The 57,671-nt window shown below is 61.6% G+C and carries 41 protein-coding genes and 6 pseudogenes (1 of these 47 cut by a window edge); 12 read left to right on the top strand and 35 right to left on the bottom strand.

Annotation, left to right across the window (positions count from 1 at the left end; translation table 11 throughout):
• A protein-coding gene (locus tag B0G69_RS19030) for an ABC transporter permease (protein ID WP_121320041.1) crosses the window boundary here: on the bottom strand, window positions 1-23 show its 5' end (the start). Its footprint begins 694 nt before the window's first position; 23 of the gene's 717 nt are visible here — the first part of the coding sequence; its start codon is at window positions 21-23; the stop codon falls past the left edge of the window.
• Between the two features lie 611 nt (window positions 24-634).
• A complete protein-coding gene (locus B0G69_RS19025) occupies window positions 635-1,537 on the bottom strand; it encodes an EamA family transporter (protein WP_121320039.1) in 903 nt (300 codons plus the stop codon).
• 41 nt (window positions 1,538-1,578) lie between these two features.
• Here B0G69_RS19025 and B0G69_RS19020 point away from each other — a divergent pair, with 41 nt between their 5' ends.
• Window positions 1,579-2,619, top strand: coding sequence for an AraC family transcriptional regulator (locus B0G69_RS19020; protein WP_241991395.1), 1,041 nt, complete (start codon window positions 1,579-1,581; stop codon window positions 2,617-2,619).
• Between the two features lie 14 nt (window positions 2,620-2,633).
• Here B0G69_RS19020 and B0G69_RS19015 read toward each other — a convergent pair whose 3' ends face one another.
• The 4 genes from B0G69_RS19015 to B0G69_RS19000 form a co-directional block, all read right to left on the bottom strand.
• On the bottom strand, window positions 2,634-5,654 hold the full coding sequence (locus B0G69_RS19015) for an FAD-binding and (Fe-S)-binding domain-containing protein (protein ID WP_121320037.1): 3,021 nt from the start codon (window positions 5,652-5,654) through the stop codon (window positions 2,634-2,636).
• A 49-nt stretch (window positions 5,655-5,703) separates the two neighbouring features.
• The gene (locus tag B0G69_RS19010; protein ID WP_121320035.1) at window positions 5,704-6,453 is read right to left on the bottom strand and encodes a 2-keto-4-pentenoate hydratase; all 750 of its coding nucleotides are present in this window, start codon (window positions 6,451-6,453) and stop codon (window positions 5,704-5,706) included.
• Between the two features lie 39 nt (window positions 6,454-6,492).
• The gene (locus tag B0G69_RS19005; RefSeq protein WP_121320033.1) at window positions 6,493-7,779 is read right to left on the bottom strand and encodes an MFS transporter; all 1,287 of its coding nucleotides are present in this window, start codon (window positions 7,777-7,779) and stop codon (window positions 6,493-6,495) included.
• Between the two features lie 241 nt (window positions 7,780-8,020).
• The gene (locus B0G69_RS19000; protein ID WP_121320031.1) at window positions 8,021-9,241 is read right to left on the bottom strand and encodes an aminotransferase class V-fold PLP-dependent enzyme; all 1,221 of its coding nucleotides are present in this window, start codon (window positions 9,239-9,241) and stop codon (window positions 8,021-8,023) included.
• A 160-nt stretch (window positions 9,242-9,401) separates the two neighbouring features.
• On the opposite strand from B0G69_RS19000, the gene B0G69_RS18995 reads away from it, so the two are divergent.
• On the top strand, window positions 9,402-10,127 hold the full coding sequence (locus B0G69_RS18995) for a GntR family transcriptional regulator (protein ID WP_121320029.1): 726 nt from the start codon (window positions 9,402-9,404) through the stop codon (window positions 10,125-10,127).
• A gap of 614 nt (window positions 10,128-10,741) precedes the next feature.
• Here B0G69_RS18995 and B0G69_RS18990 read toward each other — a convergent pair.
• The 6 genes and pseudogenes from B0G69_RS18990 to B0G69_RS18965 form a co-directional block, all read right to left on the bottom strand.
• Window positions 10,742-12,073, bottom strand: coding sequence for an MFS transporter (locus B0G69_RS18990; protein ID WP_121320027.1), 1,332 nt, complete (start codon window positions 12,071-12,073; stop codon window positions 10,742-10,744).
• Window positions 12,074-12,150: 77 nt separating this feature from the next.
• The gene (locus tag B0G69_RS18985) at window positions 12,151-13,104 is read right to left on the bottom strand and encodes a hydroxymethylglutaryl-CoA lyase (RefSeq protein ID WP_121320025.1); all 954 of its coding nucleotides are present in this window, start codon (window positions 13,102-13,104) and stop codon (window positions 12,151-12,153) included.
• Entirely contained in the window at window positions 13,101-14,294 is a 1,194-nt protein-coding gene (locus B0G69_RS18980; RefSeq protein ID WP_121320023.1) for a CaiB/BaiF CoA-transferase family protein, read from the bottom strand. Before B0G69_RS18980 ends, B0G69_RS18985 begins: the two co-directional genes overlap by 4 nt.
• A 143-nt stretch (window positions 14,295-14,437) precedes the next feature.
• Window positions 14,438-15,415 (bottom strand): LysR family transcriptional regulator, encoded by a 978-nt coding sequence (locus B0G69_RS18975; protein ID WP_121320021.1) that lies wholly within the window; start codon window positions 15,413-15,415, stop codon window positions 14,438-14,440.
• Between the two features lie 21 nt (window positions 15,416-15,436).
• A pseudogene (locus B0G69_RS41910) lies at window positions 15,437-15,523 on the bottom strand (type II toxin-antitoxin system RelE/ParE family toxin); the annotation flags it as partial.
• 86 nt (window positions 15,524-15,609) lie between these two features.
• Window positions 15,610-16,248, bottom strand: a complete 639-nt coding sequence (locus B0G69_RS18965) for an HD domain-containing protein (RefSeq protein WP_121320019.1) — start codon at window positions 16,246-16,248, stop codon at window positions 15,610-15,612.
• 241 nt (window positions 16,249-16,489) lie between these two features.
• On the opposite strand from B0G69_RS18965, the gene B0G69_RS18960 reads away from it, so the two are divergent.
• The 3 genes from B0G69_RS18960 (at window position 16,490) to B0G69_RS18950 (ending at window position 19,524) form a co-directional block, all read left to right on the top strand.
• Window positions 16,490-17,452, top strand: a complete 963-nt coding sequence (locus tag B0G69_RS18960) for a GlxA family transcriptional regulator (protein ID WP_121320017.1) — start codon at window positions 16,490-16,492, stop codon at window positions 17,450-17,452.
• Between the two features lie 370 nt (window positions 17,453-17,822).
• Window positions 17,823-18,527: a phosphatase PAP2 family protein gene (locus tag B0G69_RS18955; protein WP_121320015.1), complete on the top strand. Its 705-nt coding sequence runs from the start codon at window positions 17,823-17,825 to the stop codon at window positions 18,525-18,527.
• Between the two features lie 238 nt (window positions 18,528-18,765).
• Complete coding sequence (locus B0G69_RS18950; RefSeq protein WP_121320013.1) at window positions 18,766-19,524, top strand: SDR family oxidoreductase; 759 nt, start codon at window positions 18,766-18,768, stop codon at window positions 19,522-19,524.
• 769 nt (window positions 19,525-20,293) lie between these two features.
• Here B0G69_RS18950 and B0G69_RS41905 read toward each other — a convergent pair.
• The 12 genes and pseudogenes from B0G69_RS41905 to B0G69_RS18890 form a co-directional block, all read right to left on the bottom strand.
• Window positions 20,294-20,551, bottom strand: a pseudogene (locus B0G69_RS41905) (class II glutamine amidotransferase); the annotation flags it as partial.
• Between the two features lie 245 nt (window positions 20,552-20,796).
• Window positions 20,797-21,162, bottom strand: coding sequence for a response regulator (locus B0G69_RS18940; protein WP_121320011.1), 366 nt, complete (start codon window positions 21,160-21,162; stop codon window positions 20,797-20,799).
• 20 nt (window positions 21,163-21,182) lie between these two features.
• Window positions 21,183-22,154 carry a chemotaxis protein CheX gene (locus B0G69_RS18935; protein WP_121323765.1) on the bottom strand — a complete coding sequence of 324 codons (972 nt, stop codon included), beginning with the start codon at window positions 22,152-22,154 and terminating at the stop codon, window positions 21,183-21,185.
• A 37-nt stretch (window positions 22,155-22,191) separates the two neighbouring features.
• The gene (locus tag B0G69_RS18930) at window positions 22,192-22,731 is read right to left on the bottom strand and encodes a hypothetical protein (RefSeq protein WP_121320009.1); all 540 of its coding nucleotides are present in this window, start codon (window positions 22,729-22,731) and stop codon (window positions 22,192-22,194) included.
• Complete coding sequence (locus tag B0G69_RS18925; RefSeq protein ID WP_241991394.1) at window positions 22,728-23,471, bottom strand: methyl-accepting chemotaxis protein; 744 nt, start codon at window positions 23,469-23,471, stop codon at window positions 22,728-22,730. The genes B0G69_RS18930 and B0G69_RS18925 overlap by 4 nt, the downstream gene beginning before the upstream one ends.
• 32 nt (window positions 23,472-23,503) lie before the next feature.
• Entirely contained in the window at window positions 23,504-25,894 is a 2,391-nt protein-coding gene (locus tag B0G69_RS18920; protein ID WP_121320007.1) for a HAMP domain-containing protein, read from the bottom strand.
• A 383-nt stretch (window positions 25,895-26,277) separates the two neighbouring features.
• Window positions 26,278-26,634 (bottom strand): annotated as a pseudogene (locus B0G69_RS18915) (TolC family protein); the annotation flags it as partial.
• A 993-nt stretch (window positions 26,635-27,627) separates the two neighbouring features.
• Window positions 27,628-27,753, bottom strand: coding sequence for a hypothetical protein (locus tag B0G69_RS42770; protein WP_277873551.1), 126 nt, complete (start codon window positions 27,751-27,753; stop codon window positions 27,628-27,630).
• Window positions 27,754-28,945: 1,192 nt separating this feature from the next.
• A complete protein-coding gene (locus B0G69_RS18905) occupies window positions 28,946-30,358 on the bottom strand; it encodes a TnsD family Tn7-like transposition protein (RefSeq protein WP_158608955.1) in 1,413 nt (470 codons plus the stop codon).
• Window positions 30,309-32,024 carry an ATP-binding protein gene (locus B0G69_RS18900; RefSeq protein WP_121320001.1) on the bottom strand — a complete coding sequence of 572 codons (1,716 nt, stop codon included), beginning with the start codon at window positions 32,022-32,024 and terminating at the stop codon, window positions 30,309-30,311. The genes B0G69_RS18905 and B0G69_RS18900 overlap by 50 nt, the downstream gene beginning before the upstream one ends.
• Before the next feature lie 12 nt (window positions 32,025-32,036).
• Window positions 32,037-34,358, bottom strand: a complete 2,322-nt coding sequence (locus B0G69_RS18895) for a DDE-type integrase/transposase/recombinase (RefSeq protein WP_158608954.1) — start codon at window positions 34,356-34,358, stop codon at window positions 32,037-32,039.
• A gap of 214 nt (window positions 34,359-34,572) precedes the next feature.
• Window positions 34,573-35,385 (bottom strand): TnsA endonuclease N-terminal domain-containing protein, encoded by an 813-nt coding sequence (locus B0G69_RS18890; protein ID WP_121319997.1) that lies wholly within the window; start codon window positions 35,383-35,385, stop codon window positions 34,573-34,575.
• A gap of 1,185 nt (window positions 35,386-36,570) precedes the next feature.
• Here B0G69_RS18890 and B0G69_RS18885 point away from each other — a divergent pair.
• Complete coding sequence (locus B0G69_RS18885; protein ID WP_121319995.1) at window positions 36,571-37,908, top strand: MFS transporter; 1,338 nt, start codon at window positions 36,571-36,573, stop codon at window positions 37,906-37,908.
• Between the two features lie 382 nt (window positions 37,909-38,290).
• On the opposite strand, the gene B0G69_RS18880 is transcribed toward B0G69_RS18885, so the two are convergent.
• From B0G69_RS18880 to B0G69_RS18870, 3 genes are all read right to left on the bottom strand, one after another.
• Window positions 38,291-39,736, bottom strand: coding sequence for an IS1182 family transposase (locus B0G69_RS18880; protein ID WP_121319993.1), 1,446 nt, complete (start codon window positions 39,734-39,736; stop codon window positions 38,291-38,293).
• Window positions 39,737-40,059: 323 nt separating this feature from the next.
• Window positions 40,060-41,082, bottom strand: coding sequence for an IS110 family transposase (locus tag B0G69_RS18875; protein ID WP_121319991.1), 1,023 nt, complete (start codon window positions 41,080-41,082; stop codon window positions 40,060-40,062).
• 265 nt (window positions 41,083-41,347) lie between these two features.
• Window positions 41,348-41,920 carry a phosphatase PAP2 family protein gene (locus B0G69_RS18870; protein ID WP_018422420.1) on the bottom strand — a complete coding sequence of 191 codons (573 nt, stop codon included), beginning with the start codon at window positions 41,918-41,920 and terminating at the stop codon, window positions 41,348-41,350.
• Between the two features lie 322 nt (window positions 41,921-42,242).
• Between B0G69_RS18870 and B0G69_RS18865 the strand changes: the two are divergent.
• Window positions 42,243-42,569: pseudogene (locus B0G69_RS18865) on the top strand (porin); the annotation flags it as partial.
• Between the two features lie 135 nt (window positions 42,570-42,704).
• Here the strand turns inward: B0G69_RS18865 and B0G69_RS18860 are convergent.
• Window positions 42,705-43,010, bottom strand: a complete 306-nt coding sequence (locus B0G69_RS18860; RefSeq protein WP_121319989.1) for a PepSY domain-containing protein — start codon at window positions 43,008-43,010, stop codon at window positions 42,705-42,707.
• Window positions 43,011-43,209: 199 nt separating this feature from the next.
• Here B0G69_RS18860 and B0G69_RS18855 point away from each other — a divergent pair, with 199 nt between their 5' ends.
• Window positions 43,210-43,536 (top strand): DUF4148 domain-containing protein, encoded by a 327-nt coding sequence (locus tag B0G69_RS18855; protein ID WP_121319987.1) that lies wholly within the window; start codon window positions 43,210-43,212, stop codon window positions 43,534-43,536.
• Window positions 43,537-44,219: 683 nt separating this feature from the next.
• On the opposite strand, the gene B0G69_RS18850 is transcribed toward B0G69_RS18855, so the two are convergent.
• The 5 genes and pseudogenes from B0G69_RS18850 to B0G69_RS18835 form a co-directional block, all read right to left on the bottom strand.
• Window positions 44,220-45,893 (bottom strand): glycosyl transferase, encoded by a 1,674-nt coding sequence (locus tag B0G69_RS18850; protein ID WP_121319985.1) that lies wholly within the window; start codon window positions 45,891-45,893, stop codon window positions 44,220-44,222.
• A 361-nt stretch (window positions 45,894-46,254) separates the two neighbouring features.
• Window positions 46,255-46,416 (bottom strand): hypothetical protein, encoded by a 162-nt coding sequence (locus tag B0G69_RS41035; RefSeq protein WP_158608953.1) that lies wholly within the window; start codon window positions 46,414-46,416, stop codon window positions 46,255-46,257.
• Window positions 46,417-46,473: 57 nt separating this feature from the next.
• Window positions 46,474-47,067: pseudogene (locus B0G69_RS18845) on the bottom strand (efflux RND transporter permease subunit); the annotation flags it as partial.
• Between the two features lie 143 nt (window positions 47,068-47,210).
• Window positions 47,211-48,575, bottom strand: coding sequence for an ATP-binding protein (locus tag B0G69_RS18840; protein ID WP_121319981.1), 1,365 nt, complete (start codon window positions 48,573-48,575; stop codon window positions 47,211-47,213).
• On the bottom strand, window positions 48,575-49,234 hold the full coding sequence (locus B0G69_RS18835; RefSeq protein ID WP_121319979.1) for a response regulator: 660 nt from the start codon (window positions 49,232-49,234) through the stop codon (window positions 48,575-48,577). The genes B0G69_RS18840 and B0G69_RS18835 overlap by 1 nt, the downstream gene beginning before the upstream one ends.
• Window positions 49,235-49,430: 196 nt before the next feature.
• On the opposite strand from B0G69_RS18835, the gene B0G69_RS18830 reads away from it, so the two are divergent.
• From B0G69_RS18830 to B0G69_RS18820, 3 genes are read left to right on the top strand one after another with little or no spacing between them, the layout of a single operon-like run.
• On the top strand, window positions 49,431-50,873 hold the full coding sequence (locus B0G69_RS18830) for a TolC family protein (RefSeq protein ID WP_121319977.1): 1,443 nt from the start codon (window positions 49,431-49,433) through the stop codon (window positions 50,871-50,873).
• Window positions 50,860-52,002 (top strand): efflux RND transporter periplasmic adaptor subunit, encoded by a 1,143-nt coding sequence (locus tag B0G69_RS18825; protein ID WP_241991393.1) that lies wholly within the window; start codon window positions 50,860-50,862, stop codon window positions 52,000-52,002. The genes B0G69_RS18830 and B0G69_RS18825 overlap by 14 nt, the downstream gene beginning before the upstream one ends.
• The gene (locus B0G69_RS18820) at window positions 51,999-55,049 is read left to right on the top strand and encodes an efflux RND transporter permease subunit (protein WP_121319973.1); all 3,051 of its coding nucleotides are present in this window, start codon (window positions 51,999-52,001) and stop codon (window positions 55,047-55,049) included. Before B0G69_RS18825 ends, B0G69_RS18820 begins: the two co-directional genes overlap by 4 nt.
• Before the next feature lie 620 nt (window positions 55,050-55,669).
• Here B0G69_RS18820 and B0G69_RS18815 read toward each other — a convergent pair.
• Window positions 55,670-56,029 carry a hypothetical protein gene (locus B0G69_RS18815; RefSeq protein ID WP_121319971.1) on the bottom strand — a complete coding sequence of 120 codons (360 nt, stop codon included), beginning with the start codon at window positions 56,027-56,029 and terminating at the stop codon, window positions 55,670-55,672.
• Between the two features lie 280 nt (window positions 56,030-56,309).
• Window positions 56,310-56,540 (bottom strand): annotated as a pseudogene (locus B0G69_RS18810) (efflux RND transporter permease subunit); the annotation flags it as partial.
• Here B0G69_RS18810 and B0G69_RS18805 point away from each other — a divergent pair.
• On the top strand, window positions 56,488-57,666 hold the full coding sequence (locus B0G69_RS18805; RefSeq protein ID WP_241991392.1) for an ATP-binding protein: 1,179 nt from the start codon (window positions 56,488-56,490) through the stop codon (window positions 57,664-57,666). The pseudogene B0G69_RS18810 and the gene B0G69_RS18805 sit on opposite strands and share 53 nt — an antisense overlap.
• Window positions 57,667-57,671: the final 5 nt, after the last annotated feature.

Genomic DNA, 57,671 nt, shown 5'->3' with positions numbered 1-57,671 from the left:
AGTCTGGCAGGACGATGAATCATGACGATGCGCCTCCTTGTTCGGGCGACGCGCGCAAATAGCCGCGCCGCACAGGCGCCGTAACGACGCTGCGAATGGGAAGTTCGGGACGCGGCAGGTGCCGCGAATTGAACCGAGTGGTGCCGGGCGTGGGTTGGTTGCCCGGCGCGAGGGTGTTGGGCGGTCAACCGCTTAGTGACCTCGGTGGCTAGCCAGTAACAACACTGGCGCCAGATCCATCGATGAGGTGGACGGCGGCGCTAAGCCGCTTGTCCGAAGGAGCGTGAGCCCCTTTGGAAGACCGGTTTTTTCACCGGTGATGGGATGGATGCAATGTACCGCTAGTTTGCATTCAACCCCTTCTAACGTAAGCTATTTAGCTGCGATTTCACGGTTAGGGAGCGGCGATTATACGGCGGTTGGAGGGGTTCGTCTACCCATGTGATTAATTCGTAGGCAGCGCGGCGCTTTGCCAGACAGACAATGGCCTCCCGAAAAGGCTCACCAGCAAGCTTTTGAGGCGCCTTTTTGCCTCCCGAAAATACTCACCTGAAACTCATCGCACGGCGGCCGGCGCGGCCGTCCAGGGCGGTTCGCCATCGCGCCAGACGAACGTTGGAGGCGACACGCCGCATCATGATCCCGCCTCCGTGCGTCGCGCAAAAATCCGCCGCGTGAGATCAAAGGCCACCAGATTGCCGGCGACCACCAGCAACAGCCCGACCACCGCCAGCGCGGACCACCGATACCCCTCGAACACCGTCGATGCCGCCAGCGCCACGATCGGAAACAGCACCGTGCAGTACGCGGCCCGCTCGGGGCCCATGCGCCCGACCAGCATCAGGTACGCGGTAAATCCGATCACCGAGCCGAACACCGCGAGATACGCCAGCGCGCCGAGGTAACGCACGGACGGCTCGACGGCGAACGAAAAGCCCGCTAGCCGACTCCCCAGTGTCAGGATGCTGGCGCCGATCAGCATCGCCCAGCTATTGGTGGCGAATGGGTGCAAGCCCATCGACTGCATCCGGCTCGACAACAGGCTACCGGTCGAGAAACACAAGGTGCCGAGAAATGCGATCCCAAGTCCGATCAACTCGGCGCGATCGCCGAGGTGTCCGGCCATCTGCTGGACGAACAGGCACAGAATGCCGAGGAGTCCCAGCAATGCGCCGGCAATCGCCGTGGGCTGCAGCGGCCGGCCCATGAAGAGGCGTCCGTTGATCGAGTTCAGCAGCGGCGCGATGGAAAACACCACCGCCACCAGGCCGCTCGGCACGACCTGCTCGGCGTAGTAAAAGCACAGAAAATTCAGGCAGAAGAGTGTAAAGCCCTGCGCGAACAGAAAGCGCCACGCGGCGCGCGGCGGCCAGATCGGCCGGCGCATGATGCGCAGCAGCGCGAACAGCAACAGCGCCGCGATCCAGAAACGCCACGCAATCGATACCGGCGGCGGCACCGAACCGAGTTGCCACTTGATCGCGAGCCACGTGGTGCCCCAGATCAGAACCGTGACGGCGTAAAGCAGAAGATTCATAGTCGAGCCTGCAACAGCGAAGTCTGAAAGGAAGCTCGACTATGCTGCCGCGCGGCCGCCCGCACTTGTCCACGATTGCGCATTTTTGGGCGTCGATGAGCGGCTGCACGGGGCTCGCCGTATACTCGCTCATCCCGCCATTGAATGCCGTCCGCTCGTTTGCCGTGAACGCCACTCCGCCCGTCCCCGTGATATCCGCCATCGACACGCCGTTCGGCCTTCAGTCGGTCTGTCACACGCTGAGCAGTGCGCACGCGCATCTGGACCGCTTCGCGTGGCTCGGCGACCGGCTCGCTATCGCCGTCTGGACGCGCGACACGGAGGAAAGCGAAACCGTTTACGAACGGCCCGGCCATCACACGCTGTCGTGCTATCTGGATGGCGGCTATCGCACCGAGCGGCAGAAAATGCCCGGCCGCTATGGCGCGCCGTCGCGCTTGTGCGCGCTGCCCGGCGAACACGAATCGCGCTGGTGGGTGCGCGGGCACATGCACTTCATGCATCTGTACTTCCAGCCCGAGCACTTCACTCAGCGCGCCGTTCAGGAACTCGACCGCGAGCCGCGCGAACTGACGCTGGCCGATCGCACTTATTTCGAAGACGCTGGTATCGCCAGCCTGTGCCAATCGCTCGTCAACGAAGACTGGCAGAACCCCGACGGGCTGCTGCGCACCAACGAGACCGCGCACGAAGTGCTGAGTCTGCTGCTGCGTTCGCAAGGCGTGCGTCGCAGCGACGCGTCGTTCAAAGGCGGGTTGTCGGTGGCGACGCGGCGGCGGCTGCGCGACTACATCGAAGACCATCTCGCGCAGACGCTCACGCTCGGCGAACTTGCCGGCGTCGCGGCATTGTCGGAGTTTCATCTCGCGCGCATGTTCCGCGCATCGTTCGGACTGCCACCTGCTGCATGGATCGCGCAGCAGCGGCTCGAACGCGCCCGCGCACTGCTGCGAACGACGACGCTGCCGCTCGCACAGGTCGCCGAACAGTGCGGCTATGCGAACGCCAGCCATTTCAGCCACCGCTTTCGCGAAAGCGTCGGCGTGGCGCCTACTGTGTTCCGGCAGGCCGTCGGCGTTTGAACCAAGGGCCGGCGTTACTGCAACGCCATCGCCAGCACTCGCGCCACGTGGATTGCATCGACGCCCGCGCCATCGTGAATTTGATGCCGGCAACTCGTGCCGTCCGCGACCATCACCGTATTGCCGTCGATCCTGCGCACCGCCGGCAGCAGCGACAATTCCGCCATTGCCTGCGACGTCGCGTAGTGCTCGGCTTCGTAGCCGAAGCTGCCTGCCATGCCGCAGCACGACGACTCCACCGTCGATACCTTCAGCTGCGGAATCCACTTGAGCACGGTCTGCACGGGCGTGAACGCATCGAAGGCCTTCTGATGGCAATGGCCATGCACCAGCGCCTGTTGCGCGGCCAACGGCTTCAACGCAAGCTGCAAGCGGCCCGCCTTTTCCTCGCGCACGAGAAACTCTTCGAATAGAAACGCCTGTTGCGACAGCCGCTGCGCTTCCACGCCGAAACCGTAGTGCAGAAACTCGTCGCGCAACGAAAGCAGGCACGAAGGTTCCAACCCGACGATCGGCACGCCCCGCTCCACGAACGGCCTGAACAGATCGAGCATGCGCCGCGCTTCCCGCTTCGCTTCATCGACGAGACCCGCCGCGAGGAACGTGCGGCCGCAGCACACCGGCCGCTCGCCCCGGCGCGTATTGAAATGCACGGTATAACCGGCGGCCTCCAGCACTTGCTGCGCGGCGCGCGCGTTGTCCGGCTCCATGTTGTTGTTGAACGTGTCGACAAACAGCAGCACCTCTTTCAGGGCGCCGCTTCGAACCGCTTTGCCCGGCACGGCATTCGACAGAAACGACTTCCTGAAGCGGGGCAAACTGCGTTCAGGCGCAAAGCCCACGGAACGCTTGAACCACGCCGACAACACCGGCACGTTATCGGCCAGCGCCATCAGACCCGGCATGCGGCTCGCGGTGGCCGCATAGCGCGGCATGAAGGCAACCAGCCTGTCACGCAGACGCAGCCCATGCCGCTTGACGCGCGCTGCGCGCGCCTCGATCTTGAACTTCGCCATGTCGACGCCGGTCGGGCAATCGCGTTTGCAGCCCTTGCACGACACGCACAGATCGAGCGTGTCCTTGACGTCGTCGCTCGCGAGACCCGCTTCGCCGAGTTGACCCGAGATCGCGAGGCGCAACGTATTCGCGCGTCCGCGCGTGACGTGCTGCTCGTCCTTCGTCACGCGATAGCTCGGACACATCGTGCCCGCGTCGAACTTGCGGCAGTGGCCGTTGTTGTTGCACATCTCGACGGCCTTCGCGAGACCGCCGGACAGATCGTTGCCGGTGCCGGGCAAGGTCTCCGCGCCGGTAAGCGGATCGCGTTCGACGTTCCATGCCGACCAGTCGAGCGCCGTGTCGATGCGCTGTTCCTTGTAGCCCGGCGCGAAGCGGAAATGGCGCGCGTCGTCCATCTTCGGCGGACGCACGATCTTGTCGGGATTGAAGCGGTTGTCGGGATCGAACAGCGCCTTGATCTCGCTGAACGCCTGATTCAGCCGCGGCCCGTACTGCCACGCGACCCATTCGCCACGGCACAAACCGTCGCCATGTTCGCCCGAATACGCGCCCTTGTATTCGCGCACGAGTGCGGCCGCTTCGTCGGCGATCGCGCGCATCTTCACCGCGCCGTCGCGCCGCATGTCGAGAATCGGCCGCACGTGCAGCGTGCCGACGCTCGCGTGCGCATACCAGGTGCCTTCCGTGCCGTGCCGATGAAACACCTCGGTCAGACGGCTCGTATAGTCGGCCAGATGTTCGAGCGGCACTGCGCAGTCTTCGATGAAGGAGACCGGCTTGCCGTCACCCTTCATGCTCATCATGATGTTGAGCCCGGCCTTGCGGACTTCCCACAACGCTTTCTGTTCGTTCGCGTCCGGCATTTCGACGACCGAACCAGGCAGGCCCAGATCGTCCATCAGCTCAGAGAGCTGACTGAGCGATGCGAGTTGCGCGTCACGGTCCTCGCCCGCGAACTCCACGAGCAGGATCGCTTGCGGCTCATCGACGAGCGCCTTGCTGATCACCGGACGAAACGCAGGATTGCTCATTGCCAGATCGATCATCGTGCGATCGACCAGTTCCACCGCGACCGGCTTCAGCTTGACGATGTGCTGCGTCAACTCCATCGATTGCCGGAACGTCGGGAAATTGACCACGCCCAGCGTTTTATGCGCGGGCAACGGTGCGAGCTTCAGCGTCAATTGCCGACTGAAGGCGAGCGTGCCTTCCGAGCCGACCAGCAGATGCGCGAGATTCGCGAAGCCGTCATCGGTATAGGCGCGCGGATTCTGGCAATCGAACAGGTCGATGTTATATCCCGCCACGCGCCGCAACACTTTCGGCACGCGCGCGACGATTTCGTCGCGCTCGCGCTGGGCGATGCGCGTCACGCCGTCGACAATCTGCTGCAAACGCGCGCCTTGCGGCGTCTCGCGCAGCGACGCGAAACGCGCTTCGCTGCCGTCGGCGAGAATCGCGTCGATCGCCTCGACGTTGTGCACCATGTTGCCGTATTCGATCGAGCGCGAGCCGCACGAGTTGTTGCCGGCCATTCCGCCGATCGTGCATTGCGCGGCCGTCGACACGTCCACCGGAAACCACAGCCCGTGCGGCTTGAGCCACGCGTTCAGATGATCGAGCACGACGCCGGGCTCGACGGTGACGGTGCGCGCTTGCGCATCGAACGCGACGATGTTGTTCAGCCACTTGCTCGTGTCGATCACCAGCGCTGCGCCGACCGTCTGGCCGCATTGGCTCGTGCCCGCGCCGCGCGCGAGCAGAGGCACTTTCTCGCTGCGGGCGATCTCCAGCGCGACGCGCAGATCGTCCTGATCGCGCGGCACCACCACGCCGACCGGCGTGATCTGATAGATCGACGCATCGGTCGCGTAACGGCCGCGACTCGCCGCATCGAACAGCACGTCGCCACGCAGCGACTTGCGCAGCAGCTGCGCGAGCGGACTCGTCAGCCGCGCGGTGGAGGGAACCAGATGAATCGGCTTGACGAGTAAAGCGGAGGTGGGGTTCGTCATATCGTCGGCTCGTGGAAATGCAGGAGACTGGTAAAACGGGCTAAGCCGCCTAATACAACGTCACGCTGACCGGCGCGAGCCCTTCGATGCGCCCGCTCGCCGTGCCCGCGTGACGCGGGAAAAACATGCCGGTGTACGAACCGGCGGTCACGACCATCTCCGGCGTCACCGCAACGCCGCGCGAACTCGCGTGATTGACGAGCCACGTCAGCAAGCGCCGGGGATCGCCGGCCGGATTCGCGGGCGTCGTGCCGACCACGTCTTGTCCGTCGAAACTGAAACGCAGCGACGGCGCGACGAACGGAAAGTCCTCGCGATACGGCGTGAACTCGCCGACGATCAACGCGCCGTGATTCTGCAAATCCGCGAGTTGCGCGAGCTTGTCGACGTCGGGCCACGCGGCATAGCGGCTCGCCACGATTTCGATAGTCGCGCCGATCGAACCGATGCCCGCCATCACTTCGTCTTCGCGATAAGGCGTCGGGGACGGCTCGAAGCGGCGGCCGAAGCGAAACGCGACTTCCAGTTCGAGCCCGAGCGGCGCAAAGCCTGCACGCGCCAAACGCGCGCCGTCGACATGCAGATCGGCGGCGGGCAGCGGCGCGCCCTGGATCGGACCGCTCGCGGACTTCGCGCCGATTTTCCAGCCGCCGATCCGTGCGCCATGGATGCCCAGCATGTCGTGCTGGATCGCGTACGCCGCATCGGCGTCGGCGGGTATCTGCTCCGGCGGCAACGTGTCGAGCGTGAGCCGGTCGCGGCGTGCCTCGGCAAGACGCCGGCTGAGTGAGGTGGTCATGTCTTTCATTGCGAACTGGGTGGGGACGGTGCTTTGCGCTTACGCGCCGATGCGGGTCGGGACATGCGAGTTGTCCGCCTGGTCGAGAGCGAATCTGCTTTCCGGCTGCATGCGGAACGCGAGCACGACGCCAAGGCCCATCAACAGCATGCTGCCGACGAACGGCAAATTCCAGTTGCCGAAGTAGTCGATCAGAAACCCGCCGACCACCGGCGAGATGATCGCGGCCAGTGCAGAGCCCGTGTTCATCATGCCGCTCGCGGTGCCCGCGAATTCCGGCGCGATGTCCATCGGAATTGACCACATCGGACCGATCGTCATTTCGGCGAAGAAGAAGCCCGACGCGAGACACGCGATCGACAGCGCCAGGTTGTGCGTGAACATCAACGGAATCAGCGAGAGCAGGCAGAACAGCATGCAGACCGACACCATCCAGCTACGCGCGCGCTTCAGACTGCCCGTGCGCTTGAAGATCCAGTCGGTCACGAGGCCGCCGAGCGTATCGCCGAGCACACCGGCGAAGAACACCACGGAGGCGAAGATCGCCGACTTCTGCAATTGCAGATGGTGGTTGTGCAGGAAGTAGAGCGGAATCCAGCTCAGGAACAGCCACAGCGTCCAGCCGTAGCAGAAGTACACGATCGTGACCGGCGCCATGCGACGAAACAGCTTGCTCCACGGCACGCCGGCCGCTTTCGGCTTCGGCGCGGGTAGCACCGCGAGTTCTTCGGACGTGATGCGCGGATGATCCTTCGGATGTTCGGTGAAGGTGACTTTCCACACGACGACCCACAGCAGGCTGAGCGCGCCGCAGATGTAGAACGATTCGCGCCAGCCCCAGGTCGCCATCACCAGCACGATCAGCGCGGGCGCCACCGCATTGCCGACGCGCGACGCCGCGTGCGTGATGCCCTGCGCAAAGCCGCGCTTTTCCTTCGCGACCCAGCGCGACATCGCCGAGGTCGCGGCGGGAAACGTGGCGCCCTCGCCGAAACCGAGCAGCACGCGCGCGGCCAGCAACGAAGCCAGGCCGCCGGCGAAACCGGTCAGCAAGGTGGCGACGCCCCAGATCGCGCCACAGAACAGCAGCGTGCGTTTCGCGCCGAAGCGGTCGCTCACCCAGCCGCCGATCACCTGAAACAGCAGATACGGATAGGCGAAGGCCGAGAACACGAGGCCGACCTGCGTATGCGAAAGCTGGAATTCCTTGCCGAAACCCGCCGCTGCCGTGCTGACGTTCACGCGGTCAAGGTAAGTGATGAAGTACATGATGCATAGCATCACTAGAACGATACTGGTCGCACTGGTCACACGAAACCGCTTCATCGTCTCTCTCCATGGCATGTGTCGACGGCGCGCCTGAGTGGCGCGCCACGTCGTTGACCGTCAGCCGCTCGCGCTGCCGCGGACGCATTGCATGTTGTTCGGGCCGCGTTCTATGCGCGGCTGGCCGAGTTCTCGAAGGGAGGGCTCCCTGCCCTCCCTTGCTGCCTTTCTCGCTTGTTCTCTTTTAAGGCTGATGGACCGGCGTCTATTGCCGGTGCCGGGCAGTGGCGCCCGGCGCAATTCAGGCCGCCGCTTTCAAACCCGCGGACGCGACCGGCTGGCTCAACCATTCCATAGCGGCAGGCAGACCGCTTTCCTTGAGGGCCACGCCCGCGAGCCGTAGACCCATCTCGCAGCCGGCCAGCGTGGCGAGCAGCATCAGGTCGTTGCAATCGCCGAGGTGGCCGATGCGAAACATGCGGCCTTTCATCTTGCCGAGACCCGTGCCGAGCGACATGTCGAAGCGTTCGTAGATGAGCTTGCGCACTGCGTCGGCGTCGACGCCGTCGGGCGTCATCACGCCGGTCAGCACCGGGCTATACACGGCCGGGTCCGCGCACTGGATCTCCAGGCCCCACGCGCGCACCGCGCGGCGGGTCGCTTCGGCGAGACGCTCGTGACGCGCGAACACGTTGTCGAGCCCTTCGCCGAGAATCATCTCCAGCGCTTCGTGCAGGCCGTAGAGCAGATTCGTGTTCGGCGTGTACGGCCAGTAGCCCGTCTCGTTCATCTCGAGGATTTCGCTCCAGTCCCAGAAACTGCGCGGCAGTTTCGCGTGCTTGCTGGCAGCCAGCGCTTTCGGCGAGATCGCGTTGAAGCTGATGCCCGGCGGCAGCATCAAGCCCTTTTGCGAGCCCGACACGGTGACATCGACGCCCCACTCGTCGTGGCGATAGTCGGCGCATGCGAGGCCCGAGATCGTGTCGACGAGCAGCAGCGCCGGATGGCCCGCCGCATCGATCGCGCGACGCACGGCGGCGATGTCGGACGTGACGCCGGTGGAAGTTTCGTTATGCACGACGCACACCGCCTTGATCGTGCGTTGCGTGTCGGCGCGCAGACGCTCCTCGATCATCTGCGGCTGAACCCCGCGCCGCCAGCCTTCGATGCCCGGCAAGCCGAGGAACTCGGGCTTCAGCCCAAGCTTGTCCGCCATCTTTTTCCACAGCGTAGCGAAGTGGCCGGTCTCGAACATCAGCACGTGATCGCCGGGACTCAGCGTGTTCGACAGCGCCGCTTCCCATGCGCCCGTGCCTGAGGCCGGATAGATCACCACGGGCTGCTGCGTCTTGAAGATCTTCTTGATGCCGTCGAGCACCTTCAGACCGAGCTCACCGAACTCTGGGCCGCGATGGTCGATGGTCGGATAGCTCATCGCCCGGAGAATGCGGTCGGGCACCGGGCTCGGACCCGGAATCTGCAGAAAGTGACGTCCAGCGGGATGAAAGTCTAGCTTGAGCATGGGGTTCCTCCGATTGAATTTTGCATGCAAAAAACTATATCAGACGAAGTGCGACGCTCCCAAGGCCAAATTTGCATGTGAATGCCGGTGTTTACCCGCGCTATTAACTATTCTTTCGTCTTCCGATAAAATCCCATTCATGCGAGATGAGGATTTTTGTATGCAAAATTCGGATTTCATTGCGGGCGTGACCGCTTCCCCGCTGATGCCGAAGGTCGAGCGCCAGCGCCTGCACGACACGGTGGTCGAGCACATTCGCCGCTTTATCGTCGAAGGGGTGCTGGAGCCGGGCAAGAAACTGAATGAGCGGGAGTTGTGCGAGACCCTCGGCATCTCGCGCACGCCGTTGCGCGAAGCGCTGAAAGTGCTGGCCGCCGAAGGGCTGATCGAGATTTCGCCGAATCGGGGCGCGTCGGTATCGAAGATGTCGGAGGCGGAGTTGCGCGAGACCTTCGAACTGATGAGCGGTCTCGAAGCGTTTGCCGGCGAACTGGCCGCCGAACGGATGACCGCGGCCGAGCTCGCCGAGATCAAGGCGCTCCATTACGCGATGCTCGCGTGCCGCACGCAGAACGATCTGCCTGGCTACTACAGCCGCAATCAGGCGATCCACGACAAGATCAACGAGGCGGCGAGAAATTCAGCGCTGCGGCAAACCTATATCGCGGTGAACCGGCGCTTGCAGGCGCTCAGGTTCCGTTCGAACTTTCAGATTCCGAAGTGGGACAGTGCGATTCATGATCACGATGAAATGCTGAAGGCGTTAGAAGCACGTGACGGCAAGAAGCTGAGCACGATTCTGCGGCAGCATTTGCTCGACAAGCGCGATGCAGTTTTGCAGGTGCAGTCGCAGGAAGCGGCGGCGGGGTCGTCGTCGAATACTTAAGCAACCTGATCTTCTCGGGCACGGTCGCGCCTGATGCCACCAACAATGCTTACGACCTCGGCATCACGTTCGCTGCGACGACCTGCACCTATAGCGCCATCAGCATGACCGGCATGGGGCTCTACGATTCCACCGAAACAACGCTTTACGGCGCAACCTCGAAGACGGACAAGAGGCGGCATCATTTTCGTAGTCAAGAGAACGTCGGCTTCGGCATCCTGATCGTCGAAAGTGCCGTGCACGATTTCTGTGACGGCCGGTATTGCCTAAGCGCCTGCGTCCAGTCCAGACTTGTCCACCTAAAATGTTGGCAAGCCTGTGGACAACCGTCTCACAGCACCGCTAAGTGATTGAAGCGCATGGGATATTGCATGGCGGCTTCAGAGTAGGCATCCTGCGCTTTCCTGACATCCGTTAAACCTGAAGGCTTGTCCGGCAGGGACGCTGACGATGCGCGGCGTCCTTGCCCTCCAGTTGTCCACACAATTTCTTAGCAAGGCTGTGGACAACCTGCGCACAGCACTACCAAGTAGTTGATGAGACAGGCCAATCTTGCGCCGGCGCCGCCGCGAGCAGCCGTCCGCCGACTGCCTCCCGGTGTCAGCGCGCAGCTCTCACAGCGCCGCTTCCTTGCGCCGCAGCGACTCCGGCATCCCGTACAACATGATCAGCGCGCAGATCACGCTCATCGTGCCGATCACATACAACGCCGGCGTCGTGCTTCCGGTCAGATCCTTCACACGGCCCACCATGATCGGGCTCACGATCCCGCCGAGCTGTCCGAGCGTATTGATCAACGCAATCCCGCCTGCCGCGCCTGCGCCGGTCAGCAGCTTGGGCGGCAACGCCCAGAACGCCGGAATCGACGCCACCACGCCCGCGCCCATCACCGCCAGCGCGATCACCAGCAAGGTGGTCTGCTTGTCGAAGAAGCCCGCGGCAAAGAAGCCGATCGCCGACATCACCAGCAAGCCGAACACGAACTTGCGCCGCTCGCCGGTCGCGTCGGACAAACGGCCCACCACCACCATGCAGATCGCGCCGCAGACATAAGGCACGGCCGTCAGCAAGCCGATCATGGTCGGGTTGTTGGTGCCCGCGACGTGGATCAGGTGCGGCGTCCAAAAATTCAATCCGTACGACGCCACCTGAATCAGGAAGTAGACCAGCCCCAGCGTCAGAAAGCCCGGTGTTCTGAGCGCGCCCATCAGCGAATGGCCGGTGCTCGGATGACGGCTCTGCTGCGCAATCTGTCCCGACAGCAGCGTCTTCTCCGACGGCGACAGCCAGCCCGCGTCCTCGATGCGATCCTTGAGCAGTTTCAACACCATGATCCCGAGCACGACGCATGGCAGCCCACCGAGCAGGAACAGCCAGTGCCAGCCGGCTATGCCCAGCACCCCGTTCATGTGTCCGATCACCAGCCCAGCGAGCGGCGCGCCAACGAGGCCCGAGAACGCGGACGCCAGAAACAGCATCGACGTGATACGCCCGCGATAGCTCGGCGGAAACCATAGCGTCAGGTAGTACAGCACGCCCGGTGCAAAGCCCGCTTCCATCGCGCCGATCACGAAGCGCAGCCCATAGAACTGCCATTCGTTGTTGACGAACACCATCGCCGCCGTCGCGAGTCCCCACGAAATCATGATCCGCGCAATCCAGCGCCGCGCGCCGACTTTGTACAGAAACAGATTGCTGGGGACTTCGAACAATACATAGCCAATCACGAACAGACTCGCGCCGAGCCCGTACGCGGTATCGGACAGGCCGAGATCGCTCTGCAACTGGAACTTCGCGAAGCTGATGTTGATGCGGTCGAAGAACGCGAACAGATAGCAGATCATGATCAACGGCATCAACCGCCACGCGACTTTGCGGATGACGGCCACGAGGTCGTCCGCGCTGTCCTGACGGCTGCCGCTTGCAACTGCGCCCAGGTCACTCATGCTTGTCTCCAATGCCGGCTTCGGCGAGGCCGTCCGGTCGTTTAGTCGGTTAATCGATCAGTCGGTTTGGGGGGAAATCAGATGTGCAGAACGTATTCGGGTACCGGATGCACGTCGCAATTGCGGCCCGCCTTCGCGAGTTGCCCAGGCACGTCGTGGCCGAGCAACGCAGGCAAATTACGCGACAGCGCAAGCAGCTTCGGCAGATCGACGCCAGTGCGAATGCCCATCTCGTCGCACATGTTCACGAGGTCTTCCGTGCAGATGTTGCCGGACGCACCCGGCGCGAAGGGGCAGCCGCCGAGGCCACCGAGCGCGGCATCGAAGCGGCGCGCGCCGACTTCGTATGCCGCCAGCACATTGGCGAGGCCCAGCCCGCGCGTGTTGTGAAAATGCAGCGTGAGCGCGGCGGCCGGCAGCCGTTCGAGCACGCGTGCGACCAGCCGTTTCACCTGGCGCGGGTTAGCCATGCCGGTCGTGTCGGCGAGCGTGATGCCCTCGATGCCCATCTCGCGATACGTGTCGACGATGCCGACCACTCGGTCTTCGTCGATCCGTCCTTCGAAAGGGCAGCCAAAGGCAGTCGCCACCGTCGCGTTCAGCAGCACACCCGAGCCCTGCACGTGCCGCACGATGTCGTCGAAGGCCATCAGCGACGACTCGCAACTCATGCGCATGTTGGCGCGGTTGTGCGTCTGACTCGCGGACATCACGAGGTTCAGTTCGTCGACGTGCGCGGCGAGCGCGCGCTCGGCCCCCTTCAGGTTCGGCACCAGCGCGACATAGATCACACCGGGATGCCGTTCGATCTGCTGGAACACGGCGTCGCCGTCGCGCAAAGCCGGAATCGCTTTCGGCGACACGAACGAGCCGGCCTCGATACGTGTGAACCCCGCGGTCGATAGCGAATCGATCAGTTCGATCTTGTCGACGGTCTCGACCCACGTGGGCTCGATCTGCAAGCCGTCGCGCGGAGAGACTTCCTGCACGATCAGCTTGTCGACAGGGGCGTCGTTGTTGGCGGCGTTCATTGCACGGCTCCTTCGCGGCGCAGCCGCTCGATGTCTTCGTTGGCAAATCCGAGTTCGCTGAGAACGCTGCCGGTATGTTCGCCGAGCGTCGGCCCTTGCCAACGCACCTCGCCCGGCGTGTCCGACAGCTTCGGCACGATCCCCGGCATCTTCACCGACGCGCCGCCCGGCAATTGCGCTTGCAGCAACATGTCGCGCGCCTGGTAGTGCGGATCCGCGACGATGTCGGCCACCGAATAGATGCGGCCCGACGGTACTTCGGCGCGTTCGAGCGCGGCCAGCACGTCGCCGGTCGCGTGGCGCGAGGTCCACGCGGTGATCGCCTGATCGAGCATCGCCGAGTGTTTCGCGCGGCCGTCGTTGTGCGCGAGCGCGGGATTGTCGGCGAGATCGGGGCGGCCGATCAATTGCATGAGGCGCTTGAAGATCGGATCGCTGTTGCCGGCGATCACGACGTAGCCGTCGTCCTCGGTGCGATACGTGTTCGACGGTGCGATGCCCGGCAACGCGCCGCCGCTGCGCTCGCGCACGTGGCCGAGCAGGTCGTATTCCGGCACGAGGCTTTCCATCAGATTGAACACGCTCTCGACCAGCGACACGTCGACCACCTGGCCTTCGCCCTGACCGGTCTTCACGCGCAGCAGCGACATCAGCGCGCCAATCACGCCGTGCAGCGACGCGAGCGAATCGCCGAGACTCACGCCGACGCGCGCCGGCGCGCCGTCCACTTCGCCGGTCGTATAGCGAATCCCGCCCATCGCTTCGCCGATCGCGCCGAAGCCGGGCCGGTCGCGATACGGGCCGGACTGGCCGTAGCCGGAGATGCGGACCATCGTCAGTTTCGGGTTGATCGCGTGCAGCACGTCCCAGCCGAGGCCGAGTTTTTCGAGCGCGCCGGGACGCAGATTTTCGATCACGACATCGGCATCGGCGGCGAGCCGTTTGACGATCTCGACGCCGTCCGCCGACTTCAGGTTCACGCAGACCGACTTCTTGTTGCGAGACTGCAGATACCACCAGAGCGAGGTGCCTTCATGCAGCTTGCGCCATTTGCGAAGGGGGTCGCCGGTCTCGGGGGCTTCGATTTTGATGACGTCGGCACCGAACTCGGCCATGAGGCGCGCGGCGAACGGCGCGGCGATGAGGGTTCCGATCTCGACGACGCGGATACCCTGAAGGGGTCCACCCATAGTGCTGTCTCCGAAGCTGGTTTCGTATTGGAAGACAGCTTAGGAGCGGCGCGGCGGCGGCGTCCAACCGCAATTCGCCAACGACCGTTCGCGAACGGCGAACGCTCGGCGCTTGAGGGCGGCTGGTGGGGGTTTGCGGGACGTCAGTGGCGTGGGTTGGCTTCGCCGGCCTCGGCTGCTTCTGCGGCCTGGGTTGCTTGCGCTGCTTCGATTGCTTCGATCGAGCGCAGGTGGTCGAACAACAAGCGGCTCACCGGCGAAAGCGCGTCGACGTCGCGCACTGCCAGCACGAGGCTGCGTTCGGACCAGTCGTCTTCGAGCGGCGTGCCGACGAGGCCGAGCGGGGCGCCCATCAGTTGATAGACCTTGTGCGGCAGCACCCCGACGCCCATGCCCGCTTGCACCATCCGGCACACCGCGTCGAAGCCCGGCACGTGAATGCGCAGGCGCAGCGGCTTGCCCGCCTGGCGCGCGGCCAGATGCGTGCGGGCGTTGATCGAACTCGCGGCGTGCAGGCCGACGTGATCGCCGTCGAGCGTTTCGGCAAACGCCACGCTCGCGCGCGCCGCCAGCGGATGATCGTCGCGCATCACGAGCACGAGCGAATCGCGCCGATAGTGCTCGACGTGCAGGTCGCGCGTATCGGCGTCGCCAGAACAGATCCCGAGATCGGCGAGGCTGTCGTCGACGGCTTCGACCACGCCGCCGCTCGGCCGCTCTTCGAGATCGAGCTTGACGCGCTCGTGCTGCAACTGGAACGCGCGCAAATCTTCGGGCAGAAACTCGACGATCGCCGACAGATTGGCCATCATCCGCACGTAGCCGCGCACGCCGCTCGCGTGGCCGGCCAGTTCGATGCCGATGTTTTCGATGTCGCGCATGACGCGGCGCGCGTGATGCAGCAGCGTTTCGCCCGCCGGCGTCAGCGTCATGCCGCGCGCGGTGCGCTGAAACAGCGTCGCGCCGACCGCCTGTTCGAGTTCGAGCAGACGCTTGCTCGCGGCGGAGACGGCGATTGCCTCGCGTTCGGCGGCACGCGTAAGCGTGCCTTCTTCATAGACGGCGAGAAAGAGTTGAAGCGTCGTGAGGTCGAGCCTTCGGAGAAGGTTTTTGATTACCATGGCGGTGCGCCGGAAGTTCGGTCAGTGGTAATCATCCTCTAGCTGATGGCGTACCGCCAGCACGGTCACTGTCTGACTGTCCTCGATTTCGAACAGGGAGACATAGCCGTGCATCGCATTTGCGATGCATTGTCGCGCCATCCGGTTTCCGGTGCACGCAAGCCCGGTGCGACCGCCGCCGTCACGCCTGCGGCTCAATCCTTCCACGCCGACCCAAGAATCATCGTGCAGAAATTCTCGCGATGATAATGCGGGTCTTTCAACGCCAGCACGTCCGCCTTCACGTTGCCGAAGGTCGTCTCCGGCTTGTGGATCGTGCCGTGCGCGAACGCGTCGATGATGCCCTCCTTGAAGTGCGCACCGCGCGGATGCGCGTGAATCACCTCATGACGCTGATGCTCGGTGAACTCGTCGTAAGCGAGACCCAGCACGTCCATCTCGACGCCTGCCGTGACCAGTGCGACCACCGGCTTCATATGCTGCGGAATGCCTGGCGTCGTGTGCAACGCAATCGAGTTCCATACCTGCTCGATGTCGTCCTCGCCGATGCCGTGACGCCGCAGAAAATCACGCGCCGCGTTGGCGCCGTCCACTTCGAAGCGGTCATGCTCGCTGCTATACGGCGCGACGAGTCCCATGTCGTGAAACATGGCGCCGATGTACAGCAACTCGGGATCGAACTTCAACTGCTTGCGCGTGCCGGCCAGCGAGCCGAACAGGAAGACGCGCCGCGAATGGTGATAGAGGAGTTCGGTTTCGGTATCGCGCACGAGTTGCGTGGCTTCGCGCGCCATCATGCTGTCGGGAATCTGGATGCCTGCGATCGTGGTCATGTGATGTACTCCGTGACGGATTCGAATGAACGGGACACGCTGTCCTCGCGACGTCAAAGCGCGTTTGGTATGCTGGTCCGCGGCGCTTTTTCGTGCGCTTCGAACTGCGCATCCGATGAAGCCCAGTATTGGCCAACGCGCTGCCGCGGACAATCGCCGTGGACCGTTGAACACTGCCAAACGCACCGCGTTGACTGCCGCAGGCTGCGGATTGCCGTCCATCGTCAAAGGAAGTCTTTCGATGCCAACTGTCGCGATCGCGATCTTCCCCGGCGTACAGGCGCTCGATGTCGCCGGACCCGTCGATGTATTTTCCGAAGCCAATGGGTTCCTCGCGCCTGCCGATCGCTACGAGGTCAAACTGATCAGCGCGGAGTCCGTGCCCCTGCGCGCTTCGAACGGCATGACGCTGGTCGCCGATGCCACCTTCGACGACGCGCGTGAGCCGTTCGATCTCGCGCTCGTGGCGGGCGGACCCGCGCTGCCGAATAACGAAAGCCCCGACACGCGCCTGCTCGACTGGTTGACGAACGTCGCCGCAGGTTGCGGCCGCTACGGCTCGATCTGCACCGGCGCGTTCGTGCTCGGGCACGCGGGCTTGCTCGACGCGCGCAACGTCACGACGCACTGGCAGCATGCGGCGCAACTGGCCGCGCAGTTTCCGCAGGCGCGTGTCGATTTCGACCGCATCTATCTGCGCGACGGGCCGCTCGTGACATCGGCGGGCGTGACGGCCGGTATCGATCTGTCATTGGCTTTGGTGGCCGAGGATCATGGTCCGCATACCGCGCTCGCCGTCGCCAAGCGGCTGGTGGTGTTCGCGCAGCGGCAAGGCGGGCAGTCGCAATTCAGCCCTTATCTGACTGCGCCCGCCGATGACACGTCGCCGGTCGCCAGGGTGCAGGCGCACGTGATGGAGCGGATTCGCGAGCGCTTTACGGTGAAGCAACTGGCGGATGTCGCGGGTATGAGCGCGCGCAACTTCGCGCGTGTGTTCGTGCAGGAGACCGGGGTGACGCCGCATGAGTTCGTCGAGCGGGCTCGCGTGGATGCGGCGCGCAAGCTGCTGGAGAGTAGTGGTGCGGCGCTCAAGGCGATTGCTTATGACTGTGGGTTTGGCACTGCGGATCGGATGCGGATCGTGCTTACGAAGCGCATTGGGGTGACGCCGATGGGGTATCGGGAGAGGTTTCGGGCGGGGTGAGAGTGGAGCGTTTCGGGCGTTTCGGGTTCCACGGAGTGAGCAGCTCGTTGCTGCTTCCAGGAGCTCGGGTCATGTGGCTTTCGGGTGTGGCGAGGTCATGCTGATAGGCATCGATCGTCGATTTGCGGCTATTGCGCTGCGGCATTGCCTCGTGTGCCGATATACGGGTCGTTCTCAAAAGTTCCGGAGCAAAGCTTTACGCACCTGAAGCAAAGCTCGCGGATGACAATTTTATGAACGGATGTACGCTCGCAAACATATTAACGATATGCGAAGTGCAAGCATACCGTTCAGCTCGCGCTCCGTAGCCAGGGCGCCACCACCCATAGGTAGGCATTTCGCAATCAACGTGACCCGCCAAGGCTAAATAATGAACAGCTTCGACTCTTCAATGCTGGCTATCGTGACACGCGATACGATGCACTCGGAGACTTTCAACCACGCAGTGAGGCTCGTTGCGGACTTCTATCTGTTCAAGGGCGTTCTGCCACTGGCCATGCTGTGTGCCCTCTGGTTCGACACAAGGGAGCGTCGGCAGTGGCAACGGGAAATGGTTGTGACCACCATCGTGAGCGGTTTTCTGGCACTCTTCATCGGCAGAGTTCTCGCCTCCTGCTTGCCCTTCCGCCAGCGACCACTCTATGACCCGAGCCTGCACCTGACGTTTCCGATCGCGGCCACTCCAGAAGCAGTTCTTCGAACCTGGAGTTCGTTTCCTAGCGACCACGCCATGATTTGGGCGGCCGTCGCGATGGGCATTTTTCTCGTCTCCAGATGGATGGGCGTGCTCGCGCTGCTGCATTGCGTCTTCCTTATCTGTATTCCGCGCGTTTATCTAGGCTTGCACTATCCGACCGACGTTCTGGCAGGAATGATCCTCGGCGTCGGCGTTACCTGCGTTGTCACGCGAAAACCGATCATGGAGCGATTTGCTCCAGCCATCGTGCGATTCGTGGACAGGTATCCGAACGTTTCGTATGCCTGCCTGTTTGTCATGCTGTTTGAACTTGCGACCATGTTCGATGAGCCACGGCAGCTTGCGGAAGGTGTCTTTCGACACGTTCTACGCGGTTAATGTTCGACGTCCATTTTTACTTCGCCTGACGGACTTGCCTCACCCGGTTACCGCGTTCGCCGAGCGAGGCCAGGCACGTCACGCGTGCAGGAATGACTGACCATAGGACCTCGGAAGCCGTCGTTCGCTTTGCACAAGCGCCAACGGCGGCTAGCAAAACCCCATCCCCACCCGCGAAGCCCCACAAAAACCCCCTATGAGAAAATGGCCCTTGCCAGCTACCGTCCACAAGGAACCCATGCCCTCTACGTCCCCAATCCGCGCAATCGTCACCGGCCACACTCGCGGCTTGGGCGCGGCGCTTGCCGAACAGCTGATCGCACGCAACGTCACCGTGCTGGGCCTGTCCCGCTCGCGTCATGCAACCCTCAAGACACGTTTCCCAACACAGCTCGATGAAATCGAACTCGAACTCGCCGACCCCACGCGCGTCGCGCAATGGATCGCGACCGATGCACTGCGCGCGTTCGTCAGCGGCGCGCAAACGGTTCTGTTGATCAACAACGCGGGCATGGTGCAGCCCATCGGCCCGCTCGAAGGGCAGGACGCGGCGGCTATCGCCAGTGCGGTGAGCCTCAACGTGGCCACGCCACTGATGCTGGCCAGCGCGCTCGCCGCAGCCGCCGTCGATGCGAGCGACCGGCGCATCGTGCACATTTCCAGCGGCGCGGCCCGCAATGCGTATTCCGGCTGGAGCATCTACTGCGCGACCAAGGCCGCGCTCGATCATCACGCGCGCGCCGTCACGCTCGATGCAAACCGCGCGCTGCGCATTTGCAGCCTCGCGCCGGGCGTCATCGATACGGACATGCAGGCGCAGATTCGCGGCAGCGGCGAAGCGCAGTTCCCGATGCGCCCGAAGTTCGAAGACCTCAAACGCAACGGCCGACTGTCGACGCCAGACCAATGTGCCGCGCAATTGATCGACTACGCGCTCGGCGATGCATTCGGGCAAACGCCGGTGGCCGATATCCGCGAGATCGCCCACCCGGCGTAACGCGCGGCAACGACGCCTCCCGAAAAATCTCACCTTTGACACGCAGCGGTGCGGGTTCGGCTTGAGGCGTCGCTCGATCCGCTCCCGAAAACGCTCACCTTTCGAGCTTGGGGGCAGGGCGCAAAGGCATGCTGGGCATGCTGCGGTGCGTTCGAAACAGGCTACTCCCGCAAACCCTCACCTTTCGCGCAATACGGAGCAATCTGCGCGCCGATCCAGGACTCGTGAGGGACAATGCGTTGCGCGCGGCATTGTGCGGAACACGCCACGGCTCTAGCAGCAACGGAGTATGGATATCCCTGCGCGGATCGCGCTGACGACTAATCCGTTGATACAGGACGCACTATCCGTCACGCTGAGCGCGGCAATGCGCAGTCGTGGAGCGCCTCGCCAGGCCAACACCATCATCTAATCGTTCGGCAAATGTTGGCGGACCTGGTTATCGCAACTAGCGAAGAGTGAGGCAAACCGAAGCGTACTAACTCACGTATCGCCCCAAGCCTTCGGCTCCCGAATGTTCTCACCTTAGCGCCGCCAGGAGCATATTGAAGCCAGGCCGTTCGAAGACAGCCGATCATTTCACGCACGCAATCAGCGCGTGCGATGGCTTCCGGCAGTCACCGGTACCCGGCGGGTAACGCCTTGATTCAAGCCAAAAAACGCCCGCGCTCAGCGTCATTCCTTCGCAGGACACGCGCGGTGCGAAATCACGCCGCGATAGCAGCGGATAGCTCGGAGGGTGCCCCGGCTCCTGTTCGCCGAGCGGCTGCAGGTCGCCGTTGTGCGCGAACACCCATTGCTGGCCACGCAACTCGCGCATGAACGGATAACAGTTCTCGACCCGCGCGCCGTCTTGGGTCGCCTTGCGGATGTGCGCGACGACATTGCGCGACTTGGTCGCCTCATAGAACGCCACGCCCCAGCCGTCGACATGATGGTCGGCCAGGCCGCCGCGCGCGGCGAAGCCCGTCAGCGAGAAACTGACGTCGGTGGGTTCCGCGCAACTGAGGGCGAGCAATTGGCACATGTGCGGCTTCGTCCTAAGCCCGTTGCGCAGGACACGCACGCCCGCCGTCACCGCCTTCGCAGTGATGGTACCCATGCACCCAGAAGGTTTCGCCGCCATTGCAAGTCACCCGGTGTCGTTCACATTCACTGGGAGGCAAGCGCGTTTCAACAGCTGCCGTTATAGCGAATCATGCTTCGCAAATCACCGGTTTCGCGGCTCCCGAAAACCCTCACCTTTCGCGTGCCGCGCCGCCGCCGAGCCGCTTAGCCCGCCAGCTTGCGGAACGTCTCCAGCACCGCATCGCCCTTGAAGGGCTTGACGATCCAGCCTTTGACGCCGGCCGCCTTGCCGCGCTCCTTCATCGCCGGGCTGCTTTCAGTGGTCAGCATGATGACGTTCACAGTCGTGTTCCCGAGTTCGCTGCGAATCTTCTCGACCATCGTCAGGCCGTCCATGTTCGGCATGTTGACGTCGCTGATCACGAGCCTGATGCCGGGGCTGGCCTTCAACCTGGCGAGGCCGTCCTTGCCGTCCACCGCCGTGTCGACGTCCAGACCGTTCTTCTTCAGAAAGCCGGCCACTTCGTCGCGCACCGTGCTCGAGTCATCCACCACCAGAATTTTTGACATGTTGTTTCCTTTGACACGACTCAGAACAAATCCAGTTCGCCTGCTTCGACCATTGCGCCGACATCGCCGGAGACTTCCCTGAAATCTTCCGGCGACCAGCTCAGGCTGAACACGAAACGTTGATGCAACCTGACCGCACGGCCCGATTGCGGCTCACGCAGCCAGTACATGAAGCACAGTTGCGGATTGCCGCTGCCGAACGAGATGTACTTGTGCTTGTGATTCACCAGCAGCGGCACTTGCACGTCGCTGCGCCGCGATGCATCCGCCTCGCCGACATAGCGGTTCTTGAACGAGCCCCACACGAGGTTCGTCACTTCACCGAGCACGCTGTTCAGATCACGAAAATCCGCCTCGCCGTCGGGCGCGTTGTCGATCATCCGGTAGCGGTCGAGCAAGTCGAGGATCGGCGTCTCTTCGGCCTGCATCATCATGTACCCGCGGCACCACGCGCTTTCTAGCGGAATCAGGCTGAACACTTCGCCGAAGATGATGCGGTCGCGCACGATGTACGGCGTATCGCACGTAATGGTCAGGTCCTTGAACACGTCGCCGAGAATCGCCTGGGTCATCTCGGCGATGCCGCGCACCAGCGCGTTCGGATAGTCGAGGCTGAAAATGTATTCGTCGATCACGCGGCGCAGCGGCGCCATATCCTGCGCGACGTAGGCGGCGCAGACCACGCGCCGCAAGCTCTCGGGCAAGCCCTCTGTGCTCGGGTCGCGCTCACGCCGCATGATGATCGGCAACTCGGGACGCACCGCGTTGATCCGGATCGCGAGTTCGGCGCTGGCCTCGGGCGAGCCGCCGTAGTTTTCGGCGAACAGTACCGCGCCGAGATCGATGTTCGAGCGCAGCACCGACTGCAAGCGGTTCTTGCCCACTTTCACGCCGACCAGGTTGTTCTCGTCGCAAAAGCGCTTGAGCGCCTCTTTGTGCGCGGGGCAATCGTCCAGCACCAGCACCTTGCTGACCGGCTCGTTAAAATTCATTTCGCTTTCCTGATAGCGGCGACGCATGCTGTCATGGTCAAAACAACTCCAGTTCGCCGCTGGTTTCTTCAATGGCGCTCGTGTCCGCGACGAAATCGAGCGGCGCATGCGCGCATACGCACACGGTCGCGGCGAGCCGCACGTCGCCGTTGAGCACGACCGAATACGACGACAGCAGAGCCGGCTTCAATTCATGCAGATGCGGCAGGCAACGCGCGTTCAACACATACGGCGTCGACATGCCGAGGTCTGGAAAGTAGCGCAGCAATTCCTGGTTCATCGCGCCGCAGCACAGGTTGCAGATTTCCAGAAACGCTTCCTGAAACGGCGGTCCGTCGGTGTCGTTCAGGTAATAGCCGCGCGTGCTGTCGTCTTCGTCGAAATGCAGGATCAGCAGCAGCCTGAATACGATCGACGAAATGGTCAGCACGACCACCTGCGTATTCTTCGTTGCGCCGGCGCCGGCTTCGGCAAGCGGTACGATCTCGCAGAGGTCGTCCGCATTGACGGGCAGGCGCGTTTGCGCCGCCTTGCGGAAAATGCGTTCGAAGCTGTCACGGGCCTGAGCCGAAATCACCTCGGCACCTCATCGAGTTGCGCATGAAAGCGGTTGGCGAGCGACTCGACGCTGGCAAGCGACGCCGCGATCATCTTGCCGCCCGCCTGGATGTCCTGGAACGTGGACGTAGTGGTCAGGTCGTTGCGATGCAGGCTGTCGCGATAGCTCTTCGACAACTCCTCGGAACGCGCGGCGAGCGAGCGCACTTCGCTCGCCACCACCGCGAAGCCGCGGCCGGCCGGACCCGCGCGCGCCGCTTCGATCGACGCGTTCAGCGACACGATCACCACATGCCGCACGATCGACGACAACTCCTGATTCTTCGCGTGCATGTCGTGATTCTGCGTCATCAGCGAGATCATCTGCTCGTGCCAGCGCTCGAACGTCGCGCCGAGTCCTTTCAGTCGCGCGGCCTCACCGGCGATCTGGCGCGCCTGGTTGGTCCACTGCTCCGTGCGGCCGCGCGCGGCGTCGAGTGACGTGCGCAATTCATCGGTGCGGGCTGACTGCTGCATCAACTCATCACGCAGCTGTTCGGTCAACGCATGCAATGCCTGCTCGGCCTGCTCGCGTTCGAGCAGCGCTTCGCGATGCGCCGCGTGCGCGGCTTCGAGCGCGTCGATCCGCGCTTGTGCTTCGCCGCGCAAGCGCGCCGCCAGCTTCGCGCTGTGCAGCCTGTGAGCGGCCCATGCCGGCAGCGCGATCAACGCGCCGCCCGCCAGCGCAGCGAGCAGATACTCTTGGTACTGTTGAATCACAACCAATCCTTGCGAAGTCCGTTGGTCGGCGCTCAGCCCGCCACTGTGTCGAGGTGCAGCTCGCCGGCCTGGCCGCGCGCCTGAACGCCGAGCGTGTCGACCGCGACGCTGTCCGGCAGACAGACGATCGTCTGAAACTGACGGAACGGCGCGCCCGTATGGTCGTCGGTGAAGCGCAGTTCGATGCTGCCGTTCTCGCGCCGCAGGAAGTCGCGCACGGCGTCCATGCCGACGCCACGGCCCGACACTTCGGTGACCGTCTCCGCCGTCGAGAAGCCCGGCCGGAAAATGAAGTCCGCGACCGCCTCGTCGCTCAGCGCGTCGTGACTGCCGATCCAGCCGCGCTCCAGCGCGATGCCGCGAATCCGTTCGAGCGCGAGACCACGGCCATCGTCGCTGAGCGTGATCTGCAATGCGCCGCTGTCCACGCCCACTTCGATGTCGATCGTGCCGGCCGGGTTTTTGCCTTGCGCGCCGCGAACCTCGGCGGTTTCGATGCCGTGGTCGATCGAATTGCGCAGCAGATGCATGAACACGTTGCTCAGCGTGCCGCCCGCCTGACCGCGCAAACGGTAACCGTTGTCGTCGATCCGCACGGCCGGCGCGGGCTTGCCCAGCTCGCTCGCGAGCGACGGCAGCGAGTCCAGCACGCCGGCCAGTGCGTCGCGCACGCTCTGGCTGCCCAGTGCGCGCAGCGTGCGGCGCAGCGCATCGCGCATCGACTGCAATGCGTGTAGCTCGGCGGCGTCGGTGCGCTCCAGCATATTGAGTGTCTGCTGGATGTCGTCCTTGTCGACCATCACGTAGCGGCCCGTGCTGCCCGCGTCGTTCGACTGACCTTTGCCCTTGCGCCCGAGGCTCTGCTCGTTGATCTTCGCGTAGCTTTCGATCGCCTCGCGCACCCGCGTCAGTTCGCGCATCAGATGCTCCTGATCCCACGAGCGATCCGCGTCCGGCTGGCGCAGTTCGTGATAGCTGCGCTCGGTCTCGTGGACGACGTTGGTCAGGTGCTGCAGGTTGTAAGTCCGCGCATTGCCCTTGATGGTGTGCATGTTGCGGAACAGCTCGGCGATCGCCGCATGATCCGCTTCGGAATGCTTGCGAATGATGCGCTCGTTCTCGCTGACAAAGCCCGCCGAACTCTCGATGAAGTGATGGAACTTCTCCTCGCTGACCGCGAGAATCTCGCCGATCATGTCGAGGCGGCGGCGCTGCTCGCTCGCTTCGGCCGCGAGCTTGCGCAGTTCGGTGACGTCGCGCACGCACAGCATCAGGCGCACGACGGTGTCGTTTTCGTCGGTGATCGCCGACCAGCTGAGGTCGAGTATCTTCACGCGGTCATCGGGCATGCGCTTCGAAATCTCGCCCACCAGCAGGTGCTGATTGAACGCGAAGTTGATGCAGTCTTCGCCCAGGCACGCATGCGTGGCCGCGTCGATTTGCGACAGCGCGTCGGCGCCGAGTTCGGTATCCGCGAAAACGAGGTCCATCAGCGCGCGCCCGGCGATGTCCTTCGTCTCGAAGATGTCTTCCAGATACGCCGAGTACTCCGCGTGAATCTTCGCCCCGTCGACCACCGTCAGAATGCCCTGCTGCATGTTCTGCAACATCGCCTGGATGTCGGCAGTTTTCTGTTTGAGTTGCGCGGAGCTTTCCTGAATCTTCTCGATCATGCCGTTGAACGCGACGATCGAGCGGCCTATCTCGTCGAGCCGTCCCACCGGCACGCGGCGCGTGAAGTCCTGGCTCGACGCGATCTCGCTCATCATGGCCTGCATGTGGCTGAGCGGGCGGGTGATCTGGCGATAGAGCAGCGCGCCGATCGAAGTCAGCAGAATGATCGCGAGGCCAGTGACGGATGCGATAGCCGTGGTCGTCGTGGCGAGCGTGGCGTTGAGCGCCGTAATCGCGTCGTCTTTCTCGCGATTCTTCTCGACGCGCAAGGTCTCGACGATGCCTTCGAGTTCGTCGCGATACTGCGCGACGTTAGCGAACAGATACGCCTGCGCGAGTTCGTTCTTGCCGTCGGCTTTCATCTTCGCCGTGTCGGCGATCGCGGAGAAGTAGTTCTCGAGGCTGTCCTTCGCCTGCACGACTAGACCTTGCTGCGCGTGGCTCGCGGCCTGCTTGGCCTGCAGCGCGAGCGCCTGTTGCAGCGAGGCTTTTTTCTTCTTCAGTTCGTCCTGGGCCTGGGCGACCATGTTGGCGTCGGGCGCATAGACGAGCGTCATCGTGGCGAGCTGCACGTCCTTGACTTGCGACACGAGGTCGGCGGACGCGAGTGCGCTGGGCACCACGCCCTCGGTCACCTTGCGTACTTCGGCGGCGCTGCCGCGTGTCTGGTAGACGGCGTAGCCGCCGATCGCCGACAAGGCGACGAACATCAGAACAACCAATAGCGTGATGCGATGACGGATCGTCATTTGAACCCCCGGGGTCTGGCCTGCGCGCCAGCCCTCGTTCGGAGCAGCGCGTTTTTTGTGCGAAATATGGTCTGACTTGCAGCGCTGCCGAGTATTGCCGACGCATATTACTCAGCGATGACTGCATAGCTTTTTCGTACATCCGAGGGGCAAAATTTAGTTCTAAAGTTTTCGTGGAAACGGCCGTTATTTGATGGCCGTTCTATTGCGATGCAATTGCGTCACTGAGAAAAGCGCTCGATGTGTACGGCTTCGCGCGAATCCGATCGCGCCGGGCGCATTCGCCTGCGCTCCCGAATTTCCTCACCTTTGAAGCTAAAGTGCGCTGACAGGTGCGCATATTCTCACCTCGCCGGCTCCCGGATCTTCTCACCTGTTCGCTGTCAGCCATGCTCCCAACCACCGCCCAGCACCTGGTATAGCGTCACGAGATTCGCCTGCCGCGACAGGCTATCCGTCGCAAGCTGCTGTTGCGCGGTAAACAGCGTACGTTGCGCGTCGAGAAAGGTGAGGAAGCTGTCCGTGCCCGCCTTGTAGCGCGCTTCGGCAAGCGCGTAGCAGCGCTGCGCGGATGCCACGTAGTCGCGATCGGCCTGCACCTGATCGACATAAGTGGCGCGCGCCGTCAGTGCGTTCGACACTTCCTTGAACGCAGTCTGAATCGCGCTTTCGTAGTCGGCCACCTCGATCTGCTTTTCGATCTTCGCGACATCAAGTGATGCCTTGTTGGTGCCGTAGTCCAGTTTATGGATTTCGCACGCAAGACGGCGGACGCGTCGCCTACCACGAGCGTCGATGCGCATTGCCGCCGGCATTACGGCGACAGTCTCGCGGACGACGCGCTCGTAAGTTACCTTTTGTTTGCATATGCAAGAGGACGTAAGGGAATTGGCGGCTTCGTTTCGCGCCGTTGCTTTGATAGGTGAGTTGTTAGACTTGCGACACGTCACCGTGAGCGGCTATGCGGACGACTCCCTGGAAATCCTCACCTTCGCATCGGTGCGGATTCTGAGCGGCCATGGATCACCTCCTGGAATCGCTCACCTTTTGACGGTGATCTCCTGGAATTCCTCACCTTTGCGCATATTTCGAGGCTTCCAGGGTGCTGTTCGGCTGCGCGAACGGCTCACTTCTCGGCGAATGGAGAGCCGTCTCCTGGAACTCCTCACCTTATAGCCTCGATGAGACGATCTCCTGGAATTCCTCACCTTTGAGCGCGGTGACCACTTATCCTGGAATTCCTCACCATTCGCCTCACGGTCGCCATCCCCTGGAAATCCTCACCATCCTGGAACAGCTCACCTTGGTGTGCGTGAGCGGCCGTCTCTCAGTTATCAAAAAAGTAGCGACTTGGCATCCTTGCTGTGTCGGCGTTTAGCCCAGCTAACGCTTGCAGCGACTGACGAACAATGTCGCGACCTATGACGCCAATTTCGACTAGTGCGGCGCTGAAATTGGCGAAAGTTGCGACTTGGCCCGCCCCATAATGCTTTACGCCGTCTGATAAAAGGGGCCAGTTTTGACGCTTGGCACCGGATCCTTAACCTGAGGGCAATCGCTGAGCATTCATCGGTGGCTATGCTGCCCGCGGCTATTTGTGTTGGTTGATTGGCGCTCTTGGGACTTGCCCCGTATGCGAGCGAGATTTCCCACGGTTTTCATATCGAGTTTGAGAGACACGGCAATTTCCCGGCGGGTCTTTCCTTGTGCGCGTAGCGCGAGTACTGTTTGCCCTAGAGATGAACGATGTCTACCTCCTCCTGCTCTTCCTCCAGGTTTGCAAGGTCGCGCATCGATAGCATCATGTCCAGACCATCTGGAAAACTTGAAATGCGCGCCGCAGTTGCACCGAGCCACATAGCTATCACCTCGCCGCCTAATGGCGTCCACAGGATGACTAGTGCCGTGGGCGGCGCCGACGTTCACGCAATAGATGACCGGTGGCGGCCTCCTAGCTGCTATTAAACTGCCTGTGCTGGCGTGCCCTCCGGTCATCGCATCGCAACATGCAGCCAGGAGAACTATCATAACCGGCAATATCGAATTGGTATTTCTACTTCCACAGAGCCATCGCCGTATATTAGGGTCATGGCGGTCTGGCACTCCGACCCACTGCAGGAAACCAGAACCCAAATAGCTGTGCATTGCGATTTGCAAATCACGTAGAGCAGACAACTCGATCGCAGCCAGAGTCTTTCCGTTGGCGAATTTCACGACCTGCTCCCAGAAGGAGCCAGCGTTGACCGAGACCTTGTTTGTCAGCAGCCCATAGGAAAGACGAGCGATTTGATGACAGGCGTGCAGTTGCGTATCCGACACTTTAATGCTGAGTTGCGAGGACCCTAGCTCTACTAGATCTTGCGGTAGGATATAGCCTTCCCGAAAAAACGTAGGGTTGAGAGCCTGCCACAACATGCCGCCGTGCCATGGACAAACACAAACGCCGGGCAGTTGATGCACCCGCCTCCAATGTCTGGGAACGTCGTTCTGTAGATCCTCGCGAAAGCAGGCCTTACAATAACGAAGACGACGAGCCGCGCCGCGCTCACGATGCACGACTGGGGCTTGCCCCCGGTTAACTGGGGAGAGCATCTTCTCAAATAGACTATTCGCTTGCGACGGAGCAAGCAGCGCAGCGAAATACGGGTAATTTGTTCTTTGTTCGGCTATCTCTCGCGCTGACAGGCCCCAGCAGTCCCGGGTTACCCTTTCTACCTGTGAAAGACCGAAGGCAAGACTACTCGGATGGGCACGATAACCGAACAGGTGTTGCATCACCGATGCTGGCCGGGCATTCATAACCGACATGTACCGGGCCGCACAACCAGATAGCGGTTCGTCGAGCAATGGTTCGGCTAGAAAGATTGTCATCACGAAGCCCCAGTCAGCAGTAACCTTTCGCAGCCAGTCCCCTGGCGCCGAAACTCGTCCATCGTCAAGAAATTCTCGACATCCCTTCAACGACCAAACCGAAGGTTCGGTTGTAACGGGCAGCGGAGATGACCCATGGCCGTCACTGCATCCTGGAGCGGGCTGGATCGCCCTTCAGCTTCACTTCGACCGGACCCGCCCCCGCGTGCTTTCGAGCGCTTCCGGATCAAATCGGCGAACGCGGCGATATAGACCATCGCGTTCTTTCTGAACAACGCTCACGGTGCCAGCGGATCTAACCGCTGCTTTCCAGTCGCGCGTGGCGCGCGCAGCAGTCGCTTCGACCGAATACCTTGCGTAACGCTGCGAGCGGCGTGTCAAATTGCGAGCGGTGGTTTCGGATACCCCGAGCCTACGCGCGATTTCCGCTCCTGAAAGTCCGCAATTTGTCAGCCGTAGAGCCTCAGCCGCATAGGGCTCACCGTACACTGAAATTACCGGGTCGGTGTCACCGTCTCGCAAGTTTTTGACAAACGACATGCCGCACCGGCAATAGCAGAAAAGCTTTCCGTGACTTCTGGTTCGGATTTCAGCTGGATGAGCAGCGCCGTGCGCAGCATAGCGGCTCGGACAGACCGGCCAGTGTTCATCGCTGGCCCATCGCCGGGTCTCGAAAAATACCCGGAGCAAGACCTCAGGCAAGGCCGCGGCAGCACTCTGCTGACCAAGAACGCGGCCAACCACCCAGTTCTGTCGTCCCGAAGGCAGTAGATCGCATCGAGAGAGATAGCTCTCTCCGAACGTATCAATCAGATTCTCACAGACCAGCGCGGATTCCAGCGTGTTTTTTCCCCGCGCGTATCCGCAGCTACGGGCAACCTCCAACCATCCTCCCTCACCCGGCGGCGACGCGTCGCTTCCAATATCGCAGAGCAAACTGACAGACAGATCGCCGACACGCCTGATCGCGATGTGTTGCGATTCAGAGACATCTAGCTCAACGCGGACGGCTTGCTTTACATCGGTTAATGTCGGCCATGCGGAATAGGGTTGGACATTCACAGGACATTCGAGGAGCCACACGCCGTGATGCGGGCACACAAGAACTCCCGGGAGCTGATGGAATCTTTTCCAGGTCGCTACCCTGCCACTACTGCGGTCTTCGCTAGCACATGAACGGCAGAATCTGATGACGTGAGGCCGTTGTATCAGCTTCTGCACATCTCCTCGTTGATGCCTTGAGGACCATTTCATTATCCGGCTCAGCAATCGCCTCCTTAACGACCTGGAGCAGAACCTCGCGTAATATGGAAACAGCGTAAGCCTCTCGGCTATCTCCATGGCTGACATTCCCAGCGATACGCGCGTCTGCTGTGCAACTTCATTCAGGTTATAGGCCAATCCAGTATTGAACCGCGCACCGTAACCGAACAGGCCGGAAACAAACATCTTCCAGTCGGTGACCAGCATCTGCTTTCCGTAGCTGGCCACCATACTGAACAAAGGTTCATCGGGGGCACCCTCGTTCAGATAAACGCTCATATTATTTTTTTGAGGCGGCGTTTTTATGCCTGGGGCTAGTTTTCCGTCCATCGCGCGCCGCCTTCGCAGGGGCAGCCTTGGGTGATCTGTTCGCCAGCGTCGGCGATTTACGCACTGGCGTTGTGCGCTTCGCGACGATTGCCTCTTCTGAATCCTGCTTTCCCGTGGATTTCTCATACATGGCGATTGCGCGCCGGATCAGTTGAGCGACGGAGCTGTTCTCATCGCCGTCAGTGACGTCCCGTGCATACTGTTCCGCTTCGATTTTTGGTATGTGCAGATCTATCAAAGCGTCCGCCACTTCGGCATATCGCAAAACCCGGGCCTCGGCTTCATCAAGGGCACGTTGGGCCTCTACGCCGGTTTCCGACTGTGCGAGATATGCACTCACCTTATCCATCGCCATCTCCGTCAGCTCAGCTATTTTCTTGTAATCCCGGTTTTTGATTGCCGTCAGCATACCTTCCACAAGACCCAGACCACGTGCAGCAGCCATGCTCATCAGGTCAGGTGTGATCTGGCCCACGACAAAGCCGGAATCCTTCGGGTCCAGGTCCTCAAGAAAGATTCCTTCGTACTGTGACAGACGCCAGACCAGCTTGGCGATCGCAGGCATACCTGCACTGAGATCGCAAAGCGTAGCGCGTATCGCGACCGGGTCCTTGAAAGGCCGCAGCTGGAGATCGATTGCGATGAGGGCATTTGCGAAACGATCCCAGAGCTCTCCAGGCTGGAAAGGTGTCATCGGCAACTCGCCGCCGCTGCTAACCCTCCGTAGCGTCCATATGTTTTTCAGCTGATTTTCCGCCTCGGGGCAGCCAAGACAGATGAAGGCGCAGCAACGCGCGTTAAACAGCGTAGTCAGGAAGTCGATCAGCTCTGTGCGATTGGCCGCTTTCAGGGCATTGTGAATCTCGTCAATAATCAGCACGCCGGTGTAGTGCCGAGATAGAACCATAATGACTTTTTGGATCCAGACACCTGAACCGGCTGCTGAGGCCACCTCATCGCAATACCGGGTATTTAGATAAAGATCGAACCAATGCACAATCCCCTGAAGAAGGGTAATCACACTTCCGTTATGTGGACAACTCACGAACACCCAGACCGCCTGGGCGATTCCTACCGATGTGCCCGGCAGCCGGTCGTGTTCTATGATCATAGGCAATGTACTGAGGACCATCTTGACAGCAGTGGTCTTGCCAACGCCCGACAACGCGAATACCGGCAAGCACTCGGAATGACTCTCCCGTGGAAAACCCAGGAGTCGGAATCTGCCGCGTTGGATCTCGGCGTAGGACGCCTGCAATTCCCGTTTGATCTCAACGGAAGAGCGGAAACCGTGGTATCGCGACCGCAATGCCACATAGAGCCAATCCAGAAGCTGGATGTGAACCGGAAGCATTACCCAGACGCGAGAGATTCTGCCCAAGGCTATCATGCGCTGCGACTTTGTGAGGCGGCGGCTTGATTTTGGGTGTTTTACCTTGAAGCCACTCACCATCGCGTCAAGAATCGCGGCTCGATTGAAAGCTGGAAGTGCAAGGACCAGCCAATTTTTTGCAAACTCTGGCAGCTCGCTTGCTGATTTTCGATATATGGCCTTGACTCTTACATCACAATGGGCAAGGATTGGATCGCCAACGACGTTGAGGGGAACCTGTTTCACCAGTTCCTCTTGTGCCTTTTTTCTTTCAGCGGCTGTCATCCTGGCCATGCCTGCGCTCCTTCACCGTCGCGTCCGACGTCCACCAGGGTCACTCAGCAGTCGCGAGCCGCTGATATCGGTTAGCTGCTGCAGGCGCGCCGCTGCACTTACACTCGCTGCTCTACCATTATTTTCGGCTTTTGGCACTGCAGGTAACGTTCGCTCCAGAGTTGCCTCGACCTTTTTGGCATCCTTGACACGCGTGGCGTCAGGGCGCTTCCTGCCCGCTACCTTCAAGGCCGCGTCCTGTTGCTGCATGGCCCGGTGCCTGTCTGCGTTAGAGTTCAGAGCATGTAGCATTCTCATGCCCTCATTATCCTGACGAGCCTGACCCGCACTCTTCCGTTTCAGCTTGCAGAACTGTTCCCATTCGGTGGTCGTAGCACCGTGGAGATCATGGCGATTTGTGCCTGCGAGGTTAGCGAATTGCGGGAACTCATTGCGGGGGGATAGATCTATCTGACTCATCTCGTCCGGATTGTAGAGAATGCCCACTTTCTGTTTAGAGGCCTTTCCATATGTTGTCGCGTAGCGCTCCGTCGCCGTTTCCGGGTTGTAGTCCGCGTTGTTCACCCGCAATCCGGAAGACGTGACCGTTGCTTCCGTCTCAAACAGTACTGCATGTCTGATGTCATCGACGGCGCAGGCCTGAAGCATCGCGAGCGAACGGTTCACCCCCCAATTCCAGCGTTCCAGCGGCGTATTAGGCGTACCTCCCGTCACCATCTCCTCCGGTGTATAGATCTCGCCTGAAATAGGTGTACGGTGGTACAGGTGGATTGCCCTGAGCAGTTCCCGGATAAATTCCGAGCGGGTCCACAACGCGTCAACCGCGCAGTTGAAGTTCCGCGGCGCATCACGATACGCTTCCACAATGCCATATCCATGACGCTGCGCTATCAGCGGAATAATCCCGAACCGGCGCTCGATCACTCCGCGCCAGAATGGCTCGAACGCCGCACTGTTGTCAATCCCGACAGCAAAGACTTTACCGATATGCTTCCAGGGGAGCGACTGCTTGTATTCACATCCGCGGTCGCAGTGAAAGCGGGCCGGCAGATGCTCGCAGGGCCAGTCTTCCACAGTTATGGTGAACCCGTACTGTGCACAGAATTCGTCCTTCGGACTGACCATATTTTCCAGTGCGAGCGCAGCGCCTTCGAAAGACGGGGGCCGAAAACTGACTTGGAGTCCAACGATCATGCGGCTCCACAAGTCAACGACGAAATACACCGTTGGCCGCCCCACTACCAGCGTCCGGTCGAAACATGAGACCAGATAAACGTCAGCGATTGTCGCGTCGATCATGAACACGTGGCCGGGACCGCGACAATGCTGCAAAGCATGTCCTCGTGGAGTACGCCCTTGCGAACGAAACTGGGCCTCCCCCATGCTGTGACGTTTTCGACGCCCGCCGTCACAATCCCTGAGGTAGTGACGAAACTGCTCGACGGAAATAGCTGAGTGCTCTCGCAATTCGACGGCTGTGGCTTCCCCCTTCGCGTTTTTGATGAGCCGTTCACATCGCAACAGATAGTTGGCCCGATCTACCACGTTCTCTGCCGTAGGGCGATCCCGGGAGCCGCGATTCCAGCCCCGTTTGCCGCGTTTTCGGTTTGTGTGAACTGAGCGTTGTGCCCTCCCTCGGCCGCTTGGCCTCGTATTTTTGGCCTTCCCTGCCGTTCGCGGTTTCGGATCTTCAGGCAGTCCGGCATCCCATACAGCTTGGCCGTGAGTGTAGTAGAGGTCAGCCATCCAGCGGAACAATCGGTCACGAGATTCGGAAGGCATCAACGTTTGCGGTCGACGAATCTCTGCGCGGCGTCCAGGGTGATTCTGGTATTCACGGCGTGTGGCTGCCGGCCGGTTGGATCGACCCGAATTCGGATAGCCACTAATTACGGCCCGGGGTGTCATACCTCGCTGAAGCCAAAGCCGAAAGTATGTGCGGATAGTTTTCGGCTGCACTTTCTGGTTTTCCGCATGCTCATCAATAATCCGTGCGCGTGCCGCCCCGGCTTTCAGCAACTGCACGAATTGATGCCGCCCTTTCTGGCTATCCCGATTGACAAGATCTTTGATGTATCCGTAGTTCGTTTCGCTTTGCTGCGCATGTGCCGGTGTGGTTCTGAGACCGCAACCCAGGTCTGCATATGGATCGTCTTCAAGCACGAAGCCGCCAGTGGCGGTCGCATTCAGGCCAACCAATGGCTTGAATTCGTCAGTTGGAATCGAACGGATGACCAAACGCGAGCTGTCCAGCCGGACGAGATAGGTATTGGGCTGACCGTACCCTGTGTGCACCACGCGATAGAGAAGGTCGTTAGCGAGGTCTTGATACACGCGATTGACGTATATCGGGGCAGGAATCCGAACCTTCGATGGCATATTTGCACCCTATGATTGAATACAGGGTCTATGGACGGATCAGGCGCCGTAACCTTCATCGCGTGGCCAATGTTTCGGGGAGCCAACCACACTGGTAGCGATACTCCTGACGGCGTTTCACGCGCGTCGTTCCAGCGCGCATGCATGACTCAACACCAGAAGCACCACCTCAGGTGAAGCGAACGGGCCGCGTGTCCACAATCACCAGCGCTGAGACGGGCTCCTGATCGACGTCGCGGCAATGGACGTCAAAACGTATGTGTTTCGCGGCCAGCATCAGATGAAAGGCGTTAAGTCCGTATGGGACAGGCAGCCCTTTCTCTTTCATCGCGCGCTCGCATGCCGTTCGCACCGACGTATGCTTTCCGTTCGACAGTGCACGTATGACAGCTCGCTGAACCACGGGGCTATCTGCGCCTTCGCCAGCACGGACAGGACGCAGCGCAATCGCATACAGGAAGTCGAGGTTCCTGGCCCAGTTCGTGTTCAATCCATCATTCAGATGTAACCGCCACGGCACGCCTTGCTGCTTCCAGAACTGCTCAACAATCCTGAGTTCCGGCTGACCGGCAGGCGGACGCCTCCCCTGCAATCGCACGGAAACGGCCTCGACCCACTGTCTCCGCCCCTCGCGCTTGGTGACCAGCAGGTCGGTGTTGAGAACCTTGTAGGTGCCGTCACGGTTTCGGGGATGGCGAAGCTTCATAACCCGTGCCACTTCGACAGTGTCAGTGTGATCACAGGGCATGAATTCCCGGATATCGGTTGTATTGTCCTGGTAGCACTCCCATAAAAAAGCGGCAAAGCGGCAATCGCGAGGGAGTTGAGCTTCGCGTCCCATGAACGGCACCCGGTGCACCCTCTTGGCCTGCCGGTCTTCCCAGACGCTCGCTCCCGGCTTGTAATCAGCCCCCTCGCCACAACCGAGGTGTCCGCGGCGGATCCTGGTAATTTGCCGCTCCAAAATTGTCGTGGAAGCCATCCTGAAGCCTTACGCCGCAAACGTGCCGTTCCGAGCAATGCGTCGACGTTATCTTGCCTTGCGCCAAGGGAACACTCGGCCACCCTCCGACGCTCCAGAGGCGGAGCATGAGAGGTGAGGGGCCACCGGTGACCGCTTAAAAGGTCACGGTCCATAGTGTCATTAAAGGCGACCCGGCCGAGGCTTTCAACTTTCACCTGCACAATCTTCGCCTTGAACACAGAAGTAACCCGCGGACTCCTCGTGAAGGAGGCGTGGCACCGAACTGCGCAGCGGCCGCATTCGCGGAACCGCCGGCTTCCGCGTCGATGAAATTCGAAGCCCGGGCGCATGCAATCCGATCCGTCCCCCGATGCGGCTCAGGGTGCGCCGTCTTGCCGTTCGCCCCGTCCGCACTAGCCGGTGCTGCCAGCTGCCGCGTGCCGTCGCGGCGCGCGCCAAGACCCGCCGCGGCGGTCCTGCGGGCACGCTTACGTGTCCGGCAAACAGGATCGTGGCGGAGCGGGTGGCTTCGCCGCGGGTCGCGAACGCAAAGCGCCGCAGCTTCGAGTGGCAGCGCCGGTGGTTTCCTGCGCCTGCTCGAGCCATTTCGCGGGATGCCGCAACAGCGGCGAGCACACGCTGGCCGCGATAACGGGGGTTATCGCGCCCTGCCCGCGGAACTGCCGGGCACTGGATCCTGACCGTGGCGCCCTGCTTCCTTCTGAGACGTTGCCGCTGCGCGACGCGGCAGCGGCAAGGCACGCACGGCGGAGCGATCTGGTGTCCCAACGGTAAGTCATTGAAGGCCACTCTGACCGGCTCTCGCCAGTGACGCTTTCATTTCGCGTCGTCCAAAGCCTTGCCCAGCGGGGCTCACCGGACGCTCCGATGTCCTCATCGCGAGTTGACGAAATTACTTTCGTACCAGTGGTAATCATCCGAAAGGCCGCCTGGTCACCCCAGAGAAAGGGGGCGGCCAGGGTCTAGAATCCGTTTCTGACGACATGCCGCGTTCGCTTGCCCAAGCTCCGTCCGTATCCTAATTTTTTAACAGTCCTGATAAGCAAGAAGTCTTGAACAGGAGCAGCAGGTGAGACGACGCGCGAATGACGTCGTGCGCGAACCCCAGGGAACGCAGCAGCGACCGGAACTGCGACCCACGGGCGGCGTTGGACCGCCGAGCGACGTCGAAGGACGACTAACATGGCCCTTTCCAGTTCCGACCAGGATATGTCGGCCAGACTATCCACCTCTCGCCTGTCGACGCTCGATCACCTTCAGATTGCGTCACTGTGGTTTGCGCTCTTTTCTCAATGGATGTCGGTCGTCCCGGTGCTCATTCCGGCACAGATTGCCGAACTGCTCGGACGCAATGCGGCGGTGAAGGAAGGTGTGGCCGGCTCTGTCATTGCGGCCGGCGCATTCATTGCTATGGTCGTATCGCCGTTAGCTGGCGCGCTATCGGACCGTTGCTCGGCAAAACACGGACGTCGGCGCCCGTTTCTCGTCGCCGGCGTATTCGGCACCGCGGTCGCCCTGGCAGGGCTCGCATCCTTCGACCGCGGGGGCAGCATCTGGCTTTACACGCTAGCATTCCTGCACCTTCAATTCTGGTGGAACTGGGCGGCGGGCCCGTACGCCGGGCTGGTACCCGATGTTGTGCCGAAACAGGAAACCAACCGAGCGAGCGCATGGCTGAACGTGATGACGGTGCTCGGCACCATCACCGGCAACGCAGTACTCGTCGCGCTGTATTCTCCCGGGCGCCTGTCTCCGACGGTTGCCACGTTCATTGCAATCATGTTGCTCTGCCTCTGGCTGACGATCAGGGGTTCACGCGAACCGGCGCCTGCCAGATCCCGCCAGCGTTTCGAGCTCCTGGCATTCATTCGCTCGTTCTATCTCGATCCGCGCATCCATCAGAACTTCTACTGGGTGCTGGTGACCCGCCTGTTCGGAAACATGGGAATCTGGTCGATCTTCACCTTCATGTTGTACTACCTGCAGGACGCGATAGGTGTTCGCCATCCGACCCATCTCCTGAATGGGTTGCTTGGTGTCGGTATCGTGCTGGCAATCCCGGCCAGCTTGTTGGGCGCGCGGCTGGCCGACCGTCACGGAGCCGTCCCCGTCGTCCGCCTGGCCAGTTGGATCATGGCGGGGACCGCGATCGGCTATGTTCTGCTAGCACTGCATCCAAACCTGCTACTGGTAATCCCGGTCGCGTTGGTTTTCTGTGCGGCCTACGGCACCTATCAGTCCGTAGACTGGGCGCTCGTGCTGCAGGTTTTGCCGAACAACGCGTCCGCTGGCAAGGATATGGGCATCTGGCACGTGTCGATGGTGCTGCCGCAGATCTTCGGCCCGGCCGCGACCGGGTGGATGCTGTCGTGGGTCAAGGCATTCGCTGGACCCGGGCCTGCCTACGTCCTGGCGTTCGCCGTCGCCGCGGTGTGGTTCGTGCTGGCAGCCTGGCTCGTTTCGCGCGTCAAGCTTCCTTCGGGCCAAGACGAGTCCACCGGACCCATTGGGCGAACATGATGCGGCGCCCGCCTCGCCCATTGCGTTCTCGTCCCGACGCCAATCAGTGACCCGATACGTGCGATGCGTCAGCCATGGCACTGCGTGCAGGCTGCGCGACGTCAACGCGGCAAGCGTGCCGGGGCGATCGCAGCAAACGGATAGAGCCCCGCGGACCAACGATCACTGCGCATCCCGAATCGGCGCAAGCCCAATAACGCCCCTTTTTATCCACCTTGCTATACGTCGAATTGCGCGTCACACCAGTGGCCGAACCCGGCCGAGGGCGTGTGGAAACTGCATTTCTGCCGCTGAGGGCGAGGTTGCCGGTTGGATCGATCAAGTTAGATGCGTCGAGCTTGCGCTAATCGAACATCGCGGCCGCAAGAAGCCCGTCAGGGCCTCAGCTTGTAGCCATCCTCATCGCCTTCATCATTCCGGCAACGCCCAGTATATTCAGGACGCGCTTGAGGTTGTAGGCCAGTACCTGAAGGCTCATTTCGGTGCTCACCCGTCCCAGCGTCCGGGTCAGGAAGTGGGTGGCGCCCATCCAATGCTTCAGCGTGCCAAAGACGTGTTCTACAGTGCTTCTTCGGATGGTCATTGCATCGGGCTTCCGGTCGAGTCGACGCTGCATAACTTCCAGTACGTGTTCGTGTTCCCATCGTCGGATGCGACGATAGTCGCTGGGCGAACATCGTTCCTTGAGATGGCAACGCGGGCATGCGCTGGGCCAGTAGACGCGCAGATTCATGTCTTTCTCGACGGTTTCGAATCGAAGAATTGCGCGCTCACCGGCGGGACATCGATACTCATCGCTTCTTGCAATGTAGATGAAGTCGCGTTTGGTGACGAGCCCTTTCTTCCTTGACGCTGAGGTGAGCGGTTTCGGGACATACGCCATGATCCCTGCCAGTTCGCACGCGCGGATGTCCGGACCGCTGAAGTAGCCCCGGTCAGCCAGCACTTTCAGCTTTGGCTTGCCCATCGCGTTCTTTGCTGACAGAGCCATCTTGCTGAGTTGACCATGATCGCCTCCGATATTCGTCACCTCGTGTTCGACAATAAGATGATGCTTCGTATCCACGGCGGTCTGGACGTTGTAGCCGACCGTTCCGGTTCTCTTGCCACCGCTGGTCATGGAGCGGGAATCCGGGTCAGTGAGCGACAACTGTCCGTCCGGTTCATTCTTCAACTGATGTTTGATCTGCTCGAGTTCACGCATCCGCTGGCGCAGGAGCGCGATCTTCTCGTACAGGCGCACGGTCTTCACATCGAAACCTGTCGGACTGGTCCGGTCTGCGGTTTCAATCATGTCGAGATATCGCTGCACGCTTTCCTCAATCTGCTGCTGACGCTTGTCGATCTTGCCAGCCGTGTAGTTTCTGTCACGGCTGTTCACAGCCTTGAACTTGCTGCCGTCAATGGCCACCATGTCGCTCGATAGCAGCTTCAGTCCGCGACACAGTTCGACGAAGCGACGGCATACGTTGCGGATGGCCGGGCCGTTGTCGCGGCGAAAGTCGGCGATCGTCTTGAAGTCTGGTGCCAGACGTCCAGTCAGCCACATCAGCTCGACATTGCGCTGGCATTCGCGCTCAAGCCGCCGGCTGGACGGCACCCGGTTCAGATAACCGTAGATATAGATCTTGAGCATCACGCCTGGGTGGTACGACGGGCGACCCGTGACTGCGGGCGTGCTACCGTTGAAGCCCAGTTCCGCAAGGTCCAGTTCGTCGACGAAGGCATCGATGACCCTGACCGGATTGTCCTGCCCGATGTAGTCATCTATGCATTCGGGTAGTAGTGCGACCTGCTTGCGGTCATCGCCTTCAACGAATCGCTTCATGAGTCACCCGGTCTCAGTACGTTGATTCAGTTTAGGCGATCAATGCGTTTTCACACACCCTTATATGGACACCGCCCGGTTTGCCAAGTTGATCTTGATGTGATGCCGTAACAAGGTATCGGCTGCGGTCTTATATCCGGCTTTACGCGAGCCGAAGCCGCGAGCCCTGATGGAATGCGCCAGGAACGTCCTCATCTCGGCCGCGTGCTTCAGGCACAAGGGTGTGTTCAGGTTTGCGTTCCTGCGGTCCGACCTGTTTTGCCATCACAAGTAATCAACCATAGCAACCTACCGGTTCATCGAGGTCTCAGAGCCTCTTACAGTCAAGCTGGTCTTATGCTGACGTGATTCGCTTCGTAACTGCTCTTGTGGGCCAGTATGGCCCAGGCAGTTCGTGCCATCTTGCTCGCCAGAGCGACGGCTACCACGTTGGCGGGTCGTCGCTCCTGAATTCCTTTCTGCCACGCTGTTGGTACCTTCGTGTGGCACAGGACGGAGCGCGCTCCATGGATCAGCAGCGTGCGCAGGTACGGATCGCCTCGCTTCGAAATGGAGCACAGTCGAATCTTCCCGCCCGTACCGCTTTGCCGCGGAACAAGACCGAGGAACGCAGCGAACTCACGCCCTGATCTGAAGGTCCTCGCGTCTCCGATTGTTGCTACCAGGGCCGTTGCGGTTAGCCTGCCGATGCCGGGCACGTCGGAGATCGCGCGACATGCCACTTCCTGTTTCTGCCAGGCACCAATGCGCTCCTCAAGTTGATCGATATCATCCTCGAACGCGTTGATGCGTCGTAACTGGTCTTGCAGATTAAGCATGATCGATGCGGGAAGTGTATCTTCCAGTTCTGCCATGCGCTGCCTTACCTCGGCAAGCCCTGCCGCACGTCCTGTGCGAAACGTCACGCCGAATTCGTAGAGAAACCCACGGAGCTGGTTCACCTGCATTGTTCGAAACTTGATGAGCTGCGAACGCATTCGGTGCAAGCTCAGCATCGCTTGCTGATCTTCTGTCTTCGCTGCGACGGTGCGCATTCCAGGTTGTTGAACCGCGGTCCATATCGCCTTCGCATCTGCCGCGTCGGTCTTGTTCGTTTGCACAAAGGGCCGGATAAACTGCGCATGCAACAGCACGACCTCGTGTCCCAGTGCCTGAATTTTACGTGCCCACCAGTGAGCGCTCCCGCACGCTTCAAGAGCGACACGCCCGGCAGGACGCTGAGCCAGAAACGCGATCAGATCGTCACGGCCAAACCGCCGGTTCGCAATCTCGCCGGTTTGGGTGTCGACCCAGTACAACTGGAACACCCGCTTTGCAACATCCAGTCCGTATGTCGTAGCATTCATTTGGGGGCCTCCGTTCTTCAAGTGGTTGTGTCGCAACTCCACTTTGGCACATTGATGCCGTTCGGTTCTGGAGGCCCTCAATCATGCCCCCTCCCCCAAGGGAGGGCGGTGTCCATTCCATCTCGGCCAGTCGCGAGCGGTTTCGTTCGGCGACCCGCAACGGACGGCTGAACACGAGTCGGCTAACCGGCAGCTTCAAGGACCATAACAGCCACTTGCGGCCGCACCTTCACTTGCACACCACTCGTCCGATTCACAGCCCGGGCTAAAACCGCTTCGCAAAGCCAACTGTAAAACCGTGCGGGAGAATCTGGACGAACAAGGGTGTCTGCCATGTCGTGCTCAGGTATCCGACCGCCGTGCCGAGTGCCCAGCCAGCGAGAACGTCAGTCTGCCAATGTGCCTGGCTTTTCACGCGTGCAATCGAATCGTAGAGCGGCAACAATTCCAGTCCCCACACCCACGGGTCACGCCGACCATAGTTGACGATGAACGGCGTCACGAAACTCGCCTGAAGGGTGACCTCGCCACTTGGAAAACTCTGTCCGCCGCTGAACCATTGGTTAGGTCCCTGGCCCGCGTTGGGCCGCTGGCGACCGAATGCGTACTTCATGCCTTGCGCAGCGACCGCCGATATCGCCGTAGCGTCGGCCGTTTGCCAGAAGGTATGGCCCAGTTCGTTGTCGTTCCCCAGCCACAGAGATCCGCCCACCGTCGTGGCGATCACGGCATATTCAAGTCCGAGCTGAACGTTGCGGTTCCATATGCCGCTCTGATCCAGAGCGACCTTGCGGTCGATCCCGCCGGCATATGCGCCCGAAAAAGCCAACGCCGTCATCGCGGCGGCACCGCACCGTCTTGCTCCTACCGTCATTCCAGGAGTGGACAATCTCATGTGGACCTCACGCGCAAGATTCGGGTTGACCGGTCAGCCCCTGACGCATTCGAACAAACAGAGAAACTGCCAGAAAACATTCCAACGTGCCCGGCGCAACGCACATGCCCGGACGATAAACCCCAGCTCGAATCGTCGGGAACCGGCCTAGCGGCATACCTCCACCGTGGCGGCGAATCGGTTCTGATATTCGTGGCCCGATCGCCCTTGTGCACCAATGGAAGTTCCAACGGGACGGCATTAGGCGAACTGCATACGCACTAACTTGCTCGTCGTCGCCGCTTGCCCGGCCACTCAGTCCGAGCGGTGTCCACCTTTCGGTGCCATCACATCCGTGACACTGTACGGCTTGGTCGATGCCGGTATCGCGTATACGAACAATGTTCAGAACGGCGCTCCCAGCCATGGGAGCGCACGCGTGGCACTGGCAAGCGGCAACATCAGCGGTAGCCGGTTCGGCCTGCGCGGCGCGGAAGATCTCGGTGGTGGCCTGAAGGCTATTTTCGTGCTCGAAAACGGCTTCAACGTCAACAACGGCACGCTCGGTCAGGGTGGCCGGATGTTTGGCCGTCTATTAGCCGGGGTGGTCGCCATTGTTGCAGTCGCTGTTACCCAATCGCGAATCCTGTCGATGCCCGAGCCACGCACAACTTTGACGGCATCTTGGACTCCGGCGTTGTCGTGATGAGCTTTCTATACACCTCATGTCGAGTTCGATCGCCGATGGTCAGTCCGGGTTCGGGCCTTCCGCCCTGTTCTCAAGAACGGCTCCGGTCTGCGCATCAACACCCACCTCCTGTGTACCCTGCTTCGACGCGATATCGAAGGAATAACGCAGTCCGCTACCTCCGGCTTCCTTCTCGAGCTCTTCATCGGTGATCCTTCCGGGATGAGCCTTCACCGCAGCCGCACGCGCCTGCTCAAGGCTGACCTTCGCTTCCCTGGCATATTCCTGGCCGGTAAATGCATAGGCGGGAATGCTCGTCGCAAGTACGCCGACGACGGCCAGGACAATGCCGAATTCCTTCTTCATTTCGTACTCCCATGTCGGTTGGCTCTGAATCGATAATGGCACTGCATGATTAAGCCAGGCTGAACCGGATGGATTTCGAAAGCCCACAGCGCGGGCGGCATTTTCCGTTCGTTAAGGGTCCCCTAAGTTGCCGCTTCTAGAATTGATCGTGTCACTAGGCGTATAGCCCAGATCCATATTCAGGAAACGAGGAACTATCATGAAATCTGCTCTTCTTACCTTCACCACCGCCATTACGCTGATCGTCCCGGTCGTTGCTTTTGCCCAACAAACCAGTGCTCCGCTCACCCGCGCGCAAGTCCGCTCCGAACTCATTCAGATCGAGCATGCTGGATACAATCCCGCAGAGCGCGACACCTCTACTTACCCGGCGGACATCCAGGCGGCAGAAGCTCGCATTTCCAGCAGAAATGCCGCACGTCCCGGATCTGATTCCGGTATGGGAAGCGAAACCAGTGGTGCTTCGCAGTCCGGCAAACACGCCGCGCCAGCCCCCGCTTCGACGCATCTTTTCGCGCATCACTGAACCCGTGATCGTGGCTGCGCGCGGACAGCAAGCCGGATTCGAGCCGAAGAGCTTTCTCGAGGAAGTCAACGAGAAGCTCCCAAGGCGCTCCCGTCCGTGAAATGACCGCAGATAGATCGGCCAATTTGTGTCCAGGCGCACTTCGCAAGCTGACCGGCCTCACCCCGGAGACCCGCTCCGCACGCAGATTAACCCGGGATCGTTACCAGCGGTGGGCGCGACTCACAGCGATCCCCGATAAGACAGGGTCCAAGTCGCGGAAGATACATTGCCGGAGGTGTGAGCCGATATTGCGTTTAGCCCGATCAACTCGGAGTGCGCCAAGGTCTCTCGTCGACAATAAGGTTTTCTTCGACCAATACTGATATTAAGGAAACCATATCATCCGTATCTTTTTCCAGGCTGCGCTCGCTGCGGCAGCACTTGCCACCGCGAGAACGACTTGCGTTTGCCCACGCCGTTCAACGCGGCGACAATGCGGATGTAGGAAAAATCCGGATTGTTCGGGAAGGGGTCGTCGACACACCTTGCGCGGTCCCGCTCGGCTTTCGCTTTCGCCGATGCGCATTGCCAAACGCGCGTCGACAGTGACAGAGGCTTTCCGCTGGATCAGGCAGTGTTACGTCCGCAAGTCCGAGTCCGCAGCGCTGCAAGTTAAGTCTGTGCCGCTGTCTGCCAATTGATCAACTTGCGTTCGGCCGAGGGCCCGTTTTCTGGTAAAGAAAGAAATGTTCCTGGTTATCGCCCGGACGCGATCCGCTCCAAAACGACGTCCAGTTGAGTCGCGCCGGGGGCGTCGCCGAGGGACTCTGAACCACGAGAATTGAGCATCGCCCGGAATCGGGCATCCCTGCACCGGCCACCTTGCGTTTCGTATAAAACTCGAACATCGGCGCCTCAGATTCACCGAAGCCGTCCAAGATGACGCATCCTCCAGATGGAATAACCGTCGTCATTGCGTGAGCGGCGCGTTCGAACACGCCGCGATAGCTCTTGGCGTCATCGATCCACGGTAGCACGAGCGTGGCCGCGAGCCCCCAACCAAGCGTGAGCGCTGCAGCCCAACTGGCAGCAGCCCGCAAGCTCCCACTTCGGGCAATCGGGCGCTGCGCTGCGATCCACGCGATCGTCAGCGCAAGCGCCGTAAGGACGGCAACTGGCTGTCGCGATGGCAGTTCGTAGTCAAGTGGCAGCCACCGATGGAGCGGGGCCAGCCAGTGATGTTGCGCGACTGGGCCCCGCATGATCCACCATGCCGTCCAGACGCTGGACAAACAGACGGCCGCCACCATGCTGGCGAGTCCCGCCCATGCGCGTTGAAGGGCCAGAGGCAAGCGCGGCAGCGCGTCGGCCGCTAGGGGCGTTAGCGCCGGCAAAAGCGGCAATAGGTAAAGCTCACGCATTGTCGCCGACAGGCATAACGTTACCAGCCCCGTGCAGGTGACCAATGCCGCGACGATCAAACCAGACTGTCTCCAACTGGCAACTCGGCTTATTGTCGTCAACGCGAGCGGACCGACAGGAAATGCGAAGAAAAATACCGCTTTAACCGGTGTCGAAAGCGTATTGTCGGAGCCAAGCTCAGGTACGGAAAATCCCAGGAATCGTCCGACGTTGTTGTCCCAGAACCATGTCTCGAAGAGCGATGTTGAACGCTCGGCGAGCAGCCACGGCCAGATGAGCATCAGCGGCAATGCGACTCCCCCAGCGATCAGAAGTGCCGCCATGTAGCGGCGTGAGCGGCACGAACGGACCAGGGTGGGGACGCTACATGCAGACAACCCAAGCACGCCCGGCATCAGCAAACCCTTTGTCATGAAAGTAGCTGCTGTGCTGACCCCCAGCAATGACGCGGCTACCCAAACCCGCCCCGGGCTGGAATGATCGACAATCAGGACAATTTTTGTCAGCGCGTATAGCGCAACGGCGCTGGCCCCCATCAGCCCGACGTCCGTGAACAGATCGTGAGCGTGCTTGACGAGCCCGATAGTCCCGGCCAGGACCAGCAAGGCGCCGGTCACATCGCGGGAACCCCAGCGGGCGCAGCCTGAAATTACCCGGGCGGTCGCCGCGACTGCGGCAAACGTGATTAACATCGAGAGGAGCGTCGCAAGGCGTGCCCCGTCTGCGGGCCTCAAACTCCCCGAACTCGCCCTCATCAGGCCGGTTGCGATCCAGTAAAAGAGCGGTGGCTTTTCCATGAACGGCACGCCGGCGTTCGTCGGAACAATCCAGTCTCCGCTCTTCGTCATGTGCTGGATTATGCCGAAAGTGTAGGGCTCGTCCTGCTTCCATGGCTCACGCCCTACGATACCTGGCACCAGATAGAGTGAAAGGCTGATGACTACGATAGCCACTCGCCAAACTCGACCTATCCCTTGAAACCATTTCGACCACGCCGATCCCGGCATACAAACACCCATCTGGTTAGCTCCAGTACTCCCGGGAACAGTCCGCGGCCGGTGTGAACGTTGGCCGCGACCGCATGCGACCCGCCAGAATCGCAACGGAACCCTTAAGCGAACCTTAGCGGATTTAAGTGCGATGAGTTAAAAGACCCAGGATAGAGTCAGGCTTTTACCAAGTCTTAGGGTATGCTTAAGAACGGAATCAAACGGAAAAAATATACCTCTCAAGCGCTGTGAATCCTGGCCGATACAGAGAACGCAGTCCACGCGTTTCCTATCAGGAGAATCAGATGTCCATTCGGACTATCAGTCAGAGCACAGCGCAGACAACGGGTTCGTCTGCGGCGCCGAGCTCAAACTCGGCACCGACGGCTCCGACTTCGAACACGAGCGTTTCGTCCGGTACGGGATCGAACGCCAGCACCGCGACGCCGTCGTACACCGTCAATATCAGCAGCGCAGCGCACGCCATGCTTGCCGAAGCAAGCGAGACCTCAGTTCAGACCGCGCAGGAAGCAGGCAAGGGCGATCAGCAGGCGCAGCGTCTGCTCGCCAGGGAGGCGGCCACCAGGGGCGTCTGAATGCGTCGCGGGTTGTACGCCTGAAGGTCCGGACTGCCGCGCTGGATTGGCGGCGGTTCCGGTACAGCCGGATACTTGCGTCGCTTACTCGGCTGACAAGCCGCTGGCGACGCGGCCGGTACCCAAACCGCCAGTTCACGCTCGGCCATACTGCCCTCCCACACTGCGTCGCCAGCAAATGGGAGAGACGAGCGAACGATCGACGCGCCGCCCGCGTCGTGGACAACGTCAGATTCTGCGACACGATCGGTCCGCCCGCCGACCAAGATCCCCAACTGCACGCGCAGTTCCGCATCCGCCCCATGATCGGGCGCGAAGGGCAGGACACTGATCAGTGCCGCCAGAGTCGTCATCATGAACGGACCAAAGGACAGAGCACACATACTTTGCGGATCACGTCGCGCGGCGACAGACAGTGATAGCCGTGCGACGGCAAACGCGAAGCCGATCACCAGGATTGCGTTGTTCTTTACGTTGTCAATCAGCAGGATCATCCCGACAATCGGCCGTTCCTTGCCGCACAGAATCAACGCCAGCAATGCGCGATGTGCACCGAAGGCAACGTCGAAATGATCGTCAACGGGTGGATCAGGCGTTCATACACAATTCGTACCACGCGGGGTTTAAAGAGATCGTGACCGCCGGGAACGGCTCCCGCTGGCTGACCGAAATCGGCTCCCAGAAGTCAACTCCTGACCGGCACCGGCACATCGACCTCGAGCGCCTTCAGACCGGACACCGCCACGCAGAGGCCGGGCCGGCCTTCGTTGTTGCGCACAGAAAGCCTCAATTGATGCCGCTCGGCTATCCGCGACACGATCGCGAGCCCGAGCCCACTCCCCTCGCCTTGCGCCTCTTCCCCGCGATAGAAGCGGTCGAAGACGCGTTCGAGTTCAGCCTCCGGAATACCCGAGCCGGTATCGGCGACATCGAACCCGACGCGTTCGTCGATGCGCTTAAGGATCACATCGACACGACCGCCGCGCGGCGTATGCCGGATCGCGTTGCTTATCAGGTTGCCCAGCAGCACACTCATGCCGTGCGGCTCGGCCAGCACCGTATAACCATCGTTAGCCGTGCGGGCGCCCTCGCACTCCAGGCCGAGGTCAATGTCCCTGGTCTCCGCCAGCAGTGAAAAATCTCCCACCGCCTGCTCGCCAATCCGGCGCAAGCTCATCGGCACCATCGACGTTACCGGATGTGCGTCTTCACGCGCCAACGTCAGCAATTGCTGCACCAGGTGAATGATCCGGTTGACGCGCCCCTCGACCCGCTCAAGCGTCGGCCCCTCGCTCTTTAATGAGCCGTCGCGCGAAGCCGCCTGCAATTGCAGCTTCAGCGCGGCGAGCGGCGAGCGCAGCTCGTGCGCTGCATCGGCGATGAACGTGCGCTGCGCCTGCGACGCCGTACGCAGCCGTTGCAGCAGATCGTTGAGCGCTTTCACCAGCGGCATGACCTCGACCGGCACGGTGCCGTCCAGACGCAGCGGTTCCAGCGAATCGATCGAGCGGGTCGACAGCGCGCGCGTCAGCCCTCCGATCGGCGCCAGCCCGCGCGCCACCACCAGCAGGACCAGCACAATCGTCACCGGCACCAGCACGCCGAGCGGCCATAGCGTGTGCAAAGCGAGGTGCAGCGCGAGGTCCTCGCGCACGGAGATCGGCTGCGCGACCTGGATATAACGGTCCTTCTGATCCAGCCCGAACACGCGCCAGTGATATTCGCCGCGCTGCACCGTGCTGAAGCCCGCATCGTGGCGCGAAAATACCGGCGCCGCCGTCGAGTGATAGACAAGCTCGCCTCTAACGTTCCAGATTTCGATGACGATCCGGTCGTCGGCCAGATCGCCCAGATCCGGATTGCGGTGTTCACCGTCCTCCGTGCCCGCCAGGTTGGACGGCAACGACAACGCGACCGTACGCAGTTCGTAGTCGAACAGCTCGCTGGCTTCTCCGCGCGCCGTGTGAAAAATGCCGTAGCCGGCCACGCCCGAGGCTGCCGCCATGCCGAAGATCAGCCACCCCAGCAGCCAGCGGCGAATCGAGGTCATCAGCACCTCTTCAGACGGTAGCCCACGCCGCGCACGGTCACCACCTGGTCCGTGCCGATCTTGCGCCGCAAGCTGTGCACATGTACTTCGATGGTGTTGCTGCCCACCTCCTCGCCCCAGCCGTACAGTTTCTCTTCGAGCTCGGCCCTGGTGAACACGCGCGTGGGTACTTCGATCAACGCCTGCAGCAACGCGAACTCGCGTGGCAAGAGCGGCAGCACTACCCCGTGTTCGGTGACTTCGTGTGCCACGGGATCGAGTGTGAGCTCGCCGTGCGCATAGATGGGTTGCTTCTGGCCGGTGCGCGGGCGTAGCAAAGCACGTATGCGGGCGGCCAGTTCGTCGAGATCGAAAGGCTTGATCAGGTAGTCGTCGGCGCCGGCGTCGAGGCCGCGAATGCGCTCGTCCACCGCGTCGCGCGCGGTCAGAATGATGACCGGAGCAGCGCCGCCACGCGTGCGGTAGGAATTCAACACGTCGATGCCGTCTTTTTTCGGCAGGCCGAGATCGAGCAACACGAGGTCGTAAACGCCGTTGCCCAGCGACAGTTCCGCAGCACGGCCGTCTTCAGCCAAGTCGGTCGCGTAGCCGGCCCGGCGCATCGCGCCCAGCACGGTTTCGGCGATCATGTCGTCATCTTCGACCAGTAGCAGGCGCATGGTTTCTCCTCTTTCCGGTTAGCCCGCATTGTCACGCCCGAGAGCTTAACCCTTCCTTATCGCTTCCTTATCTTTTGCTGATGACACGCTTAGATCGAAGTTAAGCATGTCTTAAGCAGTTCATCAGCACAATTGGCTCCCCTTATGCGGCATCCGGTTGCGGGCTGCCCTACCTCTTCATTCCAGGAGCCGGACTTTGCCCGTTTTCAATGCCGCAGCGCCAGCCAACCGAGTGGCAAACCTGGCGGTCCGCCCATGGCTGCGCTGCCTCGCGCCGGTCTGCGCGCTGCTGCTGGGCGGCTGCGCGTGGTATCACCGCGAGCCGCTCGCGCCGCACGACACGTCCACCTCCGCGCGTTCACTCGAGCGCATCCAGATCGACGCATCGCGCATGCCGCTGCCCGAGCTGGCCGCGCATCGTTTCGATCCGTCCGACGGGCTCGACATCGACGAAGTCGCGATGCTCGCGGTGGCCAACAATCCCGAGCTCAAACTGGCCCGCGACGATCTCGGCATCGCGCGTGCTCAAGCCTACTCGGCAGGATTGTTGCCCGACCCGCAACTGAGCGTGTCGAGCGACTACCCCGGCGCCGTCGGCACCACGCGCGCGTTCAATTATGGCTTGAGCATCGACGTGATGGCGATCGTGCTGCGCAGCGCGAACAAACAGTCCGCCGACGCCACGGTCGCCAAAACCGATCTCGGCCTGCTCTGGCAGGAATGGCAGATCGTCGCGCAAGCGCGGCAGTTGTTCATCAAGACGCGCTTCCAGCAGGACACGCTGCCGCTGCTGGAGCAACAACGCGAGCTCGCACGCACGCGCTACGAACGGATGGCCGAAGCGCGCCGCGACGGCAATCTCACCGACGACACGCTGACCGCCGCGCTTACCGCGTATAGCGACGCGCGCAAGCAATCCGCCGAGGCCGAGCGTGCCGCCGAACAGACGCATCACGATCTGAACGCACTGCTCGGCCTCTCGCCGGAAGTCCGGCTGCAACTTGCCGGCGGCGAAGACATCGCACCGCTGTCCGGCACAACGCTTGACGCCGCGCTCGCCTCGCTCGCACAACGCCGCCCCGACCTGATCGCGCTGCAGGCAGGCTACGAAGCGCAGGAGCAGAAATATCGCGCGGCGATTCTGAGCCAGTTTCCGAGCCTGTCGGTGGGCTTCGTGCGGGCGCGCGACACGTCGAACATCTACACCAGCGGCTTCCAGATCAACCTGAGTCTGCCGATCTTCAACCGCAACCAGGGCAACGTCGCGATCGAGAAAGCGACCCGCCAGCGCCTGCGCGACGAATACCAGACACGGCTGAACCAGGCGTACGCGGACGTCGCGCACCTGCGCGCGGACAAAGTGATTCTCACCCGGCAATTGCAGCAGACGGAAGCGGCACTGCCCGACGCTGACCTCGCCGCGCAGCACGCGGCGGCGGCTTTCGCTGGGCACGACCTCACGCTCGGCGCTTACACGGACGCACAAAGCGCGTCGCTGACCAAACGTATCGACGTCGCGACGCTGCGCGAGTCGCTCGCCGAACAACGCGTCGGCCTTCAGGCGCTGCTGGGCAGTGCAATTCCCGACGCCTTCTCCTCCTCCGCTCAGACCTTCACCGAAACTCATGATGCGAAATAGCCTCTTTTCAGCGCCGCGACGGCGCATCGCCGCGCTTGCGATTGCCGTCGTCTGCGTCGCGCTCGTGGGTGTCGGCATGCACGCGGTCCACGCGGCGGGCGCTGCCGCTACCGCTACCCCGGCCGCGAGGAACGCCGCCGACCAGCCCGTGGTTGCCGTACAGACCGTGCGCGTACAGCGCGCCGATATTGCCCAACCGGTGCGAGCCTACGGCATCGTCGCGGCCTCCGCGTCGAACCTCACCACCGTCAATCTGCCGTACACCGCGCGCATCGTTCAGATGCGCGTGCAGCCCGGGCAGACCGTCACGCGCGGCACAGCGCTCTTCGTCGTGCAGGCCGATCCGGCCGCCGCACTCGCCGCGACCCAGGCGAAAAGCGCGCTGACGCTCGCGCAAGGCGAACTGGCGCGCACGCAATCGCTGTACGACAAGGGGCTCGCCACGCAGTCGCAACTCGCGAGCGCCCGCAAGGCCGCCGAAGACGCACAGCAGGCGCTCGCCGCGCAGGTCCAGACGGGCGTTGCGGGCGGCAACAAGGTCATAACCGCGCCGCTCGACGGCGTGGTGCTGCAGGTGTCGGCGACCCAGGGCGATCAGATGCAGCCCGGCGCCGCGATCCTGCAACTCGCCGGCGGCGGCAAGGATGCCCACGTCAACGTGATGCTCGGCGTCGAGCCGTCGGATGCCGCGTCGATTCACGCGGGGGACGCCGTCACCCTGCACGGCCTGTCCACCGCGCTCGCGAAAGCAGCGGCGGACGGCCGCGTGGTGCTGGTCGGGGGTGCTGTCGATCAGCAGAGCCAGCTTGTCAACGTCGGTGCGAACGTGCTGCTCGGCCAAAACGCGTTCATTCCGGGCACGCGCGTGAGCGCCGATATCGCGACGCGAAGCGGCGTGCACTGGATCGTGCCGCGTGCCGCCGTCCTGAAAGACGACCAGGGCCCGTATGTCTTTCAGATCACGCCGCAGAACAAGGCGCGCCGCGTGGCGGTGGTCACACAGGTCGAGAACGGCGAGCGTTACGGCGTGGACGGTCCGATCGACGCTGCCGAGGGCATCGTGGTCAGCGGGAACTATGAGTTGAAGGACGGCATGGCGGTGCGAACCAGCGGAGGCGCGCCGCGATGAATTTTGGTCAATGGATGCAGAAGCACCGGCGCTCTCTGCTGTTCGTGATTGCGTTGCTGGCGATCGCCGGTGCGCTCGCCGCGTTCCGCCTGCCTATCTCGCTGTTCCCCAACGTCGCATTTCCGCGGGCGGTCGTCTCGCTCGACGCGGGCGACCGCCCCGCAGAACAGATGGCCACGCTCGTCACGCTGCCGGTCGAGGAAGCGCTGCGCCGCGTGCCGAACGTTCTCGACGTGCAATCGAGAACGAGCCGCGGCTCAGCGGAAATCTCGATCAATTTCAACTGGGGCACCGACATGGCGCAAGCCACGTTGCAGGCCCAGTCCGCAATCAGTGAAATCCTCGCGAAGCTGCCGCAAGGCACTTCGATGCAGGTACGACGCATGGACCCGACGGTGTTTCCAGTGCTGGCCTACAGCCTGACGTCAAAGCAGCAATCGCTCTCCGCGCTGCACGATCTGGCGCAGTTTCAGATGCGGCCGTTGCTCTCGTCAGTGGAAGGCGTGGCGCGCGTCGACGTGATGGGCGGTGCGCAGGATGAGTTCGAAGTGGCGATCGAGCCCGCGCGCCTCGCCGCGTACAAGCTGTCGCTCGCCGACGTGTCTAAAGCGATCGGCGCGAGCAACGTCCTGATGGCGAATGGCCGCATTGAGGATCACGACAAGCTGTATCTGGTCATCGCCAATACGACGATCACGCAACTGGATGCATTGAAGAACGTGGTTGTGTCGGCCAACGGCGCGACGCAGATACGCCTCGGCGACGTCGCGTCGGTCCGCCAGGGCGTGATACCGCAATGGATGCGCGTCACCGCCGACGGTCAGGATGCCGTGCTGATCAACGTGTATCAGCAGCCGGGCGCGAACAGCGTGGCGATGGCCAGAGCGATCCGCGCGAAGCTCGCCGACTTCCAGCATCAGATGCCGGCCGGCGTACATCTGTCGAACTGGTACGACCAGAGCGAACTGGTGATCGCCTCGGCCACCAGTGTGCGCGACGCGATCATGATCGGCGTGGTACTGGCAGCGTTGACGCTCTTCTTCTTCCTGCGGAACTGGAAGATCACCGCGATCGCCGTGGCGCTCGTGCCAGTGGTAATGGCCGCGACGATCCTGTTGCTCGACGTGTTCGGCATGGGCTTTAACATCATGACGCTCGGCGGCATGGCTGCCGCGGTCGGCCTCGTGATCGACGACGCGATCGTGATGATTGAACACATCGTGCGGCGCATGCGTGAAGCCGGCTCGCGCGCCTTTCACGGCCGAGTGATGGCGGCAGCGCTCGAATTCACCCGGCCGCTTGCCGGCTCGTCGGCGGCGACGCTGATCATCTTTGTGCCGCTGGCGTTCTTATCGGGCGTGACAGGCGCTTTTTTCAAGGCGCTATCGGTGACCATGGCGAGCGCGCTGTTCATTTCGTTTCTCGTGACCTGGCTCGCGGTGCCTATTCTGTGCGACCACTGGCTGAAACCGAAAGACGCAGAGGAACATAAGGAAACGCGCTTCGCGTCGTGGATGAACCAGCGTTATGCGTTTCTGGTCGAGCGCGTCACCGCGCGGCCGATTCTCGTGCTGCTAGGTTTGCTGCCGCTGATCGTGGTGGCCGCATTCGCCTTCACGCGAGTGGGCAGCGGTTTCATGCCGAGCATGGACGAAGGTGGTTTTGTGCTCGACTATCATACCGAGCCGGGCACGTCAGTGACCGAAACCGACCGGCTGATGAAACAGATCGAGTACATCATCCGGGCGAATCCGAATGTCGCGACCTATTCGCGCCGCACCGGAGCCGGTCTCGGCGGCGACCTGAACGAACCCAACAAGGGAGATTTTTTTGTGCGCCTGAAGTCGGGCAGGCGCGAGCCGATCGATACGGTAATGGAGGAAATCCGCTCGAAGATCGAGACGCAGGTGCCCGGCGTGAGCATCGAACTCGCGCAGTTGATGGAAGATCTGATCGGCGACTTGACCGCGGTACCCCAGCCGGTTCAGATCAAGATATATTCCGACGACCAGAATACGCTCGACACTACGGCGCGCAAGGTCGCGGCCGGGATCGGAAAGATTCAGGGCGTAGTGGATGTGAACGACGGCATCAACCCGGCGGGCGACGCACTGGAATTGCATATCCGGCCGGAAGCGGCGGCTGCCGAGGGCATGGACCCGCAGTCGATCGCGCAGACTGTGTCCGACATGGTGGAAGGCAATCTGGCAACGCAGTTCCAGAACGGGCCGAAAACGATTGGGGTGCGTGTGCGCAAGGCCGGCGCGATGAAGCTGACAGATACGCAACTGGGCCAGTTGCAGATCCGTGCGCCTGACGGGCATTTGTTTGCGCTGAACCGCGTCGCCGACCGGGTGACGGTGACGGGCCAGCCGGAAATCAGCCGCGACAATCTGAAACGGATGGTGGCGGTGACGGCGCGCATCGACGGCCGCGATCTGGGCTCGACGATCGCCGACGTGCAGAAAGCGCTCAGCGATAAAAACCTGTTGCCGGGCGGGGTGTACTACGAGTTGGGCGGCTTGTACCAGCAACAGCAGATTGCATTCAAGGGTTTGCTGACTGTCTTCGGCGCGGCGATTGCGCTGGTGTTCGGCCTGCTGCTTTTTCTCTACGAGCGCTTCCGCGTTGCGCTGGCGGTCATGGCGATGCCTTTGCTGGCGGCGGGCGCGGTGTTTATTGGGCTGTGGATCACCGGGATCGAGTTGAACATCTCCGCCATGATGGGGATGACGATGATTATCGGTATCGTGACTGAGGTGGCGATTTTTTATGTGTCGGAGTTGCAGGGGCTGGTGCGTGATGATGGGATGCCGTTTGAGGAGGCGTTGACTGCCGCTGGCAGCAATCGCCTGCGCCCCATCACGATGACGACGATTGCCGCGATTCTCGCACTACTTCCGCTGGCTTTCGCCCTCGGACAGGGCTCGGCGATGCAGCAACCGCTCGCCGTTGCGATCATTTCCGGGTTGATTGTCCAGTTGCCGCTGGTGTTGTTGCTGCTGCCGGTGTTGTTGAAACTGCTGATGAAGAAGCAGGCGATATAGGTTGGGGCGGGCTACTTGCGCAGCGCTTTGTTTGTGTACGGCTGCGACGTACCGAGGATGTACACCGAGCCCATTGCCAAGAAAAAACCTACCGCGTTAGCGCAACACCGAATCCGCCCAAACGGGCGGCAGCCGCTCGACTCGCGTCAGCGACTCTCGGAGACAGAAGCGCTTGCAGCGCAGCCGCATTCTGAGAATCGCGCACGTTCACTCAACACTCGATCGCGAGTTCGATCTCGTCCTTCGGCTGCGCGACCTGCAAACGGGCACACGACGGCGATGTTGGGGCTGTCGCGGGACGATACGGCGAGCACCGGTTTAAAACGGTCGTGGCGCTGATCGCAGAAGATCCGAGGATTTCCGTCGAGCCGCGGCACGGTGCCGCACGGCGGCTCGAGCAAGCTGGCGCCGGCGTGCGTGAAGGGACACAGCGGATACAGGATCCGGTTCAGCAGGATCAAAGCTACTTAAGGGACGCCGTTTTTGGCAGCAGCACAACCGTGCGCCTCGAAGAAAGGCATCGTCACCGCAGCCACCAGTGCATAAGGTGAAGCGCCGGCGCAGCCGGCGTGGAGGAGTCGTGGCGTGCCCTCGGTGCGTGCGCCGCCATCGTCCGTTCGTCAGTGCCCGGTCAGCACGAACGGTCTGCCCGTCAGACGCAGATGCAGAACGACGAGCCAGCGCTGCGCACAAACCGCCGTCACCGCAACAGGACAGTTGGCCTCCGTCGTCTCTTTGACGGGCGCGGCGTGCCGATGTTGAACGGCGCGCTCGAAGGCGGCCTTCGCAAATTCCCGCGTCACGACGACACCGCTGCTGATCACTGCGATCGCGAACAAACGGAATGATGCGGAATCGAAGACCTGTTGCGACACCGGCAGCACCGTCAGCGCGAGAAGGGCCAGGGCCTCAACGCCCATGGCCGTGAGCGAGGCCACCAACAGATGTGCCCGCAGCATGTCAACGGTGATTGGCTTCATGACATGGTCTCGTGAGACGAATGATATGTGCACCGACATTCGCCGGTGCGTATAGGCGGCGGAAGCGCGTTCCGTCGAAGTACCGACCACCAAATTGCGGCAGTCGGACGACTAGATACAGTGTTGCCGATACTAGTGATTGAAGCTGAAGGACACCTTAAGGGAGAAAGCGTGCAAACGCTGAACGCGGTCAGTCAAGATGCTGGTCCTGACTTTGAGCGCAAGCAAACCGACAACGCACGTGCTGCTCGATGAGCGGCGTAGCTGTCGAGCTGGTGAGCGTCAGCGAAGGCGAAGTCAGCGCCAGTGATAACAACGTAAAGTCGGCCGAATTGACCTTCTGATAGGTCGGCGGGTTCGGCAGGTTCTTCGGCAATGTGCCGCCGGCTGCGTTGATCGCCGTCTGCACATCCTGCGCCGCGCCATCGATGTCGCGCGACAGATCGAATTGCACGGCAATGCTGGTATTGCCGAGCGAGCTCGACGACGTCATCTGCGTCACGCCCGCAATCAGCGAAAGTCATCTTGCCGGCGGCTATGGGGGCGATCAGCCAGCGATCCCCGTCTTTGACAAGCCGTTTTCGACGCGCCTCGCAAATGTGCCGGGCCACCCGCCTGGCCGATGCATCGCCGCGCACGTGCCCGATAATCGCATCGCTTTGCAATGCCAGAACACCCTCGAGCTCGACCACTTCGACGACGAACTGCTGCATGCGCTGCTCTCCACTGCGATGATCACGCTCGTGATCGGCCTGATCGGGGCGACCCTGATTGGCGTTTCGGCGATGCGGCGGCTCGATGCGGCGACCGCGTCGATCAAGGAAATCGTCGCCGGCAATCTCAGCAGGCGTTTGCCGGTGCATTCGAAACGCGACGAAGTGGATCGCCTGGTCGGCGTCGTGAACGGGATGCTCGACGAAATCGAGCGCCTGATGAACGAGGTCAAGGGCGTCTGCGATGCGATTGCGCACGATCTGCGCACGCCGCTCACGCGGGTGCTCGGCGGACTCGAACGTGCCCAACGGCGCGCCAGGACCGAGGCAGAGTATCGCGCGGCCATTGATGAAACCATCGTGGAAACCAGCGGCCTGCTACGCACTTTCAACGCCCTGCTGCGCATTTCGGAAATCGAAAGCGGCGTGCGCCGCGCCGGCTTCACCAGCGTCGATCTGGCCGCCGTCGCCGACGACGTGTTCGAGTTCTACGAGCCGACCGCCGAAGACAAGCAGATTGCCTTCGAACTGGAGCGCACGGTGTCCGGCCCGCTGGAAATCCAGGGCGATCCGAATCTGCTATTCGAGGCGCTGGCGAATCTGGTGGAGAATGCCGTCAAGTTCGCACCGCATGGCGGAGCCGTGCACATGACGCTGTGGCACGACGGACGAGGGGCCGGCGTGACGGTACGCGACAATGGACCAGGCATCGCACCGACCGAGCGCGATGCCGTCCTGCGCCGTTTTTATCGTGGAGAGGCGAGCCGTCATACGCCTGGCAGCGGCCTGGGGCTCAGTCTTGCCACCGCCGTAGCCGGCATGCACGGCATGATGCTGGCGTTCCACGACACGAACGTCGGTTGCGAGATCAGTCTGTTCAAACCCGGCCAATGCACCGAACGTCATCTCGCGGATAGCCGATGATCGAT

The sequence above is a fragment of the Paraburkholderia sp. RAU2J genome, assembly GCF_003634845.1.
Lineage (GTDB): Bacteria > Pseudomonadota > Gammaproteobacteria > Burkholderiales > Burkholderiaceae > Paraburkholderia > Paraburkholderia fynbosensis.
Note: the sequence above shows the minus strand (reverse complement) of the source record. Positions and strands in the feature narration are given on the sequence as shown.

Bases quoted from the DNA above. Each gene is read 5' to 3' on its own strand.
- B0G69_RS19025 (WP_121320039.1), bottom strand. From the start codon at position 1,537: ATGAATCTTCTGCTTTACGCCGTCACGGTTCTGATCTGGGGCACCACG.
- B0G69_RS19020 (WP_241991395.1), top strand. From the start codon at position 1,579: ATGCTGCCGCGCGGCCGCCCGCACTTGTCCACGATTGCGCATTTTTGG.
- B0G69_RS19015 (WP_121320037.1), bottom strand. From the start codon at position 5,654: ATGACGAACCCCACCTCCGCTTTACTCGTCAAGCCGATTCATCTGGTT.
- B0G69_RS19010 (WP_121320035.1), bottom strand. From the start codon at position 6,453: ATGACCACCTCACTCAGCCGGCGTCTTGCCGAGGCACGCCGCGACCGG.
- B0G69_RS19005 (WP_121320033.1), bottom strand. From the start codon at position 7,779: ATGAAGCGGTTTCGTGTGACCAGTGCGACCAGTATCGTTCTAGTGATG.
- B0G69_RS19000 (WP_121320031.1), bottom strand. From the start codon at position 9,241: ATGCTCAAGCTAGACTTTCATCCCGCTGGACGTCACTTTCTGCAGATT.
- B0G69_RS18995 (WP_121320029.1), top strand. From the start codon at position 9,402: ATGCAAAATTCGGATTTCATTGCGGGCGTGACCGCTTCCCCGCTGATG.
- B0G69_RS18990 (WP_121320027.1), bottom strand. From the start codon at position 12,073: ATGAGTGACCTGGGCGCAGTTGCAAGCGGCAGCCGTCAGGACAGCGCG.
- B0G69_RS18985 (WP_121320025.1), bottom strand. From the start codon at position 13,104: ATGAACGCCGCCAACAACGACGCCCCTGTCGACAAGCTGATCGTGCAG.
- B0G69_RS18980 (WP_121320023.1), bottom strand. From the start codon at position 14,294: ATGGGTGGACCCCTTCAGGGTATCCGCGTCGTCGAGATCGGAACCCTC.
- B0G69_RS18975 (WP_121320021.1), bottom strand. From the start codon at position 15,415: ATGGTAATCAAAAACCTTCTCCGAAGGCTCGACCTCACGACGCTTCAA.
- B0G69_RS18965 (WP_121320019.1), bottom strand. From the start codon at position 16,248: ATGACCACGATCGCAGGCATCCAGATTCCCGACAGCATGATGGCGCGC.
- B0G69_RS18960 (WP_121320017.1), top strand. From the start codon at position 16,490: ATGCCAACTGTCGCGATCGCGATCTTCCCCGGCGTACAGGCGCTCGAT.
- B0G69_RS18955 (WP_121320015.1), top strand. From the start codon at position 17,823: ATGAACAGCTTCGACTCTTCAATGCTGGCTATCGTGACACGCGATACG.
- B0G69_RS18950 (WP_121320013.1), top strand. From the start codon at position 18,766: ATGCCCTCTACGTCCCCAATCCGCGCAATCGTCACCGGCCACACTCGC.
- B0G69_RS18940 (WP_121320011.1), bottom strand. From the start codon at position 21,162: ATGTCAAAAATTCTGGTGGTGGATGACTCGAGCACGGTGCGCGACGAA.
- B0G69_RS18935 (WP_121323765.1), bottom strand. From the start codon at position 22,154: ATGAATTTTAACGAGCCGGTCAGCAAGGTGCTGGTGCTGGACGATTGC.
- B0G69_RS18920 (WP_121320007.1), bottom strand. From the start codon at position 25,894: ATGACGATCCGTCATCGCATCACGCTATTGGTTGTTCTGATGTTCGTC.
- B0G69_RS42770 (WP_277873551.1), bottom strand. From the start codon at position 27,753: ATGTGGCTCGGTGCAACTGCGGCGCGCATTTCAAGTTTTCCAGATGGT.
- B0G69_RS18905 (WP_158608955.1), bottom strand. From the start codon at position 30,358: ATGGACGGAAAACTAGCCCCAGGCATAAAAACGCCGCCTCAAAAAAAT.
- B0G69_RS18900 (WP_121320001.1), bottom strand. From the start codon at position 32,024: ATGGCCAGGATGACAGCCGCTGAAAGAAAAAAGGCACAAGAGGAACTG.
- B0G69_RS18890 (WP_121319997.1), bottom strand. From the start codon at position 35,385: ATGGCTTCCACGACAATTTTGGAGCGGCAAATTACCAGGATCCGCCGC.
- B0G69_RS18885 (WP_121319995.1), top strand. From the start codon at position 36,571: ATGGCCCTTTCCAGTTCCGACCAGGATATGTCGGCCAGACTATCCACC.
- B0G69_RS18880 (WP_121319993.1), bottom strand. From the start codon at position 39,736: ATGAAGCGATTCGTTGAAGGCGATGACCGCAAGCAGGTCGCACTACTA.
- B0G69_RS18875 (WP_121319991.1), bottom strand. From the start codon at position 41,082: ATGAATGCTACGACATACGGACTGGATGTTGCAAAGCGGGTGTTCCAG.
- B0G69_RS18870 (WP_018422420.1), bottom strand. From the start codon at position 41,920: ATGACGGCGTTGGCTTTTTCGGGCGCATATGCCGGCGGGATCGACCGC.
- B0G69_RS18860 (WP_121319989.1), bottom strand. From the start codon at position 43,010: ATGAAGAAGGAATTCGGCATTGTCCTGGCCGTCGTCGGCGTACTTGCG.
- B0G69_RS18855 (WP_121319987.1), top strand. From the start codon at position 43,210: ATGAAATCTGCTCTTCTTACCTTCACCACCGCCATTACGCTGATCGTC.
- B0G69_RS41035 (WP_158608953.1), bottom strand. From the start codon at position 46,416: ATGGCGTGCGCTGCGCTGCTGATATTGACGGTGTACGACGGCGTCGCG.
- B0G69_RS18840 (WP_121319981.1), bottom strand. From the start codon at position 48,575: ATGACCTCGATTCGCCGCTGGCTGCTGGGGTGGCTGATCTTCGGCATG.
- B0G69_RS18835 (WP_121319979.1), bottom strand. From the start codon at position 49,234: ATGCGCCTGCTACTGGTCGAAGATGACGACATGATCGCCGAAACCGTG.
- B0G69_RS18825 (WP_241991393.1), top strand. From the start codon at position 50,860: ATGATGCGAAATAGCCTCTTTTCAGCGCCGCGACGGCGCATCGCCGCG.
- B0G69_RS18820 (WP_121319973.1), top strand. From the start codon at position 51,999: ATGAATTTTGGTCAATGGATGCAGAAGCACCGGCGCTCTCTGCTGTTC.
- B0G69_RS18815 (WP_121319971.1), bottom strand. From the start codon at position 56,029: ATGAAGCCAATCACCGTTGACATGCTGCGGGCACATCTGTTGGTGGCC.
- B0G69_RS18805 (WP_241991392.1), top strand. From the start codon at position 56,488: ATGCTGGTATTGCCGAGCGAGCTCGACGACGTCATCTGCGTCACGCCC.